At 70.9% G+C, this 57,207-nt stretch carries 47 protein-coding genes and 1 riboswitch (2 of these 48 cut by a window edge); of the genes, 16 read left to right on the plus strand and 31 right to left on the minus strand.

What is annotated here, in order from left to right; all coding sequences use genetic code 11:
* Positions 1-536: the 5' portion of a HipA family kinase gene (locus tag ACIQAC_RS33705; RefSeq protein WP_402197920.1), read on the minus strand. The gene continues 229 nt to the left of window position 1, outside the view; the window shows 536 of its 765 coding nt (coding positions 1-536); its start codon is at positions 534-536; its stop codon lies off the left edge, out of view.
* A gap of 182 nt (positions 537-718) precedes the next feature.
* Here ACIQAC_RS33705 and ACIQAC_RS33710 point away from each other — a divergent pair, with 182 nt between their 5' ends.
* On the plus strand, positions 719-1,147 hold the full coding sequence (locus ACIQAC_RS33710) for a Rieske 2Fe-2S domain-containing protein (protein ID WP_402197923.1): 429 nt from the start codon (positions 719-721) through the stop codon (positions 1,145-1,147).
* Positions 1,148-1,155: 8 nt separating this feature from the next.
* On the opposite strand, the gene ACIQAC_RS33715 is transcribed toward ACIQAC_RS33710, so the two are convergent.
* Entirely contained in the window at positions 1,156-1,791 is a 636-nt protein-coding gene (locus ACIQAC_RS33715; protein ID WP_402197925.1) for a cysteine hydrolase, read from the minus strand.
* 190 nt (positions 1,792-1,981) lie between these two features.
* Between ACIQAC_RS33715 and ACIQAC_RS33720 the strand changes: the two genes are divergently transcribed.
* Positions 1,982-2,452 carry a pyridoxamine 5'-phosphate oxidase family protein gene (locus ACIQAC_RS33720; protein WP_402197928.1) on the plus strand — a complete coding sequence of 157 codons (471 nt, stop codon included), beginning with the start codon at positions 1,982-1,984 and terminating at the stop codon, positions 2,450-2,452.
* Between the two features lie 87 nt (positions 2,453-2,539).
* Here the strand turns inward: ACIQAC_RS33720 and ACIQAC_RS33725 are convergent, their stop codons facing one another.
* Positions 2,540-3,475, minus strand: a complete 936-nt coding sequence (locus ACIQAC_RS33725) for a LysR family transcriptional regulator (RefSeq protein ID WP_402197931.1) — start codon at positions 3,473-3,475, stop codon at positions 2,540-2,542.
* Between the two features lie 57 nt (positions 3,476-3,532).
* Between ACIQAC_RS33725 and ACIQAC_RS33730 the strand changes: the two genes are divergently transcribed.
* Positions 3,533-4,597 carry a DMT family transporter gene (locus ACIQAC_RS33730; RefSeq protein WP_402197933.1) on the plus strand — a complete coding sequence of 355 codons (1,065 nt, stop codon included), beginning with the start codon at positions 3,533-3,535 and terminating at the stop codon, positions 4,595-4,597.
* Between the two features lie 181 nt (positions 4,598-4,778).
* Here ACIQAC_RS33730 and ACIQAC_RS33735 read toward each other — a convergent pair whose 3' ends face one another.
* A complete protein-coding gene (locus tag ACIQAC_RS33735; RefSeq protein WP_402197936.1) occupies positions 4,779-6,110 on the minus strand; it encodes an aminotransferase class I/II-fold pyridoxal phosphate-dependent enzyme in 1,332 nt (443 codons plus the stop codon).
* A 35-nt stretch (positions 6,111-6,145) separates the two neighbouring features.
* Here ACIQAC_RS33735 and ACIQAC_RS33740 point away from each other — a divergent pair, with 35 nt between their 5' ends.
* Positions 6,146-6,856 (plus strand): pyridoxamine 5'-phosphate oxidase family protein, encoded by a 711-nt coding sequence (locus ACIQAC_RS33740; RefSeq protein WP_402197938.1) that lies wholly within the window; start codon positions 6,146-6,148, stop codon positions 6,854-6,856.
* Positions 6,856-7,488, plus strand: coding sequence for an FMN-binding negative transcriptional regulator (locus tag ACIQAC_RS33745; protein ID WP_402197939.1), 633 nt, complete (start codon positions 6,856-6,858; stop codon positions 7,486-7,488). The genes ACIQAC_RS33740 and ACIQAC_RS33745 overlap by 1 nt, the downstream gene beginning before the upstream one ends.
* Positions 7,489-7,594: 106 nt before the next feature.
* On the opposite strand, the gene ACIQAC_RS33750 is transcribed toward ACIQAC_RS33745, so the two are convergent.
* Together ACIQAC_RS33750 and ACIQAC_RS33755 are read right to left on the minus strand one after the other, a co-directional pair.
* Complete coding sequence (locus ACIQAC_RS33750) at positions 7,595-8,593, minus strand: EamA family transporter (RefSeq protein WP_402197941.1); 999 nt, start codon at positions 8,591-8,593, stop codon at positions 7,595-7,597.
* An 85-nt stretch (positions 8,594-8,678) separates the two neighbouring features.
* The gene (locus ACIQAC_RS33755) at positions 8,679-9,212 is read right to left on the minus strand and encodes a Clp protease N-terminal domain-containing protein (RefSeq protein WP_402197943.1); all 534 of its coding nucleotides are present in this window, start codon (positions 9,210-9,212) and stop codon (positions 8,679-8,681) included.
* 256 nt (positions 9,213-9,468) lie between these two features.
* Between ACIQAC_RS33755 and ACIQAC_RS33760 the strand changes: the two genes are divergently transcribed.
* Positions 9,469-9,897, plus strand: a complete 429-nt coding sequence (locus tag ACIQAC_RS33760) for an SRPBCC family protein (RefSeq protein WP_402197945.1) — start codon at positions 9,469-9,471, stop codon at positions 9,895-9,897.
* Positions 9,898-9,973: 76 nt separating this feature from the next.
* Here ACIQAC_RS33760 and ACIQAC_RS33765 read toward each other — a convergent pair whose 3' ends face one another.
* Positions 9,974-10,573: a PadR family transcriptional regulator gene (locus tag ACIQAC_RS33765; protein ID WP_402198029.1), complete on the minus strand. Its 600-nt coding sequence runs from the start codon at positions 10,571-10,573 to the stop codon at positions 9,974-9,976.
* Positions 10,574-10,760: 187 nt separating this feature from the next.
* Here ACIQAC_RS33765 and argG point away from each other — a divergent pair, with 187 nt between their 5' ends.
* Both argG and ACIQAC_RS33775 read left to right on the plus strand, forming a co-directional pair.
* Positions 10,761-12,206: an argininosuccinate synthase gene (gene argG, locus ACIQAC_RS33770; RefSeq protein WP_402197947.1), complete on the plus strand. Its 1,446-nt coding sequence runs from the start codon at positions 10,761-10,763 to the stop codon at positions 12,204-12,206.
* A 170-nt stretch (positions 12,207-12,376) separates the two neighbouring features.
* Entirely contained in the window at positions 12,377-13,192 is an 816-nt protein-coding gene (locus tag ACIQAC_RS33775; RefSeq protein WP_402197949.1) for a PhzF family phenazine biosynthesis protein, read from the plus strand.
* Positions 13,193-13,285: 93 nt separating this feature from the next.
* Here ACIQAC_RS33775 and ACIQAC_RS33780 read toward each other — a convergent pair whose 3' ends face one another.
* Positions 13,286-14,110 (minus strand): CPBP family intramembrane glutamic endopeptidase, encoded by an 825-nt coding sequence (locus ACIQAC_RS33780; RefSeq protein WP_402197951.1) that lies wholly within the window; start codon positions 14,108-14,110, stop codon positions 13,286-13,288.
* 92 nt (positions 14,111-14,202) lie between these two features.
* Positions 14,203-15,720 (minus strand): glutamate--cysteine ligase, encoded by a 1,518-nt coding sequence (locus ACIQAC_RS33785; RefSeq protein WP_402197953.1) that lies wholly within the window; start codon positions 15,718-15,720, stop codon positions 14,203-14,205.
* A gap of 561 nt (positions 15,721-16,281) precedes the next feature.
* Between ACIQAC_RS33785 and ACIQAC_RS33790 the strand changes: the two genes are divergently transcribed.
* From ACIQAC_RS33790 to ACIQAC_RS33805, 4 genes are all read left to right on the plus strand, one after another.
* The gene (locus tag ACIQAC_RS33790; RefSeq protein WP_402197956.1) at positions 16,282-16,866 is read left to right on the plus strand and encodes a hypothetical protein; all 585 of its coding nucleotides are present in this window, start codon (positions 16,282-16,284) and stop codon (positions 16,864-16,866) included.
* Positions 16,867-17,341: 475 nt separating this feature from the next.
* On the plus strand, positions 17,342-17,536 hold the full coding sequence (locus ACIQAC_RS33795) for a DUF5999 family protein (RefSeq protein ID WP_402197959.1): 195 nt from the start codon (positions 17,342-17,344) through the stop codon (positions 17,534-17,536).
* Positions 17,537-17,816: 280 nt separating this feature from the next.
* Positions 17,817-18,371 carry a universal stress protein gene (locus tag ACIQAC_RS33800; RefSeq protein ID WP_402197961.1) on the plus strand — a complete coding sequence of 185 codons (555 nt, stop codon included), beginning with the start codon at positions 17,817-17,819 and terminating at the stop codon, positions 18,369-18,371.
* Between the two features lie 52 nt (positions 18,372-18,423).
* Positions 18,424-19,230, plus strand: coding sequence for an SDR family NAD(P)-dependent oxidoreductase (locus tag ACIQAC_RS33805; RefSeq protein ID WP_402197963.1), 807 nt, complete (start codon positions 18,424-18,426; stop codon positions 19,228-19,230).
* Between the two features lie 85 nt (positions 19,231-19,315).
* On the opposite strand, the gene ACIQAC_RS33810 is transcribed toward ACIQAC_RS33805, so the two are convergent.
* From ACIQAC_RS33810 to ACIQAC_RS33830, 5 genes are all read right to left on the minus strand, one after another.
* On the minus strand, positions 19,316-22,297 hold the full coding sequence (locus ACIQAC_RS33810) for a glycoside hydrolase family 2 TIM barrel-domain containing protein (RefSeq protein WP_402197966.1): 2,982 nt from the start codon (positions 22,295-22,297) through the stop codon (positions 19,316-19,318).
* Positions 22,298-22,364: 67 nt separating this feature from the next.
* Positions 22,365-25,160 (minus strand): alpha-mannosidase, encoded by a 2,796-nt coding sequence (locus tag ACIQAC_RS33815; RefSeq protein ID WP_402197969.1) that lies wholly within the window; start codon positions 25,158-25,160, stop codon positions 22,365-22,367.
* Between the two features lie 41 nt (positions 25,161-25,201).
* The gene (locus ACIQAC_RS33820) at positions 25,202-26,008 is read right to left on the minus strand and encodes a carbohydrate ABC transporter permease (protein WP_402198031.1); all 807 of its coding nucleotides are present in this window, start codon (positions 26,006-26,008) and stop codon (positions 25,202-25,204) included.
* A 47-nt stretch (positions 26,009-26,055) separates the two neighbouring features.
* On the minus strand, positions 26,056-27,012 hold the full coding sequence (locus ACIQAC_RS33825) for a carbohydrate ABC transporter permease (RefSeq protein ID WP_402197970.1): 957 nt from the start codon (positions 27,010-27,012) through the stop codon (positions 26,056-26,058).
* 7 nt (positions 27,013-27,019) lie between these two features.
* Positions 27,020-28,357: an ABC transporter substrate-binding protein gene (locus tag ACIQAC_RS33830; RefSeq protein ID WP_402197973.1), complete on the minus strand. Its 1,338-nt coding sequence runs from the start codon at positions 28,355-28,357 to the stop codon at positions 27,020-27,022.
* 329 nt (positions 28,358-28,686) lie between these two features.
* Here ACIQAC_RS33830 and ACIQAC_RS33835 point away from each other — a divergent pair, with 329 nt between their 5' ends.
* Positions 28,687-29,688: a LacI family DNA-binding transcriptional regulator gene (locus tag ACIQAC_RS33835; RefSeq protein WP_402197975.1), complete on the plus strand. Its 1,002-nt coding sequence runs from the start codon at positions 28,687-28,689 to the stop codon at positions 29,686-29,688.
* A gap of 11 nt (positions 29,689-29,699) precedes the next feature.
* Here the strand turns inward: ACIQAC_RS33835 and ACIQAC_RS33840 are convergent, their stop codons facing one another.
* The 6 genes from ACIQAC_RS33840 to ACIQAC_RS33865 all read right to left on the minus strand — a co-directional run bounded on the left by ACIQAC_RS33840 (position 29,700) and on the right by ACIQAC_RS33865 (position 39,064).
* On the minus strand, positions 29,700-32,240 hold the full coding sequence (locus ACIQAC_RS33840) for a DUF4118 domain-containing protein (RefSeq protein WP_402197976.1): 2,541 nt from the start codon (positions 32,238-32,240) through the stop codon (positions 29,700-29,702).
* Positions 32,241-32,400: 160 nt separating this feature from the next.
* Positions 32,401-33,069 carry a potassium-transporting ATPase subunit C gene (locus ACIQAC_RS33845; protein ID WP_402197978.1) on the minus strand — a complete coding sequence of 223 codons (669 nt, stop codon included), beginning with the start codon at positions 33,067-33,069 and terminating at the stop codon, positions 32,401-32,403.
* A gap of 5 nt (positions 33,070-33,074) precedes the next feature.
* Positions 33,075-35,207 (minus strand): potassium-transporting ATPase subunit KdpB, encoded by a 2,133-nt coding sequence (kdpB, locus tag ACIQAC_RS33850; RefSeq protein ID WP_402197980.1) that lies wholly within the window; start codon positions 35,205-35,207, stop codon positions 33,075-33,077.
* On the minus strand, positions 35,207-36,868 hold the full coding sequence (kdpA, locus tag ACIQAC_RS33855; protein ID WP_402197981.1) for a potassium-transporting ATPase subunit KdpA: 1,662 nt from the start codon (positions 36,866-36,868) through the stop codon (positions 35,207-35,209). The genes kdpB and kdpA overlap by 1 nt, the downstream gene beginning before the upstream one ends.
* Before the next feature lie 8 nt (positions 36,869-36,876).
* Positions 36,877-36,966, minus strand: coding sequence for a K(+)-transporting ATPase subunit F (gene kdpF, locus ACIQAC_RS33860; RefSeq protein WP_402197983.1), 90 nt, complete (start codon positions 36,964-36,966; stop codon positions 36,877-36,879).
* Positions 36,967-37,222: 256 nt separating this feature from the next.
* Positions 37,223-39,064, minus strand: a complete 1,842-nt coding sequence (locus ACIQAC_RS33865; protein WP_402197986.1) for an APC family permease — start codon at positions 39,062-39,064, stop codon at positions 37,223-37,225.
* Between the two features lie 265 nt (positions 39,065-39,329).
* Here ACIQAC_RS33865 and ACIQAC_RS33870 point away from each other — a divergent pair, with 265 nt between their 5' ends.
* Positions 39,330-39,887 carry a hypothetical protein gene (locus ACIQAC_RS33870; protein WP_402197988.1) on the plus strand — a complete coding sequence of 186 codons (558 nt, stop codon included), beginning with the start codon at positions 39,330-39,332 and terminating at the stop codon, positions 39,885-39,887.
* Between the two features lie 127 nt (positions 39,888-40,014).
* On the opposite strand, the gene ACIQAC_RS33875 is transcribed toward ACIQAC_RS33870, so the two are convergent.
* The gene (locus ACIQAC_RS33875) at positions 40,015-42,513 is read right to left on the minus strand and encodes an ATP-binding protein (protein ID WP_402197990.1); all 2,499 of its coding nucleotides are present in this window, start codon (positions 42,511-42,513) and stop codon (positions 40,015-40,017) included.
* A 524-nt stretch (positions 42,514-43,037) separates the two neighbouring features.
* Here ACIQAC_RS33875 and ACIQAC_RS33880 point away from each other — a divergent pair.
* Positions 43,038-44,990 carry an amino acid transporter gene (locus ACIQAC_RS33880; RefSeq protein WP_402197991.1) on the plus strand — a complete coding sequence of 651 codons (1,953 nt, stop codon included), beginning with the start codon at positions 43,038-43,040 and terminating at the stop codon, positions 44,988-44,990.
* Between the two features lie 70 nt (positions 44,991-45,060).
* Here ACIQAC_RS33880 and gcvP read toward each other — a convergent pair whose 3' ends face one another.
* Positions 45,061-47,952: an aminomethyl-transferring glycine dehydrogenase gene (gene gcvP, locus ACIQAC_RS33885; RefSeq protein ID WP_402197993.1), complete on the minus strand. Its 2,892-nt coding sequence runs from the start codon at positions 47,950-47,952 to the stop codon at positions 45,061-45,063.
* A 167-nt stretch (positions 47,953-48,119) separates the two neighbouring features.
* A riboswitch (glycine riboswitch) is annotated at positions 48,120-48,215 on the minus strand.
* A 114-nt stretch (positions 48,216-48,329) separates the two neighbouring features.
* Here gcvP and ACIQAC_RS33890 point away from each other — a divergent pair.
* Positions 48,330-48,701 (plus strand): PRC-barrel domain-containing protein, encoded by a 372-nt coding sequence (locus tag ACIQAC_RS33890; RefSeq protein WP_402197994.1) that lies wholly within the window; start codon positions 48,330-48,332, stop codon positions 48,699-48,701.
* 9 nt (positions 48,702-48,710) lie between these two features.
* Here ACIQAC_RS33890 and ACIQAC_RS33895 read toward each other — a convergent pair whose 3' ends face one another.
* From ACIQAC_RS33895 to ACIQAC_RS33935, 9 genes are all read right to left on the minus strand, one after another.
* Positions 48,711-50,105 carry a DNA polymerase IV gene (locus ACIQAC_RS33895; RefSeq protein ID WP_402197995.1) on the minus strand — a complete coding sequence of 465 codons (1,395 nt, stop codon included), beginning with the start codon at positions 50,103-50,105 and terminating at the stop codon, positions 48,711-48,713.
* A 55-nt stretch (positions 50,106-50,160) separates the two neighbouring features.
* Complete coding sequence (locus tag ACIQAC_RS33900; RefSeq protein ID WP_402197998.1) at positions 50,161-50,805, minus strand: MerR family transcriptional regulator; 645 nt, start codon at positions 50,803-50,805, stop codon at positions 50,161-50,163.
* Between the two features lie 249 nt (positions 50,806-51,054).
* Positions 51,055-51,528: a bifunctional nuclease family protein gene (locus tag ACIQAC_RS33905; protein ID WP_004002801.1), complete on the minus strand. Its 474-nt coding sequence runs from the start codon at positions 51,526-51,528 to the stop codon at positions 51,055-51,057.
* A 91-nt stretch (positions 51,529-51,619) separates the two neighbouring features.
* Positions 51,620-52,357: a MerR family transcriptional regulator gene (locus ACIQAC_RS33910; protein WP_402198000.1), complete on the minus strand. Its 738-nt coding sequence runs from the start codon at positions 52,355-52,357 to the stop codon at positions 51,620-51,622.
* Positions 52,358-52,394: 37 nt separating this feature from the next.
* The gene (locus tag ACIQAC_RS33915; protein ID WP_402198003.1) at positions 52,395-53,330 is read right to left on the minus strand and encodes an FHA domain-containing protein; all 936 of its coding nucleotides are present in this window, start codon (positions 53,328-53,330) and stop codon (positions 52,395-52,397) included.
* A 61-nt stretch (positions 53,331-53,391) separates the two neighbouring features.
* A complete protein-coding gene (locus ACIQAC_RS33920; protein WP_402198006.1) occupies positions 53,392-54,261 on the minus strand; it encodes a DUF881 domain-containing protein in 870 nt (289 codons plus the stop codon).
* Positions 54,262-54,266: 5 nt separating this feature from the next.
* A complete protein-coding gene (locus ACIQAC_RS33925; RefSeq protein ID WP_003988855.1) occupies positions 54,267-54,599 on the minus strand; it encodes a small basic family protein in 333 nt (110 codons plus the stop codon).
* Complete coding sequence (locus ACIQAC_RS33930) at positions 54,596-55,513, minus strand: DUF881 domain-containing protein (RefSeq protein WP_402198009.1); 918 nt, start codon at positions 55,511-55,513, stop codon at positions 54,596-54,598. Before ACIQAC_RS33930 ends, ACIQAC_RS33925 begins: the two co-directional genes overlap by 4 nt.
* 107 nt (positions 55,514-55,620) lie before the next feature.
* Positions 55,621-57,207, minus strand: partial view of a sugar phosphate nucleotidyltransferase gene (locus ACIQAC_RS33935; protein ID WP_402198011.1) — the 3' portion only. It continues 909 nt past the right edge of the window; the window shows 1,587 of its 2,496 coding nt (coding positions 910-2,496); its start codon lies beyond the right edge, outside the window; the stop codon is at positions 55,621-55,623.

The following is a 57,207-nucleotide window of genomic DNA, read 5'->3' on the forward strand; positions in this document are numbered from 1 at the left end:
TGGTCGGAGGCGTCGTAGGGGCGGGCGGCGGAGGTGTCGGCGCCGGGCCAGTTGTGATGCCAGATCATGGTGGCGCCGTGGTCGATGAGCCACAGGTCGCCGTGCCACATCAGGAGGTTGGGGTTGCGCCAGGAGCGGTCGACGTTGTTGACCAGGGCGTCGAACCAGACGATCCGTCCGGCCTCCTCGGCGCTCACCGGGAAGGCGAGCGGGTCGAAGCCGAGCGCGCCGGACAGGAAGTCCATGCCGAGGTTGGTGCCGGCGCTCGATCTGAGCAGGTCCTGCACCTCCTGGTCGGGTTCGGCGAGCCCCAGCACGGGGTCCAGCTCGACGGTGACGAGGCGGGGCACACGGAAGCCGAGCCGGCGCGCGAGTCCGCCGCAGACGACCTCGGCGACCAGCGTCTTGCGGCCCTGCCCGGCGCCGGTGAACTTCAGGACGTACGTCCCGAGGTCGTCCGCCTCGACGAGCCCCGGCATGGAGCCGCCCTCACGCAGGGGCGTGATGAAGCGGGTCGCGATGACGTCCTTGAGCATCGCCCCAGGTTACTGGGGTGTTCACGGCCCGCGCGGACCGCCCTCTGGGCCTCGCGTCTCGATCGGGTCAAGATCCGCGCGGCGGCTGAACTCCCGCTCGCGGGCGGCCGTACCCCTGGACGGATCGCAAAACCCCCGCAGATCACACAAGAGCAGACAACGTCCCTGGAAGGAACGTCAGCATGGCCAGCAAATCGCTCCACCCCGTCGCAGGGCCCGCCCGCCGCACCGTCATGGCCGCGGCCGGCGCCGCCGGGCTCTCCGTGGCGCTGACCGCGTGCGGTTCGGAGGACGACTCCTCCTCCGACGCCGCGCCGGCCTCCGGCACCGTGCTCGGCAAGATCTCCGACATCCCCGAGGGCGGCGGCAAGATCTTCGCCGACCAGAGTGTGGTGGTCACCCAGCCGACGGCCGGCGAGTTCAAGGCGTTCTCCTCCAAGTGCACCCACCAGGGCTGTGCGGTGAAGGACATCGCGAACGGCGTCATCACCTGCCCGTGTCACAACAGCGAGTTCTCGGCGACCGACGGCAGTGTGAAGCAGGGCCCGGCGACCAAGCCGCTGCCCGTCGCGCAGATCACCGTGGAGGGTGACGAGATCAAGCTGGCCTGAACCACGGGCTAGCGACGGCGTTTGACGCAGCCCAGGACCTCGTCCGTGGTCGCGACCGTGGCGACCAACGCGAGGGTGTGGCGGATCATCGCGGGGGTGTAGTCGGCGGGCACTCCCGCGATGGCGTCGGACGGCACCACGACCGTGTAGCCGCGGTTGACCGCGTCGAACACGGCGTTGGGGATCGCCACGTTGGCGGAGACGCCGGTGACGATCAGGGTGCGGCAGCCGAGGTTGCGCAGCAGCGCGTCGACGTCGGTGCCCTGGAGGGGCGACAGCCCGTGCAGCCGCCGTACGACGATGTCCTCCTCGATGACCTCGACGGGTGGGGCGACGCGGACCGCCGCGGTGCCGGAGAGCTGGAGCACCGGGAGCCGTTCGGCGGCGCGGAAGATCGGGGCGTTGCGGTTGGCGGCGCGCGCGTCCGGGCGGCGTTCGGCGACCGCGTGGACGACCTGCATGCCGGTCTCGTGGGCCGCCGCGACCAGTCGGGCGACGTTGGCGAGGGCGCCGGATCCGCGGGCCTGCTGGGCGAGTTCGGGCAGGGCGCTGTCCGGTCCGACGACGCCCTGCTGGCATTCGACGGTGAGCAGTACGGAGGTGACGGGGTCGATGAGTTCCCTGAGCCGGTCCTGCGACGCCATGACTCCCCCTTGCGGCCGCGTGATGTGCGGGCCTCGGTCGGGTGCGCTTGTGCCGGGTGCCTGAGCGGGCGAGAGTAACGGCCATTGCGTGGGGACGGAAGACGGTCCAAGCTGTCGACAGCGGATTTCTGACAGATCGTCAGGTTCCGTGGTGTGACCTCGCCGTCGCCCGCCTGCCGAAGGGGACCACATGGCCGACACCGCCCAACGCCGGGGCCGGAAGATCATGATGACCGCCGAGGAGCTGGACGGGTTCCTCGCCGACGAGCGGACCTGCCGGGTCGCGACGGTGTCGGCCGACGGCACCCCTCATCTCAGCCCCCTGTGGTTCGTCTGGGACGGCGCCTCGCTGTGGCTGTACTCGATCACCCGGAGCAAGCGCTGGGCCGAACTGCGCCGGGACCCGCGCGTCGCCGTGGTGGTGGACACCGGGCACGAGTACGACGAACTGCGCGGGGTCGAGCTGACGGGCACCGTGGAGTTCGTCGGCGAGGCTCCGCGCACGGGTGAGCCGGTGCGCGAACTGACCGGCGTGGAGCGGCTGTTCGCGGCCAAGTACTTCGGGATCGACGAACTGCCGCACGACGGACGGCATGCGTGGATGCGGCTGACGCCGGACGTGGTCCGGTCGTGGGACTTCCGGAAACTGGCGGGCTTGTAGGGCGGGTTCAGGGGTTGCGGGGCGCGTTCACGGGTTGCAGGGCGTGTTCAGGGGTTGCAGGGCGTGTTCAGGGGTTGCAGGGCGTGTTCAGGAACCCTCTTGTCTCGCCGGCGTGGTGTCGGCGCCGATCTTCTCGCCCGCCGTGCGCAGCGCCCGTACCGCCGCCCGGATCGACGGCCGCCGGTCGGCGTCGGCGCGCCAGACGACGTAGACGTGCCGCCGCACCCGCTGTCGGAGCGGGACCGTGACGACGCCGGGCGGCATCGGATGGCGGCCGAGCAGCGGCGCGATACAGACGCCGAGTCCGGCGGAGACCAGGCCGAGCTGGGTGTGGGTCTCGGCGGCGCGGTGGCCGACGATCGGCTCGACGCCCCGGGAGCGCAGGGTGAACATCAGCCACTCGTGGCAGAACTCGCCCTCGCCCCAGGTGATCCACTCGTCGCCGGCGAACTCCCCGAGGTCCACCTCGTCCCGGTCGGCGAGCGGATGGTCGGCCGGCAGCGCCACATCCGCCGGGTCGTCCAGGATCGGCGCCTTGACCAGACCGTCGGGCAGCGGCATCGGCTTGTTGTACCAGTCGAGCACCACGGCCATGTCCACGTCGCCGCGCACGACCCCGCGGATGCCGAACTCCGGTTCCAGCTCGCACGAGCGCAGCCGCAGCCCCGGGTGTTCGGCACGCAGGGCGGACAGGGCGTAGGGGAAGAGTCCGCGCGCCGCCGTCGGGAACGCGGACAGCCGCAGCTCCCCCACCACTGCTCCGCGCTGGGCCTCCAGGTCGGACTGGGCGAGCTGGACCTGGGACAGGATCCGCGCGGCGTGGTCGGCGAGCAGGCGTCCGGCGTCGGTGAGCCGCACTCCCCTGCCGTGCTTGGCGAGCAGCTGCTGTCCGACCTCGCGCTCCAGCTTGGCCAGCTGCTGCGAGACGGCCGACGTCGTGATGTGCAGCCCCTCGGCGGCCCCGCTCACCGAGCCGTGCCGGGCGAGCGCGTCGAGGGTGCGCAGACGGTCCAGGTTCAGCATGTCCCCAGACTATGCTCATGTAAGCGTTGCTTAGCAATACACCCCACAAGATTTCGATTGTGCTACGAGGTTCCCTCGGCCATCGTGGACACCATGAGCGCCGCTCCCCGCACCGAACCCCCCGCCCTTCCGACCCCGCCCCCCTTCCCGCCCTCCTCCCCGTCCTCCTCCCCGGCCCCGGTCCCTCGCCGGCGCCTGGACTGGCGACTGCGCTTCGCCGGACTCTCCCTGATCTGGGGCTTCAGCTTTCTGCTGATCAAGGTGGGCACGGACGGCTACGCCCCGTTCCAGGTCACCCTGGGCCGGCTGGTGTTCGGTACGGCGGTGCTCGCGGCGGCGATGGCCGTCAAGCGGGCGCGGCTGCCCCGCGGGGCCCGGACCTGGGGGCATCTGACGGTCGCCGCGCTGCTGCTCAACGCGCTGCCGTTCTCGCTGTTCGCCTACGCCGAGCTGACCATCCCGTCCACGCTCGCGGGCATCTGCAACGCCACGTCACCGCTGTGGGGCATGGCCCTGTCGCTGGTGGCCCTCTCGGAGGACCGCCCGACCCGGGTGCGGGTCGCCGGTCTCGGCATCGGCTTCCTCGGCGTCCTCACGGTCCTCGGCGCCTGGCAGGGCTTCGCCGGACTGGACGCCACCGGCACGGCCATGGCCCTGCTGGCCTCGCTGAGCTACCCGATCGGCTGGATCTACGTCCGCCGGACGCTGGCCGGTTCCACCGACTCGCATCTCTCCCTGACCGGGGCGCAGTTGCTGCTCGCGACGGGCCAACTCGCGATCGTCACCCCGCTGTTCACCTCCGCGCCGAGTCACTTCCCGGTGCTCCCGCTCCTGGCGATCGCCGCGCTGGGCGCCCTCGGCACGGGGCTCGCGGTCCTCATCCAGTACGGCCTGGTCGCCGAGGTCGGCCCCACCACCGCCCAGATGGTCACGTACTTCATCCCGGTCATCGCCACGGCGGCGGGCGTCGCCCTGCTCGGCGAGTCCCTGGCCTGGTCGACCCCGGTGGGCGCGCTGATCGTCCTGACGGGGGCGGCGCTGACGCAGGTGCGGCCCCGGGGGAAGAGGGAGACGGTGGCGGGCGGGTCAACTCCGGTGGAGAAGGCTCGCATTCGCACGTGAGTGGGTGTTCGGGGTGTCGAGTCACCCCGGCGCGTGAGTCGCCCGTGCACATGAGCCACCTCGGCACGTGAGTCACCCGTTTACATGAGCCGCCCGGCACGTGAGCCGCCCGTGTACACGAGCCACCCGGCACGTGAGCCACCCGTGTACATGAGCCGCCCCGGCACGTGGGCCACCCAGGTCACACATACCGCCGTACCGGTGCCGGACCCAGTGCCGAGGCGATCGCGTCCGCCAGGGGCGCGATCTCGTCCTCGGACAGGGTCGCGACGGAGATACGGATGCCCGGCGGTGCGCTGATACGGAAGCGGGCGCCCGGGGCGACGGCCCAGCCGGCGTGCAGCAGTCGGGCGACGGCTCCGGTCTCGTCGGGGACGGGGAGCCAGATGTTCAGGCCACTCCGGCCGTGTGCCGTGATGCCGCGCTCGGCGAGGGCGCCGATGACGGAGTCGCGCCGCTTCCGATAGGCCGCCGCCACCGTCGGGGTGTCCACCGCGCCGGTGCGCCACAGCCGGGCCACCGCCCGCTGCGTGGCACGGCTGACCCAGCCGGGACCCAGCCGCTGGCGTCCACGTACCCGGTCGAGGGTGACCGGGTCACCGGTGAGCAGCGCGAGCCGCAGGTCGGGGCCGTAGGCCTTGGCGACCGAGCGGAGGAAGGCCCAGGAGTGGGTGGCACCGGCCAGCGGATGCAGGGGCACGTCGACGATCCGGTGGCCGTGGTCGTCCTCGATGAGCAGCGTCTCGGGGTACTCACCGAGCACGGCCCGCAGGGCACGCGCGCGGTCGGCGCTCACCGCGGCGCCGGTGGGATTCTGGGCGCGGTCCGTGACGATCAGGGCGCGGGCACCGGCGGCGAGTGCGCGGCGTACGTCGTCGGGGAGCGGCCCGTCGTCGTCGACGCCGACCGGTGCCGTACGCAGTCCGAGGGCGGGCATCAGGTCGAGCAGGCTGCCCCAGCCCGGGTCCTCGACGGCGACCGTGTCGCCCGGCCGGAGGTGGGCCGCCAGCACCCGCTCCACGGCGTCCAGGGAGCCGGAGGTGACGGCCAGCGGCCCGTCCGGCACCCCGTCGGCGGCGAGTTCGGCGCGCGCCCGGCGGGCCAGGTCGGGCTCCACGGGGTCGGCGCCGTAGAGCACGGGTTCCCGGTCGGCCCGTAGCCCCGCCTCGGCGAAGGCTTCCGCCAGGGACGGCAGCAGCGCCGGGTCCGGGTTGCCCGCGGCCAGGTTCCGCACCCCCGCCGGGACGTCCTCCCGGATCTGCTCGCGCCCCGTGGTGGCCGGCTTCGGACGGACCCGGCTGCCGCGCCGGCCGGCGGTCTCGATGACCCCGCGCTCGCGCAGCGTGCGGTACGCGGCCGCGACGGTGTTCGGATTCACCTCCAGCCGCTGGGCCAACTCCCGCATCGGCGGCAGCAGTTGCCCCGGCTCCAGCCGGCCGGCGGCCACCGCTCTCTCCACGCTCGCGGAAATCTCCGCTGCGCGACGCCCTACGATCGGATACTCTTCTAGCACAAACCAGAGTATGCACTAGTACAATGGAGATCGCAATGCAGGGGACCTCGACCACCACCCCGGCCACCACCACCGACGCCCCGTCCCGGCCCGCGACCACCTACGCCCGGACCGACCGCACGGTCCCCACCCGCTCCGCCGACCGCGCGTCGTACGACACGGAGCTGGTGCACTCGATACTCGACGAGGGGTACGTCTGCCATCTCGGCTTCGTCCGCGACGGCGCCCCGGTCGTGCTGCCCACGCTCTACGCCCGGGTCGGTGAGCGGCTCTACCTGCACGGGTCGACGGGCTCGCGCCCGCTGCGGATGACCGGCAAGGCCGACCCCGGCCTCCCGGTGTGTGTGACGGTCACCCACGTCGACGGACTGGTGCTGGCCCGCTCGGCGTTCCACCACTCGATCAACTACCGCTCGGTGGTGGTGCACGGCGTCGCCCACGACGTGACCGACCCCGACGAGAAGTGCGCCGCGCTGGACTCCCTCGTCGACCACGTGGTGCCGGGCCGCGCCGCCGACTCCCGGCCCGCCAACCGCAAGGAGCTGGCGGCCACCGCGGTGATCCGGCTCGATCTGGAGGAGGTCTCCGCCAAGGTCCGCACCGGCGGTGTGAACGACGAGCCGGAGGATCTCGCCCTCCCCCACTGGGCCGGTGTGGTCCCGCTGCGCAAGGGTTACGAGGCGCCCCTCCCGGAGGCCGACCTCGCCCCCGGCACGGACCTCCCGGACTACCTGGCGGTGCGGTGATGCTGATCCACCCCTGGGACAGCGTGTCGGACGACACGGAGTGGCAGTACTGGCTGGCGGACCACGACTTCGGGCAGCTCGCCGTCAGCGGCCCGCCGGGCGAGGCGCCCCAGGTCCAGCCCCTGCACTTCGTCTACGACGCCGAGCGCGGCGAGGTCCTCACCCATCTCGCCCGCCCGAACCCGATGTGGCCCGCCCTGGAGGCGGCCCCGGAGGTGCTGCTCAGCGTGGTCGACGACTACGCGTTCGTCCCCGGCCCCTGGCAGGCCGCCCCGGACGAGCCTGCCGAGCACGGCGCCCCGACCAGCTTCTACGCGGCCGTTCAGCTGCGCTGCCGGGCCCATGTCGTGGACGACCCCGCGCTCAAGGCGGACCTCCTCGACCGGCAGGTGGGTCACTTCCAGCCGGAGGGCGGTTCCGCCCGGGTGGCGGTGGGTGAGGTGCCGTACGGGCGGATGCTGTCGGGGCTGCGCGGGATTCGGCTTGAGGTTCTCGACGTACGGGCCAAGTTCAAGTACGCCAACCATCGCGCCCCGGAGGTCCGGGCACGGATCGCCGACGAGCTCACGGCGCGGGACGCCCCGGGCGACCGGGCGGCGCGGGAGCATTTGCTCCGGCGGAACCCGGTGTAGGCCTTCCGGACGGGGACATCGGCTGCCGCGCCGTCGTGGCTGGTCGCGCCGTTCCCCGCGCCCCTTTGTCGGGCCTTCGGCCACGACAGACGGGAGCACCCGGGGGTTACGTCCGGCGGGCCGACAGTTCGCGCTCGGGGGTGCCCACGGCGACCGGCTCGCCGGATCCCTTCGACGGGGTCGACGACTGCGCGATGAAGGCGCCGGCCAGGACGATCGCGCCGCCGACGAGCTGGGGTGCCGAGAGGTGTTCGCCGAGCAGGACCCAGGCCAGCACGGTGGCGATGACCGCTTCGAGACAGGCCACTACTCCGGCGACCTGTGGCGAGAGCCGGCGTACGGACAGCACTCCGGTGACGTACGCGACCACCGTGGCGACCAGCACGATCCAGGCCAGCAGGGCCACGGCCGGCACGGCGGTGCCGTCCATGCTCGCGGTGTCCGCCAGGACGCCCCAGTCCATGCCCCACGGCCGGGCCACGACGGTCAGCACCAACGCGCCGATCAGCAGACCGTAGGCGATGACACCGAGCGGGTCGGGGGCGTCGTCGCCGGAGTCGCTGCCCTGGTCGGACAGGACGAAGTAGCCGACCTGGCAGCAGGCGGCGCCGAGGGCGAGCAGCAGTCCGACGGCGTCGAAGCCCAGTCCCGCCCACACCTCCACCACACAGGCGAGGCCGCCGACCGCGAGGACCACACCGACGGCCGCGGCCCGGGTCACCGGCCTGCGCTGCACGAACCGCACCCAGCCGAGCACAAGCGCGGGTGCCAGGTACTCCACGAGCAGGGCGACACCGACCGGGATCCGGGAGATCGCGGCGAAGTAGCAGGCCTGGACACCGGCCACAGCGAGCAGTCCGAACCCGGCGAGCAGCGCGGGCCGGGTGCGCAGCAGGGCGCGGTGGCGTACGGCGAGCGGCAGCATCACGAGGGCGGCGCCGGCGACCCGCAGCCACACCACGTGCAGGGGGTCGAGGCCCGCCTCGATCAGCGGCTTGGCCGCGACGCCGGAACCGCCGAAGGCCAGCGCGGAACCGAGCGCGAGCCCGAGTCCCACACCCCTGCCGCGGCTGCCGTTACTGCTCTCAGTCGTACGCACCGGCACATGATGACAGGGGATGACATGAGCGTCACCCCCAATGGCACCTGTCTCAACGGATGGAACGCGGGCGCACCCCCGGGCGGGGGGCTCAGTGGCGCCGGGCCGGCTCCAGCCGGGAGAGGAGTTCGGCGGCGTCGATCCCGGCACGGCCCACCACCTCGACGGCGCGGGATCCGGGGTCGGCGACGATCGCCGCGAGCAGGTCGACACCGCGGGGCCGGACGTCTCCGCGACGGGCGGCGCGGGTGACGGCGTACTCCAGGGCCGCCGCGGCGAGCGGCGAGTAGCCCTCGGCCACGGTCACGTGCACGACGGACAGGGCGCCGGAGTCCTCGACGGAGCCCTGCCAGCGCAGGCCGTAGCCGATGCTGCGCTGCACGAGATAGCCGAGGAGCCGGGCGACCCGCGGCCCGCCGTCGAAGGCGGCGCGCACCTCGGGGTCGGTCTCCAGCAGGGAGTGCAGCAGATGAGCCGTGTCGACCTGCCGGTCGCCGTCGCGCACCGATCTCCTCCGGGCACCCGCCAGCACCGCCGCCAGCTCGTCGCCGAGCAGGGCTTCGTGGTCCGCGCGGGAGGCGGTAACCGGACCGGAGTCGGGCTGCCGGGGGATTCGGTGGTGCACATCCCTTACCCCATCAGCCTCATCGGTGGGCGTCATCCCCGGAGGGAAGCATCTTGGCGTCCCACGGAGAGCGGACATCAACGGCGCCAATCTCCTCCTTACGGATGAGATCAGGCCGTGACCTACGCGGGGCGCGCACCGGCCGACCGTACCCGCGGCTTCCATTCCCCAGAAACTGACGGTTCATCAGTATTGAATGTTCCGGGGCCTGCCGCTACGTTCCGCGAGACCCAGCCCGACACAAAGAGGTGGTCGCATGGCCGAAGTCAGCGCGGAGGCACGTATCGGGGCACCGGCCGAGAAGGTCTGGGCGCAGCTCACGGACTGGTCCGCGTACGGGGAGTGGAACGCGACCCACACGAGCTTTCCCAAGGGCGGCCCCGACACCCTGGAGACCGGCGCGACCTTCCAGGAGAACATGAAGCTGATGGGCTTCCCGGCGGAGGTCGAGTGGCGGGTGGAGGAGCTGGAGCCCGCGCGCGTGCTGGCCATCCGCGGCAAGGGCCCGATGTCCGTGATCGTCACCACCCGGTACACCCTGACGCCCGAAGGGGACGCCACGAGCCTGCGCATCGACGGCGAGTTCACGGGCGCGGCGGTGTCGCTGATGGCGGGCAAGCTGAAGGACTCGGCGACGGCGGCGCTGAACGAGTCCCTGCGCAAGCTGGACGGCCTGGTGACCTGACCCGCCTCCGCCCGGCACACACCGAGGCGCCCCGCGGAGAACTCCACGGGGCGCCCGTCTCACGGTCCAGGGACGCTCAGTCCTCGTCGGCGAGGATGCGGTACAGCTTCTTGCGCGTGTCGTTGATGACGGCGAGCGCCTTCTCGCGCTGCTCCTTGCTGCCGGTCTTCCAGACCTGGCCGAAGGCCTCCATCAGACCGAGGCCGGCCTGGCGGATCTCGCCGAGCGCCTCCCAGTCGACCCCACGGGAGGCCTCCTCCCAGGGGGCGTCCGGACCCTCCTCGGCGGCCTCGCGGCCCGCGTCGGTGAGCGCGAAGAGCTTCTTGCCGCCCTCGGACTCGCTGACGATGAGTCCCTCGTCCTCCAGCAGCTGGAGGGTCGGGTAGACCGAACCGGGGCTGGGCTTCCACGCCCCGCCGCTGCGCTCGGCGATCTCCTGGATCATCTCGTAGCCGTGCATCGGCCGGTCTTTCAACAGGGCCAGGATCGACGCGCGTACGTCACCACGCCGCGCCCTCCCCCGGTGCCCGCCGCGTCCGCGACCGCCCCAGGGCCCGGGACCGAATCCCGGCCCGAATCCCTGACCACCAGGCCCGAAGGGCCCGAAGGCGGCACGCCGCCCCTCGAAGCCACCCTTGCCGTGCCGGTGCCCGTGCTCATATCCGTGGCTGTGCATTGCCATCACTTCCGTTCCTTAGTGCGCCCAAGGCGCTCGTTGAGTAGTTCGCGTCTCATCGTTGATCAGTCGCGATGCGTCAACGATATATCGGAACCCTTCTTACGGCAACCCCCGATTCCAGGCGCCGCGAGAAGCCTCCACTCAGGGCTTTGCATGACCATGCGATGTCATGCATACTCTTCCTATGTCCAAGGTCCTCACCTCCCTCCCCTCCGGCGAGCGCGTCGGCATCGCCTTCTCCGGCGGACTCGACACCTCCGTCGCGGTCGCGTGGATGCGCGACAAGGGCGCCGTCCCCTGCACCTACACCGCCGACATCGGCCAGTACGACGAGCCCGACATCGCCTCCGTGCCGGACCGCGCGAAGACCTACGGCGCCGAGGTCGCGCGTCTGGTCGACTGCCGTGCCGCGCTGGTCGAGGAAGGGCTGGCCGCGCTCACCTGCGGCGCGTTCCACATCCGCTCGGGCGGGCGGGCGTACTTCAACACCACGCCGCTGGGCCGTGCCGTCACCGGCACGCTGCTGGTGCGGGCGATGCTCGAGGACAACGTCCAGATCTGGGGCGACGGGTCGACCTTCAAGGGCAACGACATCGAGCGCTTCTACCGGTACGGCCTGCTCGCCAACCCCAAGCTGCGGATCTACAAGCCGTGGCTGGACGCGGACTTCGTGACCGAGCTCGGCGGCCGCAAGGAAATGTCCGAGTGGCTCGTCGCCCACCAGCTGCCCTACCGGGACAGCACGGAGAAGGCGTACTCCACCGACGCCAACATCTGGGGCGCCACCCACGAGGCCAAGACCCTGGAGCACCTCAACACCGGTGTCGAGACCGTCGAGCCCATCATGGGCGTCCGGTTCTGGGACCCGTCGGTCGAGATCGCCCCCGAGGACGTGACGATCGGCTTCGACCAGGGCCGCCCCGTGACGGTCAACGGCAAGGAGTTCGCCTCCCCCGTCGACCTCGTCATGGAGGCCAACGCCGTCGGCGGCCGGCACGGCCTGGGCATGTCGGACCAGATCGAGAACCGGATCATCGAGGCCAAGAGCCGCGGCATCTACGAGGCCCCGGGCATGGCCCTGCTGCACGCCGCCTACGAGCGTCTCGTCAACGCCGTCCACAACGAGGACACGGTCGCCCAGTACCACAACGAGGGCCGGCGCCTCGGCCGGCTGATGTACGAGGGCCGCTGGCTGGACCCGCAGGCGCTGATGATCCGTGAGTCGCTCCAGCGCTGGGTCGGCGCGGCGATCACCGGCGAGGTGACCCTGCGGCTGCGGCGCGGCGAGGACTACTCGATCCTCGACACCGCGGGCCCCGCGTTCAGTTACCACCCGGACAAGCTCTCCATGGAGCGCACCGAGGACTCCGCGTTCGGTCCCTCGGACCGGATCGGCCAGCTCACCATGCGCAACCTCGACATCGCCGACTCCCGCGCCAAGCTGGAGCAGTACGCCGGGCTCGGGCTGATCGGCAACGCCAACCCGGCGATCGGCGCCGCGCAGGCCGCCGCGACCGGGCTGATCGGTGCCATGCCGGAGGGCGGCGCCGAGGCCATCGCCTCCCGCGGCGAGGTCTCCGGCGACGACGAGCTGCTGGACCGCGCCGCCATGGAGTTCGGCACGGACTGAGCCACCGCAAGGGTGGGACGCAGGACGGACGACATACCCGGACCGGCCCGGCGCGCTGAGCGCCGGGCCGGTCCGTCGTCGTGTCCGGCCGCCGTGCCGTCAGCAGCTCGGTCCAGAGCTCCGCGATCGGCCTTGGCCGCGCCCTTCCCGCAGCCCCTACCGTGCTCGCCATGCGTATTCGAATCGTGGACGCCTTCACCGACCGCCCCTTCGCCGGGAATCCGGCCGGGGTCCTGCTCCTCGACGCGTTCCCGGAGGACGCCCGGCTCCAGGACGTCGCCAGGGAGGTCAACCATGCCGAGACGGCCTTCGCGCACCCGCTCCCCGCGGGCGGCGAAGCGGACTGGGCGCTGCGCTGGTTCACCCCGGTCGCCGAGGTGTCGATGTGCGGCCACGCCACGCTCGCCACGGCCCACGTCCTGCACACCACCGGCGCACACCGGGGCCCGGTGCGCTTCGCCACCCGCAGCGGCGTCCTCGCGGCGGTACCGCACGAGGACGGCTCGATCGTCCTGGACTTCCCGACGGCACCGCTCACCCCGGTGCCGCTGCCCGAGGGCGTCACCGAGGCCCTGGGCGCCGAGCCGCTCACGGCCTTCGACACCGGCCCGGACATCGGTGACCTGCTTGTCGAACTCGCCGACGAGCGGGCGGTCCACGCCCTCGCCCCGGACCACCGGGCCCTCGGCGCCCACTCGGCCCGCGGCATCATCGCGACCGCCCGCGCCGAACACCCCGGCAGCGGTTACGACTACGTCTCGCGCTGCTTCTTCCCGAACATCGGCATCGACGAGGACCCCGTCACCGGCAGCGCCCACACGGCCCTCGCGCCGTACTGGGCGCAGCGGCTGGGCCGCCCCGACCTCACCGGGCTCCAGGCGTCCCACCGGCCGGGCCGGGTCCGTACCGAGGTCCGCGGCGCACGCACCCTGCTCGGCGGCCGCGCGGTGACGGTCATCGACGGGGAGCTGGCGGCGGCCTGGTGACGGTCACCCTGGCGGCGGCCTGGTGACGGTCGCCGCCGCACAGCCGCGGCACAGCTGCCGCACGGCCGCGGCACAGCCGTCGCACGGCTCGCGTCACGCCGTCGGCAGCCACCCCACCTTCCCCGCCAGCAGCGCGTATCCGACGAACGCCCCGATGTCGAGGAGGGAGTGGGCCACGACGAGCGGGCCCACGCGGCCCCAGCGCCGGTACAGGTAGACGAAGACGAGGCCCATCGCCATGTTGCCGACGAAGCCGCCGATGCCCTGGTAGAGGTGGTACGAGCCGCGCAGCACGGAACTGGCCGCCATCGAGGCGTTCGCGGACCAGCCCAGCTGGTCGAGCCGGCGCAGCAGATAGCCGACGACGATGACCTCTTCGAGGACCGAGTTCTGGATGGCCGAGAGGATCAGGACGGGGTACTTCCACCAGACGTCGGGCAGGTCCTCCGGCACCACGGTGAGGTTGAAGCCGAGGCCCCGGGCGGCGAGGTAGAAGGCGATGCCGGTGCTGCCGATCACCGCGGCGATCACGGCACCGCGTCCGAGGTCGGGCCAGGGGCGGCTGCGGTCGAAGCCGAGGCTGCGCAGGCTGCCGCCCTCGCGCAGCAGAAGGTGCGCGACCAGCGCGACCGGTACGAGCGCGGTGCTGATCCCGAACAGCTGCCAGGCCAGGTCCAGCCAGGGGCGGCCGGGCGCGGCCGAGGAGTTGAGGGTGGCCGCCTGGTCCTTCAGACCGCCGGGCCTGGTGACCGAGCCGATGAAGCTGATGAGCGCGGATACCCCGCTGGCGCCCAGCGACAGGGCGAGGACCAGCAGTGTCTCGTTGCGCAGGGTCCCCCGCGAGAGCCGCTCCTCCGGCTGAGCCCCGGCCGCCGGACTGTCCTCCGCCTGCACACGTTCCTCCCGTGGTCGTGTCATGGGAGATCACAGCTTGCCCCATGAACCTGAGGAACGGCTGCCCCGGGTCACCCCGGGGCCCCGGCGGCGCCCTGAGTGTCGGCCCGCCGGTGTCAGCCCGTCGGCGCCGGCTCCGGCAGCCCGACCGGCCAGGTGTGCACCGGCTCGCCGATCCGGTTGAGCTCGCAGTAGCGGCGGGTGGTGGCGGCGAAGGCGGCGTCCCGTGGCATCCCGGCCTCCAGCCCCCGGTGGAAGGTCGCGACCTGCCAGGACGCCCCGTTGACCCGGCGCCGGCAGCGCTCCTCGATGACACCGAGGTAGAAGTCCCGGTCGGCCGCCTCGATGCCCCACGCGTCGAGACCGGCGGCGGCGAGCGGCAGGAGTTCGTCGCGTACGAGGCTCACCGCGTCGACCTCGACCGTCCCGCCGTACCGTCCGCGCCGGGGCCAGCGGAAGCGGGCCTCGATGCCGTGGCGGCAGGCGGCGTCGAAGTTGGCGGCGGCCGCCTCGAAGGGCAGCCGGGTCCAGATCGGCCGGGACTCCTCGGCGAGGGCGCGCACCAGACCGTAGTAGAAGGCGGCGTTGGCGAGGACGTCGGTGACGGTGGGTCCGGCGGGCAGCACGCGGTTCTCGACGCGCAGATGCGGGACGCCGTCGGCGATGCCGTAGACGGGGCGGTTCCAGCGGTAGACGGTCCCGTTGTGCAGGACGAGTTCGGAGAGTTTGGGGATGCCGCCCGCGTCGAGCACCTCCAGCGGCTCCTCGTCGTCGCAGATCGGCAGGATCGCGGGGAAGTAGCGCGCGTTCTCCTCGAAGAGGTCGTACGCGGAGGAGATCCAGCGTTCGCCGAACCAGGTGCGCGGCCGTACGCCCTGGGCCCGCAGCTCCGCCGGGCGGGTGTCCGTGGACTGGAGGAAGAGCGGCGGCCGGGACTCGCGCCACAGCTCACGGCCGAACAGGAACGGCGAGTTGGCGCCGACGGCGATCTGCGGCCCGCAGGCGACCTGCGCCGCGTTCCACACGTCGGCGAACCGGGCCGGTGTGACCTGGAGATGCAGCTGTACGGAGGTGCAGGCGGCCTCCGGCGCGATCGACCGGGAGGTGCACACCAGGTGCTCCACCCCCTCGATGTCGAGGGTGAAGTCCTCGCCGCGGGCGGCGACGATCTGGTCGTTGAGCAGGGTGTAGCGGTCCACCTCGGAGAGGTTGGAGGAGACCAGGTCGTCCCGGTCCAGGGTCGGCAGAATACCGATCATCACGATTCCGGCATCGACCTCCCGGGATTTACGGTCCGCGTACGCCAGTGACGTGCGGACCTCCTCGGCAAGCCGGTCGAAAACTTGCCCCGCCAAGCGGTGGGGGGCGATGTTGACTTCCAGGTTGAACATGGCGAGTTCTGTTTGGAAATCCCGGCTCGCGATCCGTTCCAGGACTTGCGCGTTCAACATTCTCGGCTGCCCGTCGGCACCGACGAGATTCAATTCGATCTCCAGCCCCATCAGGTTCTTGGGGCGGTCGAACCGCTTCTCCGCCAGAAGTCGCTCCAGGCCCGTGAGGCACCTCCGGAGCTTGTCCCGGTAGCTGTGCCGATCGGACAGACCGATCCCGCCTGCCACGACCTTCTCCCCCATGTAAGCGTCCTTCCTCGCATGGGCGGACCGAACCCACGGCCGCCGGCCTCCGGGTCAGGGTGGATGATGCCCAGCCCGGGCGATCCATAACGCCGCGCCGCGAACCCCGCTCCCGCTACTCTGGTCATCTCGGCCGTGGTGACCGGCGGCACATTCCGCGGGCAACCGGCATATGCGGTTTCAACAACCTCAGGAACTCGTGAAAAACACCGATGGGAATTGGCCCACCACACGACGAACACATCCCGAGGTCATCGCCGCCGCACCGCCGGGAAAACGGGATGTACAGCCCGTATCCGCGACCGAAACGGCCCTTGTCCCTGTGCCCGGAAACGGCTAGCCGAAACACCGCCGGAACAGTGGTCGTATAAACTCCGCGAGCAAGGCAGAAGGCTGGCGCCAGCGGTCCCCGGGATCCCGCGGTCGACTCGACGTGTACGGGTTCCCACCCACGTCCCCCGTGCCGGACCCCGACCCCCGCCTCTCTGGCCTCGTGAGCAGACAGCGCCGTCCGCCCCCGCCCTCGCGCCACCATGCCTGTCGAATGAGAGGCGACCCACCATGCCGCTGCATGTCCCGCCGGCTCCCGCACCAGCCCTTCGTACCGTCCTGACGGCCCTCGGTTCTCCGACCGCGGTCCGCGAGGCCCGAACCCCCTCCCTGCGCACCGCCGAGGGACCCGTGACCGCCGAACTACCGCTGCCCGTCCATGTCCTGGACCGGGTCACGGCACCCGGCGAGTCCACCACCCGCCTGGCCGGCTGGCGGTTCCTGATCCACAGCGCCGGTCGTGCCGTGGCCGCGGCCGACACCATGCTGACCGCCGACGGCTGGGCGTTCTCCCGCTTCTTCGAGGGCCCCTACGTCGCCGCCACCGAGCGCGCCCTGCGGCAGGCCGAGTCCCTCCCGGGGGCGTACCAGCCGCGACTGCTCTCCGTACCCAGCCTCTACATGCTGACGCTCTGGCTGCACGGCGACCGCGGCGCCGACGCGGCGGCCGGCCACCCCGCCGCCACCGACCTGCTGGTGCCGCTCGCGCCCGCGCCACCCGGCATCGCGGCCCACCGTCCGCACCGGGTCGCCGAGTTGCTCCCGGTGCTGACCCACCGGGCCACTCGAATTCCCTTGCTGGGCTCGCCCGCCTGATCCCTTTTCGGCGTCCCGGCACGCCTCTGCCCCCTTTCGGCACACCGGAGACCCGTTTCACGTGCGCGCCGCACCATTCCGTACCCCGCCACCGAAATACGGTGGCGGGGTACGGCGCTTTTCACAGCCACCACTCGTGCCCGCACGAGCGCATTCACAGCAACCTGCACGCTCGTACGAGCGAATTAATGCTCGTACGAGCCTTTCCCGGTGCCCGACCGGGCGGACTAGCCCCATCCGGCCAGCACGAACCACCCAAAAGGGCAGTGAAGTTGAACTGAACCGTCCGGCCGGGTGATGCGTCCTCAACCTGTGAGAAGCGGTGCTGCTAAATCCCTGCGGATTGACGCCCGTGGGGCAACACTGGGTTCGGACCGACTAATCACAACGGGGGGCGGCCATGAACGACGCTTCAAGCCGCGGTACAGACAACTCAGCCACCACTCACCTCACGACAGAGCGAAAGATCCCCACAATGTGCCAGCACAAGCCACCGTGCCCGTCAGCCGACTCCGCCGACCGGGAATCCGCCCGCCTCATGGCGCACCACCCGGAACAGGGCTGGAGCCTGCTGTGCAACGGCATCCTGCTGTTCGAGGACACCGGTGAGCTCCTGCCCGACGGCCGGATCATCGCGCCGCACCGCCCCCTGGTGGTGTCGGCGGCCTGAGCCGGACCGGGCGGACCCGACCACCGCCCGGAGACATGAGGGGCCGGAACGCGTACGCGCTTCGGCCCCGACGCGCTTTCCGGGACAGTAACTGTGTGTAGTCGCGCGGTGGTGTGTGGTCAGCGCGGCGGGCGGGGCGCCGGACGACCGCTAGAGGTGCGCCAAGAAGCGGCTCGCGGACTGTTCGAGGGACCCTGGGCGGGAGTGAGATGGGACGTGCCCGCGAAAGGGCCGTCGGCGGGCGCGGGGCCCGCCGCCGTGAGGGACGAACGGTGGCGCGATGTCCGGTCCGAGCCTCTCAGCCGGCCAGCGGGTCGTGGTGGGGGTGAGCGGTTCCCTGGGGAGTCTCACCGCTCTGTGCCGTGCGGCGGACGAGGCCCGGCGCCGCGACGCCGAACTCTGGCCGGTCCTGGCCTGGGAACCGCCCGGCGGTGAGCTGGGCACCCGCCGCTCCCCCGCGCCCTGCGTCCTGCTCGACGAGTGGCGGCGGCTGGCCGCGGACCGTCTGCTGACCGCGCTGCACGACGCCTTCGGTGACCGGGGACCCGGCGTCCCGATGAACGCGCTCGTGGCCCGCGGCCTCCCCGGCACGGCCCTCGTACGGACGGCCGACCGCGAGAACGACGTCCTGGTCGTGGGCGCGGGCCGGCGCAGCCACTGGCACCGGGCGTTCTCCCGCTCGGTCGGCCGCTACTGCCTGACCCACGCCACCTGCCCGGTCCTCGCGATCCCGCCGTCACCGCTGGAGGCACAACTCGCCGCGGTGCGCCGCCGCAACGCATGGGGGCTACGACTGGACGCCGGCCGCCTGAGCAGTGGCGCCGGCGGGGACTGAAGCCCCGGCAGTCTCCCGGCCCGGCGCCGACCTCTCGACGTATGCTCGCCCGATGACCGATCAGAAGATCACACAGGGGAGCCACGAAGGCCTGTTGGCGGGCCGGGTGGCGATGATCACGGGTGCGTCGAGCGGTATCGGCGAGGCCGCCGCACGGCTGTTCGCGCAAGAGGGCGCCGCCGTCGTCCTGATGGCGCGCCGCAAGGACCGGCTGCACACCCTCGCCGAGGAGATCACCGGCGCGGGCGGCCGGGCACTGGCCGTGCCGGGCGACGTCACACGCTCCGACGACGTGCGCCAGGTCGTCGAGGCGGCCGTGGAGCACTTCGGCAGCCTCGACTGCGCCTTCAACAACGCCGGTTACGCCACCGTGGAGGCGTCGCTCCACGAGACCGACGACGAGGTCTACGACCACACCATGGACGTCAACGTCCGGGGCGTCTGGAACTGCATGAAGCACCAGCTGCCCGTCATGCTGGCGTCGGGCAGGGGCGGTTCCATCGTCAACACCAGCAGTACGGCGGGCCGTTACGCGACGGGCGCGTCCGTGCCCTACGTCGCCGCCAAGCATGCCGTCCTCGGCATCACCCGAGCCTCGGCGGCCGAGTACGGGGACAAGGGCATCCGCGTGAACGCGCTGGTGGTCGGCACGACCCGCAGCGAGATGATCGACGGTGCCGTACGGCAGTTCCCGCATCTGGAGCAGGCGTTCATCGCCCCGCAGATCCAGAAGCGGATGGCGGAGCCGCGGGAGATCGCGGAGGCGGCGGCCTGGCTGTGCAGCCCCCGCGCGTCCTTCGTCACCGGTGTGGCGATGCCGGTCGACGGAGGAATCTCGGCCCAGGCAAAGGCCGGCTGACCCATATCCCCCGTAGCCGTGGGCACGGCGGCACCCTGACACGCCGGGCTGCGTCGCGCGAGCGCCCCGCAGCCCGGCGTTCACGTCATCGACCGGCCCCCGCTATCCGCAGCCGGATCGTCCGCGCCTCCGGCCGCAGCGCGAACTCCGGCCACACGTCCGGCCCGCAGGCCCGGGACCCCAGCCCGTGCTGCGCCGCGTCGACGATCAGATGACTGGTCGTCGAGCCGGGCAGCTCGAACGGGTGCCGGGCCCCGGCGATCTCCTGAGGCGTGTGGCGACCGAGCGTGAACCCGGGCCGCCGCCCCTGCGTGTCGGGCAGCGCGGTGATCCGCAGCACCCGCTCCGCGCCACTGGTCAGCGTCACGTGGCGCAGCCCGGAGCGGTGCCCGGTCTCCTGGGGGCGCGCGTAGTCGACCGCGAGGTCGCCGACGGCCGCCGCGAACTGGCCGGTGCGTGCCGCGTGGAGACTGTCCGGGTAGGACTCGAACGGGCCCAGGCCGAACCACTCGGCGCCGTCGACCGGCGCCGTGCCGTCGGGCAGGGCGAAGTGGACGCCGATCCTGGGCCAGACGGTCCGCCAGCCGCTCGACGGCTCGATCTCCACCCGCAGTTCGAGTTCGCCGTCCTCGACCGTCCACAAGGTCTCGACCGTGACGGACAGGGCGGAGTGCGCGGCGGAGACCTTGTCGACGGTACGCAGCGCGTCCGCCGCCTGCTCGACCGTGACCCGCCGTGCCGTGAGCCGGTCGAGGCCCTGGCGCCGCCACAGGTCGGCGGCGGAGACCCCGGCGACGCTGTCGTCGCTGCCCTCGGTGTTGTCCCCCGGCCCCTCGTCGTTGTCGGTCGGGGCGCGGAACAGCTCCAGGCGCGGTCCGGTCACCGCGCGCCCGGCGAGCCGGGTCAGCGACCCGCCCGTGAACTCGGCGATGCCGAGGGCCAGCGTGCCGTCGGCGGGCCGCCAGTCGGTGCGCGGACGGACCCGTGGGACCGGGCGCGGATCCGAGTGGTCGTGCTGGACGGTCGCGACGACATGCCCCTCGGCCGCCCAGGCGGTGCCTTCGGCGAGTACGGCGTCGACCGTGAGCCAGGTCTCGGCGTCCGGGGCCACCGTGACCCGGGGCAGCGTCACCCAGCCCGACTCGCCGGCCGAGACGACGGGGACGTCCAGTTCGCCCGAGTCCACGGCCACCCCGTTGTGCTCGACCCGCCAATGGAACCGCAGGTCCGAGGTGTCGGCCGAGTGCCTCAGGTTGGTGATCGCGGCCTTCTCGCCGTCGAACTCGAAGCGGACCGGCTGTGCGACCGCCTTGTACTCGTGGAGGCTGGGCGTGGGCACGTCGTCGCTGAGCAGCATGCCGTCCATGACGAAGTTGCCGTCGTGCACGACCTCGCCGAAGTCGCCGCCGTAGGCGTGGTACGGCGTTCCGTCGGGGGCCGTGGTCAGGATGCCGTGGTCACGCCACTCCCAGACGAAGCCGCCGTGCAGCCGCGGGTACCGGTGCACGAGTTCCTCGTACTGGTCGAACGCGCCCGGTCCGTTGCCCATGGCGTGGGCGTACTCGCAGAGCAGGAACGGCTTGCCGCGCTGGCGGGCGCTCTGCGCGGGTGTGCAGTCCAGCAGGGTGGTCGTCGGGTCGTCGGTGCCGATCCGCTCGGTCTCCGGGATCGTCGGGTACATACGGGAGTAGACGTCGGTGTACTCGCCCGTGTGGTCGCCCTCGTAGTGCACGGGGCGTTCGGCGTCGCGGGCGTGGACCCATGCCGACATCGCGGCGAGGTTGGCGCCGGTGCCCGCCTCGTTGCCGAGCGACCAGATGACGATGCTGGGGTGGTTCTTGTCCCGCTCGACCGTGCGCTGGATGCGGTCGAGGTAGGCGGGGCGCCACGCCGGGTCGTCGCTGGGGTTGCCGACCCAGTCCACCTGGTCGAAGCCGTGGGTCTCCAGGTCGCATTCCAGGATCACCCAGAAGCCGAGTTCGTCGGCGAGGTCGAGGAGCCGTGGGTGCGGGGGGTAGTGGCTGGTGCGGATCGCGTTGACGTTGAACCGCTTCATCCGGGCGAGGTCCTCGCGGGCGTGGCGCTCGTCGAAGACCCGGCCGCGCTCGGGGTGTGCCTCGTGGCGGTTCACACCGTGGAAGACGACTCGGCGGCCGTTGACGAGGAACTGGTCGCCGCGGATCTCGACCGTGCGGAAGCCGACCCGCAGGGTGACGGTCTCCGTGGCGGAGGACACCGTGGCCTCGTACAGGCGCGGTCGTTCGGCGGACCAGGGTTCGGCGCCGGTCACGTCGAACGGGGTGACCTCGGCGGCCGTGGTCCAGACCCGCTCGACGCCGAGTTCGGGGATCCGCAGGGTGACGGGGAAGGCCGTGGCGTCGGCGGTGACCTCGGGGTCGACGCTGCCCTGTCCGGCGGTGTATCCGGTCCTGAGCCAGACGTCCTCGATGCCGCCTGCGGGGCGGGCGAGCAGGGTGACGTCACGGAAGATCCCGGGGAGCCACCACTGGTCCTGGTCCTCGACATAGCTGGCCGCGGACCACTGGTGGACCCGGACCGCGACGACGTTGTCACCGGGACGCACGGCGTCCGTCACGTCGAACTCGTGGGCGAGCCGGCTGCCGGCGGCGGTGCCGATCTCCGTGCCGTTGACCCACACCTTGAAGAGCGACTCGACGCCGTCGAACCGCAGCACGATCCGCTCGGCCTCGGGCCGGCCGTCGGGCAGGGCGAAGTGCCGGCGGTAGTCGCCGGTGGGGTTCTCGTCCGGGACGTGCGGCGGGTCGATCGGGAACGGGTACTGGATGTTGGTGTAGATGGGCCGGCCGTAGGCGCCGTCGCCTTCCAGCACCCAGTGCGAGGGGACCGGGATGGTGTCCCAGCCGTCGTCGGTGAAGTCCTCGGCCGCGAAGTCCGCCGCCACCGACGCCGTGGGGGACAGCCGGAACCGCCAGGGGCCGTTGAGGGAGAGGGAACCGGCGTCGGAGTGCAGCCACGAGCGCGCCGGGCGCACTGCGCCGCGCGCCGGTGCCGGGTCCGAAACATGTGCGGAGAGCTCGGAGAGCAAGAGGTCACGTCTTTCTTCGTGGGGGCTCAGTGGACGTCGCCCGTGCCGTGCCGGGGGTGGGGGTCGGTCACGGCCGGTCCGTACGGTCCGTGGGGCGCCGCCTGAGCACGACCGTGCGGATCTCCCAGGGGGCGAGGTCGAGTGCGAGACCGTCCTCGGCCGGTGCGGTGGACAGGGGGCGGCCGAGCAGGTCGACGGTGGTGGCCTCGGTGAAGGCGCCCGTCAGCCGGGCGGTCGTTGCGGTGTCGCTCATCGCGACCAGCCGAACCTCGACGCCGCCGACGCCGTCGACGCCCTCGACACCGTCGCCCGCCTCGGCGGGGACTCGGCGGACGCTGGAGACGAAGACGTCCTTGCCGTCGACCCGCACACCGCTCTCGTCGGCCGGCAGGGCGCCCGCGGCGGGCGCGGTACCGCGCGTGACGAGTACGTCGTTGCGGAACTCCTCGGCGAGGGCGACCGCGTCGGCGTCCTGCCAGCCGGTCGCCGACGGCAGGACGGCGAGCCGGTTCTCGATGCGCATACCGAGGTCCTGCGCGCCCGGGGCGGGGATCTCGCTCGCCGCGGGCTCGTCGCGCAGGGGGTGGATGTTGACGCTGATCGAGCCGATCGCGCGCAGCAGGGTGAGGGCCAGCGCCGAGCCGTCGTCGACGAGTTCGTACTCGCTGGAGTGGTCGAGGAGCACGGTGGCCGGCCCGGCCGTCACGAAGGTGCTCGCCGGGAAGGTGGGAAGCGGGTACTCGCCCCAGCCGCCCTCCGCCGTCAGTCCGCGCTCGGTGACGGCGAACTGGCCGGCGGACGCGGACGTGGTCACGGGCCGGGGCAGCGGCACGTGGAAGCGCAGCCGGTGGTCGGCGGACCGGTTCAGGAAGGACGTGGAGATCCGTACGAAGGGCTCGCCCGTGCGCAGTTCGACCAGCGTCTCCACCGGGGTCGGGACGGTGGTGTCGCCGCGTACGTCACGGTCGGCGGCGAGCGCCTCGGGCCACTCGTAGACACGGGTGACGCGCAGCCGGGAGCGCAGTGGGCCCTTCTCCAGGAGTTCGACGGTGACCAGGGTCGGCTCGGAGACGAGTACGTCACCGGCGGGCGGCGCGTAGTTGTAGCTGTCGCCCCGGTCACCGCCGTCGACGAGCCGGCCCACGCCCGGCAGGACGGTGCCGTCCGCGCCGGTCACGGTCAGGGTGCCGTCGTCGGCGACCACGACCTCGACCAGGCCGTTCGACAGGGCGTCCGCCGACGGCATCACGGTGGCCGTGGCCGGTGCGAGCTCCGGCGCGGGAACGGCGGTCTCGCCGGCGGCCGACACCCGGACGCTGGTCAGGCCGGAGGCGGGCACCCTTACGGGTACGAGCGCGGTGGCGCGTGCCTCGGCCAGTGTCCGTACCTGCCACTCCCCCGGGTGCGCGGCCGCCGCGGCGGCGACCTCGCGACGCAGGATCAGCAGGTCGAACGGTCCTTCGGCGGGCACCTCGGCGAGGTGGAAAACCAGGGAGCCCGGCGTGAGTTCGTAGCGGTCGATCAGCAGCCCGAACAGCTCACGGCGGTGGATGCGGCGCAGTACCCGTTCGAGCTGCGAGGCGTCCATCCGCTCGTCGCTGAGGACGGTCGGGTCCTCGGAGATCAGCTGGACGGGGTGGATCGAGCCGTCGGCGGCAGTGGCGACGAGCGCGGTCCCCGTCTGCGGGGCGACGACATCCACCTCGACCAGAGCCGTGCGCGCGAAGGGCAGCGGGTTGGCCACCAGGTAGGCGTCGCTCGGCACCCGGGCGGCGGGCTCGGCGAGCGCCGCGTCCCGTACGGCGCGGGCCGTCTGCGCGGCCTCGGCGAGGCGCGCCGCGACCTGGTCGCAGGTCTCGTCGGTGCCGGAGCCGACCACGGAGTCGTGCGCGGTCGACTCGATGATCTTGTGCCAGGCGAGGGCGAGGAAGTTCGAGTCGTCGCGCCCCGACCAGAGCGCGTTGACCCGCTCGGCGTGGTCGACGGTCCGCTCGGCGAGGGCCATCCGCTGCTTGAGCCCGAGCCGTACGGACAGCACACCCGGCAGGATGTTGCCCCGCACATGGCTGCGCAGCTCACCGGTGACGACGGAGGTCACCTCGTCGCGCACGTGTCCCCGGATGTACTCGTCGAGTGTCGCGACGGTGATGGGCAGTTCGGCGCCGGACGCCTTGCGGAGCCAGGCGGCGAGCTGCGGGTCGGGCGCGTTGTGGTCGGTGCCCGCCATGGCGAGTACGGGATCGCCGCCCCACCGCTCGGCGGTCATCTGCGCGTAGTCGCCCAGGGCGCGGCCGATCTGGTCGGGCACCAGCAGGACGTCCAGACCGTTGTCGTAGCCGTCGAAGAGGAACTCCGTACGGACTTCGGAGCCGTCGGGGGCGCGCCAGTTGAAGGCGTGTCCCTCGACCGAGCCGGGCACCCCGCGCCACAGTGCGGCGTGCTCGATCCCGGCGCGGGCCAGGATCTGCGGCATCTGCGCGACGTGGCCGAACATGTCCGGCAGATAGCCGACGGGCATGGCGCCGCCGAGCCGTTCCGCCGCCGCCCACCCCATCCGGAGGTTGCGCACGATGGTCTCGCCGGAGCACAGGAACTCGTCGAGCAGGATCAGCCACGGGCCGATCGCGAGCCGGCCCTCGCGGACCAGGGCCACGACCCGTTCGGTGTTCTCCGGACGCATCTCCAGGTAGTCCTCGACCGCGGCCATCTGGCCGTCGACGGTGAACCGGAAGTCGGGGTTCGCCTCCGCCGTCTCCAGGACGGTGTCGAGAGCGGTCACGAGCCGGTGCCGGAAGACCTGGAACGGCTCGTACCACTCCCGGTCCCAGTGGAAGTGGGGGACGAATACTGCGGAGTTGGGCATGGCGGGGCGGACCTTCTGTACGGGGTGGGGGGCGGAGGCGGTCACTTGAGGGAGCCGGCGGCGAGCCCGGTGCGCCAGAACCGCTGGAGAACGATGAACAGGATGATCACGGGCACGATCGACACCAGCGAGCCCATGATCACGGACTCCTGGAGGAGCGGGGTGCGGGCGGTCTGCCCGTTCCAGGTGAACAGGCCCAGCGTGATCGGGAAGAGCTCTTCCTTCTGGAGCATCACCATCGGGAGGAAGAAGTTGTTCCAGATGCCGACGAACTGGAACAGGAAGATGGTCACCAGCGCCGGGGACATCAGCCTGATCGACACCGAGAAGAACGTGCGGAACTCGCCGGCGCCGTCGAGGCGCGCGGACTCGATGAGTTCCTGCGGTACGGCGGCGTTCGCGAAGATCCGCGCGAGATAGACACCGAACGGGCTGACGATGCTCGGCAGGAAGACCGCGAAGTAGGTGTTGACGAGCCCGACTTCGGAGAACAGCAGGAACAGCGGCAGAGCGAGCGCGGTGCTGGGGACCAGCACACCGCCGAGGATCACCGAGAACAGGAACTCCCGGCCGCGGAAGCGGAACTTGGCGAGCGCGTAGCCGCACAGCGCCGAGATCAGGGTGCCCACGGCCGCGCCCAGCACCGCGTAGACGACGGTGTTGAGGATCCAGCGGGCGAAGATGCCGTCGTTGAAGGTGAACAGGGTGTGCAGGTTGTCGAAGAGCTGGAAGTTGGAGAACTTCAGGCCGCTGGTGGAGGCGAGATCGCCCTGCGGTTTGGTCGCCGCGACGATCAGGAAGTACAGCGGCAGCAGGAAGTAGATCGCGAGTACGAGCATCAGGGCCATGACGGCCGTACGACTCACACGGCTTTCCTGCGAAGGGGGTCGATTGCTCACAGTCCCGCCCTCTTGGAGGTCAGTCGCATGAACCCGAAGCTCAAGACGAACGTGATGACGGCGATGACCACCGAAATGGCCGCGGCCTGCTGGTAGTTGTTCCCGACGGCCACGGTGTACGCGAGCATGTTCGGGGTGAACGTGCTGGAGATGTTCGAGGAGATCTGGCGCAGCACGGCGGGCTCGGAGTAGAGCTGGAGGGTGCCGATGATCGAGAACACCGTCGTCATGACGATCGACGGGGCGATGATCGGGACCTTGATGCGCCAGGCGATGGCCCAGTTGCTGGCCCCGTCGATCCGCGCGGCCTCGTAGAGCTCCTGTGGGATGGACTGCAACGCCGAGAACATGATCAGCATGTTGTAGCCGGTCCACAGCCAGGTCGACACGTTCGCCGCCGACCACAGCACGGCACCCGGGCCGAGGAAGTCCGGCTTCAGTCCGATGCCGTTCAACAGGTCGACGACCGGGCTGAGTTGGGGCGAGTAGAGATACGACCACATGATCGCGGCGATGACGCCGGGCACCGCGTACGGCATAAACGCGGCGGTGCGGAAGAACCCCTTGAGCTTCAGCAGATGGGTGTCGAGGAGCAGGGCCATGATCAGCGCGGTGAACAGCATGACGGGCACCTGCACGATGCCGAACATGCCGATGCGGCCGATGCTGGCCCAGAACTCGTCGTTCTGGAACACCTCGACGTACTGCTCGAAGCCGCCGAACGTCGTGTACGAGGTGCCGTACTGTCCGCCGGAGCGGCGGACCACGCGGAAGCTCTGCCAGAGCGCGTAGCCGACGGGCACCAGGTAGAAGAGGACGAACGGCAGGAAGAACGGCGTCAGGAACGCGACGATGGTGCCGGCCCGGGGGCCGCTGCCGTCCAGACGTGGACGGCGGCGGCCCCGGGGCGGTGGTGACACCGCGTCGGTGGGGCGGGTGGCGATGTCGGTCATCTTCCGGTCACTTGCCCGCCGTGGCCGGGATCGCCAGGTCTTCCATCGACTTCAGCGCGGAGGCCTGGGCGGCGGCGAGGGCGCCGGTCAGCTTGCCGTCACCGGCCACCGCCTTGGCCATCGCGTCCTGGAGTGCCAGGTTCACCGTCTTCTGGGTGGGGCCCCAGCTGAAGTCGGTGTCGACCTTCTTGGACGACTCGGCGAAGACGTCGAAGATCTTCTCGTTGTTGTAGTACGGCACACCCTTGGTCAGCGCCGGAAGCTTCAGGCCCTCGGTGGACGCCGGGTACAGACCGCCCACCTCGTTCGCCAGGGCGAGCGCCTCGGGGTCGGTGTTCAGCCACGTGTTGAACTCGGCGGCCTCGTAGAGGTGCTTGCCGCCCTTCATGAACGCGACGGTCGAGCCGCCCCAGTCACCGGAGTTGCCGCCCGCGCCCCAGGTCGGCATCGGCACGATCGACCACTTGCCGGCCTGGTCGGGCAGGTTGTCCCGGATACCCGTGTATCCCCAGGCGGCACCGATCTGGGTGGCCATCTGGTCGTTCTGGTAGGCGGCGAACATCTGCGTCGACCCGTTGGCGAGGTCGGTCCGTACGAGCTTGTCGTCGATCAGCTTCTGCCAGTAGTCGGCGACCTGCTTGCTCTTGTCCGAGTCGACGGTGACGTGCCACTTGTCGTCGGAGTAGCTGTACATGTTCGCGTTGTTCTGCCAGAGGAGCCCGTTGAACCACTCGGCGTTGTTCGGGTCGAAGAACGTCATGGTGAGCTTCGGGTCCGCCTTGTGCAGCTGCTCGGCGGCGGTGGTGTACTCGTCCCAGGTCGTCGGGATCGGTACGTCGTACTTCTTGAAGATGTCGGTGCGTACGTACATGGCCATCGGGCCCGTGTCCTGCGGCAGGGCGTACACCCCTTCACCGCCGAAGCTGGCCTGCGACCAGGTCCACGGGACGAACTTCGACTCGGTGCCGGCGGCCGTCTTGCACGCCGAGGCGTCCACGAAGGCGTCCTGGGAGCGCAGGGTGGGCAGCTGGTCGTAGCCGACCTGGGCGAGGTCCGGAGCGCTGCCGGCCTTCAGGGCGTTGCCGATCGCGCCGTACTGGTCGTTGGAGATGTTCTTCGACTCGACCTGGATGTTCGGGTGGTCCTTGTTCCAGAGGTCGACGACCTTGTCCATGCCGTTGACCGTGTTCCAGTACTGGAGGGTGACCTTGCCCTTGCTGGGCTCGCAGGAGGCACCGGACGCGTTGTCGGACGACGAGTCGGACGACGAACACCCGGCGAGGACGACCACGCCGGCGGCCGCGGCTGCGATGACGAGGCGAGTACGTGTGACTGTGCTGCTCATATCTTCCGTTCCAGATAACGACTAGCAGCGGTGCTAGGCGGGTCGACGTTGACACCTGGAGGCGGATGCCTTCTGGTTGGAATATGTCACCGTGAGCGCTAACGTGAGCGTTACCGTGAGCGCTCACGGGAGCGGTAACAGGAGACCTGTCGTGAAGTGATTGGGAGTGTGCGCTTCGGTCGGGTCGAGTGTCAAGGCTCTCGGAGAAGGGGCGCGTGATCCCTCGCTCGACCGGCGGCCGCACACGCGGTCGCACCACAACAACGGCCCGGGGCATACTCGGTGTCCCTTTCCGGCGCGCTCGCGCCGACAACACGCAGAGGTGAAGGATGTCGTCGTCCGCGACCGGCCCCCGCAAGGTGACCATCGACGATGTGGCCCGGACCGTCGGCGTGTCCCGGCAGACCGTGTCGCGGGCGCTCAACGACAAGGGCGAGATCGGTGCCGCCACCAAGCAGCGTGTCCTGGACGCCGCCCACTCCCTGGGATACCGGCCGAGCCGGTTCGCCCGGGGCCTGGTCCGGCAGGACACGATCACCGTCGGGCTGATGATCCCCGATCTGCTCAACCCGTTCTTCACCGAGGTCGCCGCCGCCTCCCTGGACGCGGCACGGGCCCGCGGCTGGCACGTCGTCGTGTACGACACCGGTGACCGGGTGGAGGAGGAGCGGGGCACCCTGGAGATGGTCGCCTCCCAGGTGGACGCGGTCGTCGGGTACATGAGCCTGGCCGAGGACGACATCGACCGGCTGACCCGGGGCATGCCGGTGGTGCTGATAGACCGGGACCACCGTTCCGAACGGTTCAGCGCGATCCGGATCGACGGCGAGCAGGGCGTCGGCTCCGCGATCCGGCATCTGGTCGACGCGGGGCACCGGCGGATCGGCATGCTCGATCACGCGGGCCGGTCCGCGCCGAGCAGCCGCCACGACTGGTTCGCGTCCGGGATGGAGGCCTGCGGTCTGGCCGCCGACGCGGTGTGCCGCGCCGACCAGAGCGTGGAGGGCGGGGAGAGCGCGCTGAAGGACCTGCTCGCCCGGCATCCCGACGTCACCGCCGTCTTCACCTTCAACGACATCATCGCGATAGGCGCCCTGCGCGCCGCCCGCCGCCTCGGACGCCAGGTCCCTAAGGACCTCGCCGTGATCGGCTTCGACGGCCTCCAGCTGGGCTCCCTGGTCGAACCCCCGCTGACCACGGTCGCCCTGGACACCCGCGAGCTGGGCGCGCTGGCCGTCGAACAGGCGGCGCGCCTGCTCACCAGCAGCGGCGGCCTCAGCCGCGACGAACTGGTGGTGCACGGCAGGCTGATGCTGCGGGAGTCCACGTAGTCGGAGACCGACTACGACATCACCGCGCTCCACGCCTCCGGCTCCCCCGGAGCCCGTCCCGGAGCGGTCCGCAGGCTGAGGACCATCGTCAGGCCGCCGCCGGGCGTGTCCTCGGCGGTGAGCGTGCCGGCCATGGCCTCGGCGAAACCGCGGGCGACCGCGAGGCCGAGCCCGACACCCGCGCCGCGCGGGGCGTCCCCGTGGCGCTGGAAGGGCTCGAAGATACGTTCCTTGGCGTCGTCGGGGACACCGGGGCCGCGGTCCACGACCCGGACCTCGACCCGTTCGCCGAGGGCGCTGGCCGACACGGAGACCGGGGTGTCGGTGCTGTACTTCACCGCGTTCTCGACCACGTTGGCGACCACCCGCTCCAGCAGCCCCTTGTCGACGGCGACCATCGGCAGGGTCTCCGGGACGTCCAGCACCACACTCCCCCGCGGCACCCCGCCGAGCGCCATGGGGACCACCTCGTCGAGGTCGATCTCCCGGATGATCGGCGTGACGGTGCCGGTCTGGAGGCGGGACATGTCGAGCAGGTTCCCGACCAGGTGGTCGAGCCGGTCCGCGCCCTCCTCGATGGCCTCCAGGAGTTCCGCCCGGTCCTCCTCGGACCACTCGACGTCGTCGGACCGCAGGGAGGTGACGGAGGCCTTGATGCCGGCGAGCGGGGTGCGCAGGTCGTGGCTGACGGCGGCCAGCAGTGCCGTACGGATCCGGTTGCCCTCGGCGAGTGTGCGGGCCCGGTCGGCCTCCTCGCGCAGCCGGCGCCGGTCCAGGACCACCGCGGACTGCGCGGCGAAGGCGGCGAGCACCCGGCGGTCCTCGGCGGGCAGCACCCGCCCGGTCAGCGCGAGCGCCATGTGGTCGCCGATCGGCACGTCCACGTCGGCACTGTCGGGGGACACACAGGGCCGCGGGCCCACGCTGCCCGCGCACGTCCACGGCATCACGTCGCTCTCACGTTCCAGCAGCGCCACCGACTCCATGCCGAAGGTCTCCCGGACCCGTTCCAGGAGGGCCTCCAGACTGGTCTCGCCGCGCAGCACGTCACCGGCGAGGAAGGAGAGGATCTCCGACTCCGCACGCAGCCGGGCCGCCTGGTGGGTGCGCCGGGCCGCGAGGTCCACGACGGAGGCAACCGAGACGGCGACGCCCACGAAGATCGCGATGGCGACGATGTTCTTGGGGTCGGCGATGGTCAGGGTGTGCACGGGCGGGGTGAAGAACCAGTTGAGCAGCAGTGAGCCCACCACGGCGGAGGCCAGCGCGGGCAGCAGCCCGCCGAGCAGGGCCGCCGCCACCGTCAGGGTGAGGTAGAGCAGCATGTCGTTGGCGAGCCCGACGTCCGGGGCGAGCCCGGCCAGCAGTGCGGTGAGCAGCACCGGGCCGAGGACACCGACGAGCCAGCCCCGGACGATCCGGACCCGGCCGAGCCGCGACCCCCGGGCCACGGGCAGCCCGCGCCCCTTGCCTGCCTCGTCGTGGGTGATGAGGTGGACGTCGAGGTCGGGTCCCGACTCGCGGGCGACGGTGGCGCCGACGCCGGGTCCGAAGACGTACTGCCAGGTTCTGCGGCGGGACACACCGAGGACGATCTGGGTGGCGTTGACACCTCGCGCGAAGTCCAGCAGGGACTCGGGCACGTTGTCGCCGATGACGTGGTGGAAGGTGCCGCCGAGGTCCTCGACGAGGGTCCGCTGGACGGCGAGTTCCTCCGGGGAGGCGCCGGTCAGTCCGTCGCTTCGGGAGATGTACGCGGCCATGACCTCGCCGCCCGCGCCCTTCTCGGCGAGGCGCGCCGCCCGGCGGATCAGGGTCCGGCCCTCGGGCCCGCCGGTCAGGCCCACGACGATCCGCTCGCGCGAGCCCCAGATCCGCGAGACGCGGTGCTCGCTGCGGTACTCGGTGAGGTACTCGTCGACGCGGTCGGCGACCCACAACAGCGCCAACTCCCGCAGGGCGGTGAGGTTGCCGGGTCTGAAGTAGTTGGACAGGGCCGCGTCGACCTTGTCCGACTGGTAGATGTTGCCGTGCGCCATCCGGCGCCGCAGCGCCTCCGGTGACATGTCGACCAGCTCGATCTGGTCCGCGCGCCGCACCACCTCATCCGGCACGGTCTCCTGCTGCCGTACACCGGTGATCGACTCCACGACGTCGCCGAGGGACTCCAGGTGCTGGATGTTGACCGTCGATATGACGTCGATGCCGGCGGCGAGAAGTTCCTCCACGTCCTGCCAGCGCTTGGTGTTGCGCGAGCCCGGGATGTTGGTGTGCGGCAGCTCGTCGACGAGGGCGACCCTGGGTCTGCGGGCAAGGACCGCGTCGACGTCCATCTCGGTGAAGTCGGCGTCCCGGTAACGGAGTTCCCTGCGCGGCACCTGTTCCAGACCGTGCAGCATCACCTCGGTGCGCGTCCGGCTGTGGTGCTCCACGAACGCCACCACACAGTCGGTGCCGCGTTCGACGCGCCGGTGGGCCTCGGACAGCATCGCGTACGTCTTGCCGACGCCCGGTGCGGCACCGAGATAGATCCGCAGCTTGCCGCGTGCCATGTTCGTCCTTCGAAGCGGTGACCCGTGCCGGGCCCGGTGATGAGGTGGCGGGGTGGGTGGAATGCACAACGGTCTGGTGGTGGAGCGGCACGGTTGCGGGAGCCGGCGTCACCGGGGTGTGGTCCGGGCCGCCGGCTCCCACCGGAGCGGGGTGACACGGTCAGCTCTTCGCCACGAGGTCCTTCAGGGCGACGTTGAGTTCGAGGACGTTGACCCGCGGCTCGCCGATGAAGCCGAGGGTGCGGCCGTCGGTGTGCTCGTCGACGAGCTTCCGCACCTCGGCGACCGGCACGTCGTTGCGCTCGGCGACCCGCTGGACCTGGAGGTCGGCGTAGTCGGGCGAGATGTCGGGGTCCAGGCCGGAACCGGAGGAGGTCACCGCGTCGGCGGGCACCTGGGACGGCGTGACCGGGTGACCGGGGACGGAGTTGTCCTTGATCACGGCGGCCTTGGCGTCCTTCACCCACTGGATCAGCTCTTCGTTGTCCCCGGAGCGGTTGGTGGCGCCGGAGAGGATGAGCTTGTACCCGGTGTTGACGCTGTTGGTGCCGAGCCCGTTCTGCGGGCGCCCCTGGAACCACTTCAGGTCCGCCGCCGGTGTGTCCTGGCCCTCCTTGAGCGGCAGGTTGTAGTTCTGCCCGATCAGGGAGGAGCCGACGACCCTGCCGTCCGAGGAGATCTCCGAGCCGTTCGCCTTGTTGTGGAACAGTCCCTGGGCGACGCCGGTCAGCACCAGCGGGTAGATCACGCCCGTCACCAGGGTCAGCACAAGGAGGGCCCGCAGGCCCGCCCCGAGCAACCGGGCGGTGTTCGATACGGAGTTGTTCATGGCGATCAGCCGATTCCCGGGATGAGTGAGATGAGCAGGTCGATGATCTTGATGCCGACGAAGGGCGCGATCAGCCCGCCGAGGCCGTAGATCCCGAGATTGCGCCGGAGCAGCCGGTCGGCGCTGACCGGCCGGTACTGCACACCCCGCAGGGAGAGCGGCACCAGCGCGATGATGATCAGCGCGTTGAAGACGACGGCCGACAGGATCGCGGAGTCCGGCGAGGACAGGCCCATGACGTTGAGCTTGTCCAGGCCCGGGTAGACCGCCGCGAACAGCGCCGGGATGATCGCGAAGTACTTCGCGACGTCGTTGGCGATGGAGAACGTGGTCAACGCGCCCCGGGTGATCAGCAGTTGCTTGCCGATCTCGACGATCTCGATGAGCTTGGTGGGGTTGGAGTCCAGGTCCACCATGTTCCCGGCCTCCTTGGCCGCCGAGGTACCGGTGTTCATGGCCACGCCCACGTCGGCCTGTGCCAGCGCCGGAGCGTCGTTGGTGCCGTCACCGGTCATCGCGACCAGCTTGCCGCCGGCCTGCTCCCGCTTGATGAGCGCCATCTTGTCCTCGGGCGTGGCCTCCGCGAGGAAGTCGTCCACGCCCGCCTCGTCGGCGATCGCCCGGGCGGTCAGCGGGTTGTCACCCGTGATCATGACGGTCTTGATGCCCATGCGGCGCAGTTCCTCGAACCGCTCCCGCATCCCGTCCTTGACGACGTCCTTGAGGTGGATGACACCGAGGACACGCGCGCCCCGGCCGTCCTTGACGGCGACCAGCAGCGGGGTGCCGCCGGCTTCGGAGATGCGGTTGGCGGTGGTGTCCGCGTCGTCCGCGATCGTGCCGCCCTCCTCGCGGACCCAGGCGATCACCGAACCGGCCGCGCCCTTGCGGATCCTGCGCCCGTCGACGTCCACACCCGACATGCGGGTCTGGGCGGTGAAGGCGATCCACTCGGCGCCCGCCAGCTCCCCCTGGTGCCGCTCGCGCAGCCCGTACCGCTCCTTGGCGAGCACAACGATGGACCGGCCCTCGGGCGTCTCGTCGGCCAGCGAGGAGAGCTGGGCGGCGTCGGCGACCTCGGCCTCGGTGGTCCCGGTCACCGGCACGAACTCGGCGGCCTGACGGTTGCCGAGCGTGATCGTGCCAGTCTTGTCGAGCAGCAGGGTGGAGACGTCACCGGCGGCCTCGACCGCACGGCCCGACATCGCGAGCACGTTGCGCTGCACCAGCCGGTCCATGCCGGCGATACCGATCGCGGAGAGCAGGGCGCCGATCGTGGTCGGGATCAGACAGACCAGCAGGGCGACCAGTACGACCAGGGACAGGTCCGTGCCCGCGTAGTCCGCCAGCGGCGGCAGCGTGGCGCAGGCCAGCAGGAAGACGATCGTCAGCGACGCCAGCAGGATGTTGAGCGCGATCTCGTTCGGCGTCTTCTGCCGGGCCGCGCCCTCGACGAGGGCGATCATCCGGTCGATGAAGGTCTCGCCGGGCTTCGTCGTGATCTTGATGACGATCCGGTCGGACAGCACCTTCGTACCGCCGGTGACGGCCGAGCGGTCGCCGCCGGACTCGCGGATGACGGGGGCCGACTCGCCGGTGATCGCCGACTCGTCGACCGAGGCGACGCCCTCGACGACGTCGCCGTCGCCGGGGATGATGTCGCCGGCCTCGCAGACGACCAGGTCGCCGATCCTGAGGTCGGTGCCGGGCACCTGCTCCTCGCGCGCGCCCACGAGCCGCCGCGCGACCGTGTCCGTCTTCGCCTTGCGCAGGGTGTCGGCCTGCGCCTTGCCCCGGCCCTCGGCGACGGCCTCCGCCAGGTTGGCGAAGACCACCGTGAGCCACAGCCAGGCGCTGATCGCCCAGCCGAACCAGTCGCCCGGGTCCCTGAAGGAGAAGACGGTCGTCAGGATCGACCCGATCCACACCACGAACATCACGGGCGACTTGACCATCACCCGCGGGTCGAGCTTGCGGAAGGCGTCCGGCAGCGACCTGACCAGCTGCTTCGGATCGAAGAGACCCGCGCCGACACGGCCCTCGGGGGACTTGTGCCCGGTGGGTACATCGCTGTGCGGCGCCCGGGTCGGAGTGGCTGTGGACATCGAGTCCTCTTGCTTCTGGATACGGGTGGTCATCACGCCAGCCCCTCGGCCAGCGGACCCAGCGCCAGCGCCGGGAAGTACGTGAGACCGGTGACGATGATGATCGTGCCGACGAGCAGGCCCGCGTAGAGCGGCTTGTCGGTGCGCAGGGTGCCCGCGGTCTCCGGGACCGGCTTCTGCTGGGCGAGCGAGCCGGCCAGGGCCAGCACGAACACCATCGGCAGGAACCGGCCGAGCAGCATCGCGATGCCGAGTGTGCTGTTGAACCACTGCGTGTCCGCGTTCAGACCGGCGAAGGCCGAGCCGTTGTTGTTGGCGGCGGACGTGTAGGCGTACAGGATCTCGGAGAAGCCGTGCGCCCCGCTGTTGGTCATCGAGTCGCCCGGCGTGGGCAGGGCCATCGCGCACGCGGTCAGGATCAGGACCAGCGCCGGCGTGATGAGGATGTAGCAGGCCGCGAGCTTGATCTCACGGGTGCCGATCTTCTTGCCCAGGTACTCGGGCGTACGGCCGACCATCAGCCCGGCGATGAACACGGCGATGATCGCCATGATCAGCATGCCGTAGAGGCCGGAACCGACACCACCGGGCGCGATCTCGCCCAGCATCATGCCGAGCATGGTGATCCCGCCGCCGAGTCCGGTGAAGGACGAGTGGAAGGAGTCGACCGCGCCGGTCGAGGTGAGGGTGGTCGACACGGCGAAGATCGACGAGCCGCCGACGCCGAACCGGACCTCCTTGCCCTCGTAGGCGCCGCGGGCCAGCTCGAAGGCGGGGCCGTGGTGGGTGAACTCGGTCCACATCATCAGGGCGACGAAGCCGACCCAGATGGTCGCCATGGTCGCGAGGATCGCGTAGCCCTGCTTGACCGAGCCGACCATCACACCGAAGGTGCGGGTGATCGAGAACGGGATGACCAGGATCAGGAAGATCTCGAACAGGTTCGAGAACGGCGTCGGGTTCTCGAAGGGGTGGGCGCTGTTGGCGTTGAAGTAGCCGCCGCCGTTGGTGCCCAGCTCCTTGATGGCCTCCTGCGAGGCCACGGCCCCGCCGTTCCACTGCTGCTGTCCGCCGAAGAACTGGCCGACCTCGTGGATGCCGGAGAAGTTCTGGATGACACCGCACGCCACGAGCACCACGGCCGCCACCGCGGCCAGCGGCACCAGGATCCGGATCGTGCCGCGGACCAGGTCGGCCCAGAAGTTGCCGAGCTCACCGGTGCGGGAGCGGGCGAACCCGCGGACCAGGGCGACGGCGACGGCCATGCCGACGGCCGCCGAGACGAAGTTCTGCACCGCGAGGCCGCCGGTCTGCACGACGTGGCCCATGGCCTGCTCGCCGTAGTACGACTGCCAGTTGGTGTTGGTCACGAAGGACACGGCGGTGTTGAACGCCTGGTCCGGGTCGATCGAGGCGAAGTCCAGCGAGCCGGGCAGGATGCCCTGGATCCGCTGGAGCAGATAGAGGAAGAGGATGCCGACGACCGAGAAGGCGAGCACGCCGCGCAGATACGCGGGCCAGCGCATCTCGGTGTCGGGGTCGGCTCCGATGCCCTTGTAGATCCACTTCTCCACACGCCAGTGCCTGTCGGAGGAGTAGACCCTGGCCATGTAGGTGCCGAGGGGGACATGAACGACGGCCAGCGCGCCGATGAGCGCGAGCAGCTGGAGAACGCCGGCAAGTACGGGACCCATGTCTGCGCTCAGAACCTCTCCGGGAAGATCAGGGCGAGGACGAGATAGCCCAGCAGGGCGACGGCCACGACCAGGCCGACAACGTTTTCGAGGGTCACAGCTTCGTCACCCCCTTGGCGACGAGAGCCACCAGCGCGAAGAGCGCGATCGTGATGACTACGAAGGCCACATCGGCCATCGTGAGCTCCTGGAATGGTTCGAATGGGACGGGGACGATTAGAGGAAACCGTTTCTCTGGCTGGATCCGGCTCCTGTTGACGGGTCCCTTACGGCGGCACACACGGCTTTGACGCGACTCTTACGGGGCCTGTCGCGCCCCGCATCTCCGCGGCGCCGTCCGGCTCAAGGCGAGGATCAGGACAGCCGGAACCGCAGCCGGCAGATCACCGCGTCCGTCTCCCGCCGCACGGCGTGCGCGACGACGGCCCCGCGCTGGTTCTGGAGCAGCCGCTGCCAGAGGCGGTCCGGCTCGGTCTCCGCGATGAGCACCGTGACCCGGGTGGCGGGTTCGGTGGCGGCCACCTCACGGACGTAGGCGGCGATGGGGCGGCCCAGTGTGCGGCGCTCGCAGGTGAGCCGGATCAGCGGGACGCCGGGGTCCCACTGCGCCCAGGCCCGCTCCAGCGTGTGCAGCGCGGCCCGGTCCTCCGGGTCGGGGTAGCTGACGGTGACCGCCCTGACCTCGTCGCCGAGGGAGGCGGCGGCGGTGAGGGCCTCGGAGGTGAGCCGGGACAGCGAGGACACCGGCACGACCACCACCGAGCGGTCGCGGTGCGGGGCCTCGGGGATGAGCCCCAGACCGAGCCGCCCGCCGATGCGCGTGTAGGCGCGGTGGACCGTCTCGAAGGCCACCACCAGCAGCGGCAGGGCGATCACTATCAGCCAGGCGCCCTCCTCGAACTTCGTCGCGGTGACGACGACGGCGGCGGCGCCGGTGAGGACCCCTCCGAAGCCGTTGAGCAGCGCCTTGCCGCGCCAACCCGGTCCGCGCCCGGTGTGCCAGTGCCGGACCATGCCCACCTGGGCGACGGTGAAGCCGACGAAGACGCCGATCGCGAAGAGCGGCACGAGGGTGTTGGTGTCGCCGCCGGAGAAGACGAGGAGCGCAGCCGAGACCAGGGCGAGGGTGAGCACCCCGTGCCGGTGCACCTGGCGGTCGGCCTTCAGCGCGAAGACGTGCGGCAGGTAGTTGTCGCGGGCCAGCAGCTTGAGCAGCACGGGCAGCCCGCCGAAGGACGTGTTGGCCGACAGGGCGAGCAGGACCGTCGTCGCGAACTGGATGACGTAGAACGCCCAGTTGTGGCCGAGGGAGGCGTCCGTGAGCTGGGCGAGGACGGTGACACCCTCGACCGGCTGGAGATGGAACCTGGAGATCAGTACGGACAGGCCGATCAGCATCAGACCGAGGACGGCGCCGAGGGCGACCTCCGCGTGCTGGGCGCGCCGGGCGCGCGGCACCCGGAAGGAGGGGACGGCGTTGGCTATCGCCTCGACGCCGGTAAGCGCGGAACACCCCGAGGCGAAAGCTTTCAGCAGAAGCAGGGCGCCCACGGTGGTGGCATTGTCCGACAGTACGGAGGCATGGCCCGCGGCGGCCTCGGTACTGACCGGCGCGGAGCGGAACAGACCCACCCCGATGAGCACGAGGATCGAGCCCACGAAGATCACGGTCGGCACGATGAACGCCTTCGCCGACTCCACGATGCCGCGCAGGTTCACCCCGGTGATCAGCACCAGGACGGCCAGGCACAGCCACAGCCGGTCCGCGTACAGCGCCGGGAACGCGGAGGTGAGCGCGGCCACGCCCGCCGTGACGGCGACGGCCACGTTGAGCACGTAGTCCAGGACGAGGGAACCCGCCGCGACCAGGCTGGTGCGCGCGCCCAGGTGCCGCTTGGCGACCGCGTACGAGCCGCCGCCGTCCGGGAAGGCCGCGATCACCTGCCGGTACGAGGCGACGAGCACCGCCAGCAGGCCCGCGATGGCCAGCGTCACCGGCAGCGTGAAGCCCAGCCCGTGCGCGCCCGCGGCGGCCAGCACGAGCACGATCGCCTCCGGGCCGTACGCCACCGACGCCATCGCGTCCAGGGACAGCGCGGCCAGGCCGGTGACGGCGGTGAGGCGGTGGCGCTCACCGGAGTCCGGGGGCTCTCCGTCTGCCGGGACGGCGTCCCGTTCGGCCGTGGTTACGGACATGGATGACTGCTCCTTCGTATCCTTCGTACGGGCTTCTCGGCCGCGCGCCGCAAGGGCCCCGCGGTGCAGTCAGGTTCTGTCCCGAACGCCCGGCCACCGCCCGCTCCTTGCGCTTTCTTCGCGCCGAACCCGCCGACCTTGACGCGGCCCTGACGGGTGGGCGGTCACGGTGACCCGTTTCAAGGGCGTCAAGAACGCCGGACGACCCGTCAGAGTCCCGTCAACGCGCATTTCCCGGCCGCGGGCGCTGTCTACCGTCGGCCGCATGGCCCACCGCGACGAAGCGCGCCCGGACGTCTCCGGTACTCCTCTGCGGCCGCCCGCCCCTGAGGTGTCCGATCGCCGGTGGAGGTCCGAGCTGCACACCTCGGTCCGCTGCGCGGCCGGCCTGCTGGCCCTGCTCCTCGTGGTCGACGCCGGCGCCGGCACCCTCACCGCGTGGCGCGGCCTCCTCTGGCTCGCCCTCGCCGCGCTGCTCTACGTCGTCCTGGTTCCGGCCCGGGTCACCGCGGGCGCGGGCCGGCTGGAGACCCGCCGGCTGGGCCGGACCCGGCGGGTACGGACGGACATGCTGGTGTCGGTCCGCTGCCTGGACGGCGTCGCCCAACGGCTCCTCCTGAGGGACGCCTTCGGCAACCGCGTCGAGATCGACCCCCGGGTCCTCGTGGCCAACCCCGACCTCTGGCACCGCCTCGCCGAGGACGCCCGCCACTCCGCGGCCTCCGGCTCCCTGCTGTGCGGGACGACGGCACTGCGGCGAGTCGGCCAACGCATCGACAACGAGACGGCCCGGACGGTCTTCAGGGTGTCGGGCCTCGACTAGGGCCGGCTCCTCGGATCAGGTGGGCGGGGCTGGGCGGTCGCGTCCTGTACACCGCACCCGACGGGTCCGGGGCCGCGCCGCCGCGCTTAATCCGGCGCCGCCGCGCCAACACAACCAACCGCGCCCCTCAAACCGCACCCCCCGCCACCCCCGCGGAGCGCCCCGCCGGGGTGTGGGTCTCCGCGAGCGGCAAGGACACCACCATCGTCAGCCCGCCCCCCGGCGTGTCCTCGGGAGCGAGGGTGCCGCTCATCGCCTCGGTGAGGCCGCGGGCCAGGGCGAGACCCAGCCCAAGGCCCCGGGTGTTGTCGTTGTCGCCGAGCCGCTGGAAGGGCTCGAAGAGGCGTTCGCGTCCGGACTGCGGCAGTCCGGGGCCGCGGTCCACGACCCGCACCTCGACACGCCCCGCCAGGACACTCGCGGTGACCAGGACCCTGGAGTCGGACGGGTTGTGCCGGGCGGCGTTGGCGACCAGGTTGGCGAGCACACGTTCCAGCAGCGGCGGATCGGCGAGCACCGCGGGAACCCCCTCCAGGTCCCCCGTCTCGACGTCGGGCGTGTCGACCAGGGCCGCGGGCAGCACCTCTTCGAGGGCGGTGGCCCGGAGGTTGAGCTTGAGGACGCCCGCCTCCAGGCGGCTGAGGTCGAGCAGGTTCTCCACCAGCCGGTTCAGCCGGGCCATGGACTCGTCGGCGGTGGCGAGGAGTTCGTCGCGGTCCTCCTCGGAGAACGCGACGTCCCGGCTGCGCAGGGAGGTGACCGCGGCCCAGCCGGCCGCGAGCGGGGTGCGCAGGTCGTGCCCGACGGCCCGCAGCAGCGCCGTACGCATCCGGTCGGCGGCCTTCACCGGCTCGACCTCCGCCGCCGCCTCGGCGAGCCGCGCCCGCTCCACGGCCGAGCCGACATGCGCGGCGAAGGCGGCGAGGACCCGCCGCTCGGACGAGGACAGGGTGCGGCCGCTCAGCGCCAGCCAGGCGCCCGGACCCGCCGGGACGACCGTGACGCCGTCGCCGTCGGGTGGCTGGTCCACCAGTTCCGCGGACGACATCCCGAAGGTCTCCCGGGTCCGTTCAAGGAGCGCCGGTATGGTCTGCCCGCCGCGCACGATGCTGCCCGCGAGCGAGGACATGGTCTCCGCCTCGGCGGTGGCCCTGGCGGACCGGCGCGACAGCCGCAGCGAGCGGTCCACGACGCCGGCGACGACCGCCGCCACCACGGCGAACACCACATGGGCCAGCCACGCGTTGGGATCGTCCAGGGTGAAGTGCCCGATCGGCGGGATGAACCAGTAGTTCAGCAACAGGGACGCCGTGATCGACGCGATCACCGCCGAGACGACTCCGCCTATGCAGGCCACACCCACCACGGTCAGTAGGTACAGCAGCGCGTCGCTGGTCAGGTTCACCTGGTCGCGCACCTGCGCGAGGCCGGCCGTCAGCAGCACCGGCAGGACCAGTCCGGCGACCGGCCCCGCGATCAGCCGGGCCGTCGACAGAGTGCGGCGCCGCGACGGCAGCAGGGTGCCGCGTCCGGCGCGCTCGTGGGTGACCCGGTGGACGTCGATGTCGCCGGAGAGCGCGACGACCGTCTCGCCGGTGCCGAGCCCGGTCAGGAACCGCTCAAGACGCCCGCGCCGGCTGGAGCCGAGGACGAGCTGGGTGGCGTTCTCCGCGCGGGCGAACTCCACCAGCGCGGTGGCCACGTCGTCGCCGACGACCGAGTGGTAGCTGCCGCCGAGATCCTCGACCAGCCGTCGCTGCCGGGCCAGTGACGCGTGCGACACCCCGGCGGCAAGGCTGTCGCTGCGGGCGACATGGACCGCGAGCAGGTCACCGCCCGCCGACCGGTCGGCGATCCGCGCAGCCCGCCGGACGAGGGTGTCCCCCTCAGGGCCGCCGGTCAGCGCGACCACCACCCGTTCCCGCGTCTCCCACACCCCGCCGATCGCGTGCTCGGCCCGGTACAGCTGGAGCGCCTCGTCGACCCGGTCGGCCACCCACAGCAGTGCGAGCTGCCTGAGCGCGGTCAGATTGCCGGGCCGGAAGTAGTTGGCGAGGGCCGCGTCGATCTTCTCCGGCGCGTGGATGTTCCCGTGCGCCATACGCCGGCGCAGCCCCTCGGGCGCCATGTCGACCAGCTCGATCTGGTGGGCCCGGCGCACGACCTCGTCGGGCACCGTCTCGTGCGGCGGCACACCGGTGATCTTCTCCACCACGTCCTTGAGGGACTCCAGGTGCTCGACGTCGACGGCCGTGACGACGTCGATGCCGGCCGCCAGCAGCCGCTCCACGTCCTGCCACCGTTTGGGATTGCGTCCCTCACCGGGGACGTTGGTGTGCGCCAGTTCGTCGACCAGAGCGACCTCGGGCCGCCGTTCCAGTACGGCGTCCACGTCCATCTCGGGATGGACCCCGCCGCGGTACTCGCACCGCGCCCGCGCCAGCACCTCCAGGCCGTCCAGCATCCGCTCGGTGTGCGGGCGTCCGTGGCACTCCGCGTATCCCACCACCACGTCCGCCCCGCGGGCGGCGCGCCGCCGCCCCTCGTCGAGCATCCGGTAGGTCTTGCCGACGCCGGGGGCGGCCCCGAGGTAGACCTTCAGTCGTCCGGGCCGTACGTCACTCATCGCAGCCGAGGCGCTCCGCTCACTGGCTCAACTCTCTTCGGTGTCCCCCGCGGAGGCGAGGCACTTCCCTCACCGAAGCCCGTTCCCGGCCGCCCGGCACGCCCGTTAGCGCTTCCTTGGCGCCGCCCACGGGGACCTTGACATCGCCTTGACGCCTGCCACGGCACCCCGGCACGAAAGGAGGCGATGACGCTGGGTGTCCGGCCCCCGTCCACACGCGCCACGTCCCCCATACGGCCCAACGACGGGAAAGCGGGTGCTGACGTTCACTTCTTGACGCGCTGCCCCCGTCGACGGGCCGGTCTTAACGGAAGTTTGACGCCCAGGCACCCCACATCCGTAGGCCCCGGCGTCACTCTCCGCTTACGCTGAAGCGGCCGTCCGCGAGTGATGGCCGACCGGCCCGCGCGTCCCTGGCCGGGTGCCGTCCGCAAGCCAACGGCCGGACCCCGCCACACCGCAAGGGCCGGACCCCGCCCGCACCTCCACGGCCGGACCCCCGCCCGCACATCAGGAGCACACCGATGGCCGCCACCCCGCACCCACCTCCCGGGCGCCTGCGTACGTGGATGCTGGAAGGCCTCTCGGACATGGGCAAGGGGCATACCGCCCAGCACCCGAAGGCCGAGCCGGAGCCCAGCGAGGGCCAGCCCTGGTACCGCGTGATGTGCCTGACCGGCGTCGACTACTTCTCCACCCTCGGCTACCAGCCGGGCATCGCGGCGCTCGCGGCGGGCCTGCTGTCCCCGGTGGCGACGATCGTCCTGGTCGTCGTCACACTCGCGGGCGCCCTGCCCGTCTACCGCCGCGTCGCCGAGGAGAGCCCGCACGGACAGGGCTCGATCGCGATGCTGGAACGGCTGCTGTCGTTCTGGAAGGGCAAGCTGTTCGTCCTGACCCTGCTGGGCTTCGCCGCGACGGACTTCCTGATCACCATCACGCTGTCCGCGGCCGACGCCTCGACCCACCTCGTCGAGAACCCGCATCTCAACAGCGCCCTGCACGACAAGCAGCTGCTGATCACCCTGATCCTCGTCGCGCTGCTCGGCGCGGTGTTCCTGAAGGGCTTCCTGGAGGCGATCGGCGTCGCCTTCGCGCTCGTCGGCCTGTATCTCGCCCTCAACGTGGTCGTGGTGATCTCGGGCCTGTGGCACGTCGCCACCGAGGGCCATGTGATCACCGACTGGACCGGCGCGCTCACCGCCGAACACGGCAACGTCTTCGTGATGATCGGGGTCGCCCTGATCGTCTTCCCGAAACTCGCCCTCGGCCTCTCCGGCTTCGAGACCGGCGTCGCGGTGATGCCCCACGTCAAGGGTGACCCCGGCGACACCGAGGAGCGGCCCGCGGGCCGGATCAGGGACACCAAGAAGCTGCTCACCACGGCCGCCCTGATCATGAGCGGCTTCCTGATCACCACCAGCTTCATCACCACCCTGCTGATCCCGGAGCGGGAGTTCGAGGAGGGCGGCCAGGCCAACGGACGCGCCCTCGCCTTCCTGGCGCACGAATACCTCGGCAGCGCCTTCGGCACGGTCTACGACGTCTCCACCATCGCCATCCTCTGGTTCGCCGGCGCCTCCGCGATGGCGGGCCTGCTCAACCTGATGCCGCGCTATCTGCCCCGCTACGGCATGGCCCCGCACTGGGCGCGCGCGGTGCGCCCGATGGTCATCGTCTTCACCCTGATCGCGTTCCTGGTGACCTGGATCTTCGACGCCGACGTGGACGCCCAGGGCGGCGCCTACGCCACCGGTGTCCTGGTGCTGATCAGCTCGGCCGCGATCGCTGTCACCATCGCCGCCCGCAAGGCCGGCCAGCGCAACTGGTTCATCGGCTTCGCGGTGATCTCGGCGGTCTTCCTCTACACGACCGTCGTCAACGTCATCGAGCGCCCCGACGGTGTGAAGATCGGCGCCTGTTTCATCGCCGGCATCATCCTGCTCTCCCTGCTGTCCCGGCTGGCCCGCGCCTTCGAGCTGCGCGTGACCAGCCTGACGCTCGACCCGATGGCGGAGCGCTTCGTCCGGGACATCGCCAGCCGCAGGATCCGGTTCATCGCCAACGAGCCCGACAACCGGGACGCCGCCGAGTACCGCGAGAAGATCGAGCAGATCCGGCAGGACAACGACGTGCCGGGGTCGGAGGACTTCGTCTTCGTCGAGGTGACGGTCACCGACCCGTCCGAGTTCGAGGCCGGCCTGACGGTCCGGGGCGAGGTGCTGCACAAGCGCTACCGCGTACTGACCCTGGAGTCGTCCTCCGTACCGAACGCGCTGGCCGCCCTGCTGCTGCACGTCCGCGACACGACGAACTGCATACCGCACATCTACTTCGAGTGGACCGAGGGAAACCCGTTCGCCAACTTCCTGCGCTTCTTCCTCTTCGGCCAGGGCGAGGTAGCCCCGGTCACCCGGGAGGTACTGCGCGAGGCGGAACCGGACCGCGACCGCCGCCCCCGCGTCCACACCGGCTGACCCACCCCCGTACAGCCCGAGGGCCCCGCGTCCCAGGACGCGGAGCCCACATGACCACCGTGGAAACCGCTCAGTCCTCGTACGCGTCCAGCGGCGGGCAGGAGCACACCAGGTTGCGGTCGCCGAAGGCCTGGTCGATACGGCGGACCGGCGGCCAGTACTTGTCGGCGGCGGAGACGTCGCCGGGGAACACGGCCTCCTCGCGCGTGTACGCGTGCTCCCACGCACCGCCCAGCGCGGCGGCGGTGTGCGGCGCGTTGTGCAGCGGGTTGTCGTCGGCCGGCCACTCGCCCGCGCCGACCTTCTCGATCTCCGCACGGATCGCGATCATCGCCTCGCAGAACCGGTCGAGTTCGATCAGGTCCTCGGACTCGGTGGGCTCGATCATCAGCGTGCCCGCGACCGGGAAGGACATCGTCGGCGCGTGGAAGCCGTAGTCGATGAGCCGCTTGGCGACGTCGTCGACGGTGACGCCGGTCGCCTTGGTGAGCGGCCGCAGATCGATGATGCACTCGTGCGCGACCAGTCCGCCGGGGCCGGTGTAGAGCACCGGGTAGTGCGGTTCGAGCCGCTTGGCGATGTAGTTGGCGGACAGCACGGCCACCTGCGTGGCCCGCTTGAGCCCCTCGCCGCCCATCAGCCGGACGTACGCCCACGAGATCGGCAGAATGCCCGCCGAACCCCACGGGGCGGCCGAGATGGGGCCGACACCGGTCTCGGGACCGGCAGCGGGCTGGAGCGGGTGGTTGGGCAGGTAGGGCGCGAGGTGCGACCGTACGCCCACCGGACCGACGCCCGGACCGCCGCCGCCGTGCGGGATGCAGAACGTCTTGTGCAGGTTGAGGTGCGAGACGTCACCGCCGAAGTGGCCCGGCTTGGCGAGCCCCACCAGGGCGTTGAGGTTGGCTCCGTCGACGTAGACCTGACCGCCGGCCTCGTGTACCTGCGCGCAGATGTCGGCGACGTGCTCCTCGAACACACCGTGTGTCGACGGATACGTGATCATCAGCACGGACAGCTGGTCCCGGTGCTGCTCGATCTTCGCCCGCAGATCCTCGACGTCGATCTCGCCGTCGTCGGAGGTCTTCACGACGACGACCTTCATACCGGCCATCACGGCGCTCGCGGCGTTGGTGCCGTGCGCGGACGACGGAATCAGACACACGGTCCGCTGCTCGTCACCGTTGGCCCGGTGGTAGCCGCGTACGGCCAGCAGCCCGGCCAGCTCGCCCTGCGAACCGGCGTTCGGCTGGAGCGAGACGTTGTCGTAGCCGGTGACCTCGGCGAGACGTTCCTCCAGCTCACGGATGAGCGTGAGGTAGCCCTCCGCCTGCTCGGCGGGCGCGAAGGGGTGCAGCTGCCCGAACTCCGGCCAGGTGACCGGCTCCATCTCGGTCGTCGCGTTGAGCTTCATCGTGCAGGAGCCGAGCGGGATCATGCCGCGGTCCAGCGCGTAGTCCCGGTCGGCGAGCCTGCGCAGGTAACGCAGCATCGCGGTCTCGGAGCGGTGCTGGTGGAAGACCGGGTGGGTGAGGTACTCGTCGTCGCGCAGCAGCCCGGCCGGCACGGCGTCCCCGGTGTCCGCGTCGAGCGCCTCGATGTCGGCGTCGGCATTGACACCGAACGCGGCCCATACGGCGGCCAGTTGGGCCCGGTTTGTGGTCTCGTCGCAGGCGAGCGAGAGGTGGTCGGCGTCGACGAGCCGGAGGTTGACCCCGTTCTCGCGGGCGGCGGCGACGATCTCACCGGCCCGTCCGGGCACCCGCGCGGTGACGGTGTCGAAGTAGGAGCCGTGCACGATCTCGACTCCGCCCGCGGCCAGCCCGGCGGCGAGGATCGTGGCGTAGCGGTGGGTGCGGCGGGCGATGCCGCGCAGCCCGTCGGGGCCGTGGTAGACGGCGTACATACCGGCCATCACGGCGAGCAGCACCTGCGCGGTGCAGATGTTGCTGGTCGCCTTCTCGCGGCGGATGTGCTGCTCACGCGTCTGAAGCGCGAGCCGGTAGGCACGGTTCCCGTCGGCGTCGACGGAGACGCCCACGAGCCGGCCCGGCAGGCTGCGCGCGAACTTCTCGTGCACCGCCATGTATCCGGCGTGCGGCCCGCCGAAGCCCATCGGCACACCGAACCGCTGGGTCGTACCGATCGCGATGTCGGCCCCCAGCTCGCCGGGCGACCTCAGCAGCGTCAGCGCCAGCAGATCGGCGGCGACGGTGACCAGCGCGCCCAGCTCGTGCGCCTGGTCCACAACGGGCTTGATGTCGCGTACGGCTCCGGAGGCGCCCGGGTACTGGATCAGCACGCCGTTGATCTCACGTCCGGCGACCTCGGCGGGGATGCCGTCGCCCAGGTCGGCGACGACGACCTCGACACCGGTCGGCTCGGCACGGGTCCGGATCACGGCCACGGTCTGCGGCAGCGCGTCCGCGTCGACCAGGTAGAGGCCCTTCTTGTTCTTGCCCATCCGCCGCGACAGCGCCATGGCCTCGGCGGCCGCCGTGCCCTCGTCGAGCAGCGAGGCGCCGGAGGTCGGCAGGCCGGTCAGGTCGGCGACCATGGTCTGGAAGTTCAGCAGCGCCTCCAGGCGCCCCTGCGAGATCTCCGGCTGGTAGGGCGTGTACGCCGTGTACCAGGCCGGGTTCTCCATGACGTTCCGCAGGATCACGGGCGGGGTGAAGGTCCCGTAGTACCCGAGCCCGATCATCGAGCCGAGGACGTGGTTCCGGTCGGCCAGCGACCGCAGCTCGGCCAGCACCTCGGCCTCGGTGCGCGCACCCGGCAGGTCGAGCGCGTCGGCGTTCTTGATCACATCCGGGACCGCCGTGGCCGTCAGCTCGTCGAGGGAGCCGTAGCCGACCTGCGCGAGCATCTTGGCCCGCGCCTCCTGGTCGGGCCCGATGTGGCGCTGCTCGAAGGGGATGCCCGCTTCGAGCTCGGTGAGCGGAATGCGATGGGCGGTCATTGCGGAGGCCTCCTGGTCTGACGCGACCTGCGAGGGGCACCACGGCGCGGTGTCCCGAGGCCTCCCCCTCTGTCATCTCGACCTGAGAGCTTCACCGGACCGGGGTCCGGCTTTCACCGTCGGTGAGAGTGGGTGCCGCGGGCACCCGCTCTGCTTTCCAGAGTGACCTCGTCCGTGCGGTACGTGGGCCTGAGAGATTCCGGGGAGGATTTGCTCCTTCGGCGCCTCCGGTGGTCTCCGGAGGACTCTCCCGCACGGGGTCAGCAGCCGTTTGCCAGGGTACCAGCGCCTCTCGGCCAAGGGCCTTCGAGTGGCCACCTTCCCCAATGTGCTCTTTCGTAGTGCTTACGGATGAGTTGCGACCACGTGGAGGGACCGTGCAGACCGAAATCGATCCGCGCAACCTGATCGGCCGCAAGGCGTTCGACCGCAACGGCACCAAGATCGGCACGATCGACGAGGTCTACCTCGACGACGCGACCGGTGTGCCGGAGTGGGCCGCGATACGGACCGGCCTGTTCAGCAGAGACGCCTTTGTGCCCCTGGAGCCCAGCGAGTTGATCGAGGGCACCCTGCACGTCCCCTTCGACCGCTCCCTGATCAAGGACGCTCCCGACTTCGGCGTCGGCCGCCATCTCTCCCCCGAGCAGGAACTCCAGCTCTACCACCACTACGGCCTCGACGTCGCCGCCCCGCCCCCGCTGCCGGACCACGACTTCGGCCGCCTGGCGGGCCAGGACGACAACTGAGCGCGGAACTCAGCCCGCCGGAGTCCGGTGCCCGGCCCCGTCGCCCAGGGTCTCCTCGTCACCGGGTCTTCGCTCCACCAACGGCAGTGGTTCCACCGGCTCCAGATCCGGGTCGTCGGTCCGGAACGTCCGCACCCGCCCCGGCAGCTCCGACTGCGGTGTCTCGAACCGGACGGTGACCCGGCCGACCCCGCTGCCCTGCACCCACCCGTGCCCGTGCTCGGTGTGCCGCACATCGATCCCCGCCGCCCAGCGCCGCTCCACGGGCTGCTCGGGCTCCGGATGCTCCCCCTCGTCGCCCGGCTCCTCCTCGGCGGCGATCGCCACCTCGCCCGCCGCCTGCGCGAAGAGGTCCTCCTGAGTGAAGTCGGCCAGTCCGCTCACCCCCACCCCGAGCAGCCGCACCCCGCCCGTGGTGTCCACGGAGTCCAGCAGCCGGGCGGCGGCCTCCCGCACCACCCCGGGATCGTCCGTGGGCCCCCGCAGCGTCTCGGACCGGGTCAGCGTCGAGAAGTCGTACCGCCGCACCTTCAAAACGATCGTGCGACCCGACAGCCCGGCCCCGCGCAGCCGCCGCACACACCGGTCGGCCAGCCGCTGCACCTCCAGCTCCACCCGGATCCGGTCGTGGATGTCCACGTCGTAGGTGTCCTCGACGGACACCGACTTCGTCTCCCGCTCGGCGACCACGGGCCGGTCGTCGTGGGCGAGCGCCATCGCGTACAGCGCGTGCCCGTGGGCCTTGCCCAGCAGCCTTACCAGCTCGTCCTCGCCGGCCTCCGCGATCTCGTCGACCGTGATGATCCCGGCCCGTCGCAGATGGTCGCCCGTCGCCGGGCCCACGCCGGGCAGGGTGCGCACCGGCATCGGGCCGAGCAGCGCCCGCTCGGTGCCGGGCTCGATCTGCACCAGACCGTCGGGCTTGGCCTGCTCGGAGGCGATCTTCGCGAGCATCTTCGACGCGGCGAGCCCCACCGAACCGGTGAGCCCCGTCACCGCCCGTATGTCCGCCCGCAGTCTGATGCCCGCCAGCCGGGCCGAGTCGGCGTCCCAGGCCGCTCCCCCGGCCTCCAGGTCCACAAACGCCTCGTCCAGGCTCAACGGCTCCACCAGCGGCGACAGCGCCCGCAGCAACGCCATCACCTGCTCGCTGATCGAGCGGTACAGACCGAAGCGCGGGACCAGATACGCGGCATTCGGTGCCAGCCGGCGGGCCTGCGCCATCGGCATCGCCGAGTGCACCCCGAACACCCGGGCCTCGTAGGAGCACGTCGACACCACTCCGCGCGGGCCCAGTCCGCCCACGATCACGGGCTTCCCGCGCAGGCTCGGCTTGGACGCCTGCTCCACCGAGGCGAAGAAGGCATCCATGTCGAGGTGCAGGATCGTGGGCGTGGTTCGCACATCTCCGATGCTGCCCTACGCCACTGACAATGCCCCCGCCGCCACGAGGCGGGGCTCAGACCGCCCGGTTGCGCCGCCGCGCCAGCTCGTCCGCCGGATTGTGCCCGACGAGCGTCTCCCCGGTGTCGACCCGCTCGCCGTGCAGCTGGGACAGGGCGTTCTCCACATCCCGCCACACCACGCCGACGGCGATCCCGAAGACCCCCTGCCCGCCCTGGAGCAGCGCGTGCACCTCGTCCGGCGAGGTGCACTCGTAGACCGTGGCGCCGTCGCTCATCAGCGTCATGCGCTCCAGATCACGGAAACCCTGCTCGCGCAGGTGCAGGACCGTGGTGCGGATGTTCTGGAGCGACACGCCGGCGTCCAGGAAACGCTTGACGATCTTCAGGACGACGACGTCCCGGAAGCTGTACAGCCGCTGCGTCCCCGACCCGTGAGCGGGCCGCACGCTCGGCTCGACCAGCCCGGTGCGCGCCCAGTAGTCCAGTTGCCGGTAGGTGATACCGGCGGCCGCGCAGGCCGTGGGGCCGCGATAGCCGATCTCCTCGGACGTCATGGACGTCGCCCCTCCACTGCTGGGCACGGCCGCCGGTCGCTGCGGAGCGTGATCGGTCGTGCTGCCATGAAGCGGGTACGGACCGCTCTCCCCGAGACTGCGCCCGGGGGCACCCCCAGCCGTACCGTCGCCGCTGCTTCTCACGCCGACCTCCGTCCTTGACCTGCCTTCTCGACGGTAGGCAGTCACCGAGGGTGCGTCAACGATCGCCACACTCGGCACGCCGAGTGATAATCACCCTGAGAGTGGTTTCCCGTGCCCCACCGCGGGGAAAGGCTAGCCGAATGCGCTGGCGGGGCGTCGCAGGACGCTCTCACTCGCCGCTGGCAATTGCCGGGGCGTGAAGCAGCACGGGCCCGGCGCACACATCGTGTCCGCCGGGCCGTTCGCGCCTCACTGGCTGCTGGTACCGAAGTCCTCGGGCGAGATCTGGTCGAGGAACTCGCGGAACTTCTCCACCTCGTCCTCCTGCTCGTCCGGGATCGCGATGCCCGCGTCGTCGAGCACACCGTCACTGCCGTAGATCGGCGTTCCGGTGCGCAGGGCCAGCGCTATGGCATCCGACGGGCGGGCGCTCACCTCGACCCCGCTGGCGAACACCAGCTCGGCGTAGAAGACGCCCTCACGCAGATCCGTGATGCGCACTTCGGTGAGCTCCTGGCCGACGGCCTCCAGCACGTCCTTGAACAGGTCGTGGGTCAGCGGTCGTGCGGGTGCCATGCCCTGCTGGGCGAAGGCGATCGCCGTCGCCTCCCCCGGTCCGATCCAGATGGGGAGGTAGCGGTCGCCTCCCACTTCGCGCAGGAGCACGATCGGTTGGTTGGAGGGCATTTCGACCCGGACACCTACGACATCGAGCTCGTTCACACAGCAACCCTAGGCCGTGCCCGGGATGTTTGGGTAGTCGGGACGGGTACGGGTCCCGATCCGGCCACGCCCAGGCAGAACGCGTGGCCCCTCAGGGCAGCCGGACTCCGAGGGCGGACTGCACCAGCGCCGCGTGCAGCTTCACGGCGAGGCCCGCGAGTTCCTTCGTACGTGCCTCGGCGTGCGCCCTGGTCTGCGGATTGCGGTGGCGTCTGAGCGGGGCCACCACCTGGTCCACGAGCCCGGCCTCACGGTCGGCGGCGGCCTTCACCGCCCGTAGATGGCGTGGCTCGATGCCGAACCGGCCCAGCTCGATCACCAGCTCGGCCACGGTGGCCGCCTCCGCGTCGTACACACCCTCGTCGACCGGGGCGATCAGCCCGTACGACTCCCACTCGGCGAGCTGCTGTTCATCGATCCCGGCGGCGGCCAGCAGCTCCGCCCTGCCGATCCGCACCGCCGTGGGCGCGTCGGACGGCTCCGCGTCGCCTTCGCCGTCACGCGGACGGCCCAGCACCGGCAGCCGTGTGTCCTCGCCCCGCTCGATCGCCGCGAGATGCTCACGGATCACCTTGAGCGGCAGATAGTGGTCCCGCTGCATCCGCAGCACATGACCGAGCCGCTCGACATCGCCGGCGCTGAACTTGCGATACCCCGAAGGAGTCCGCTGGGGCTCGATCAGCCCCTCGGACTCCAGGAAACGGATCTTGGAGATGGTGACCTCGGGGAATTCCTCGCGCAGCACGTTCAGCACCGTGCCGATGCTCATCAGGCCACGGTCCGTGGCGGCGGTGCCGTGGCCGGTACCGCCGCTCGGTGAATGCAGCATGGACCTTCCCTGGGTCCTCCGGACAGGTCCGGTGACGTCAGATGCCCTGCCGGCTCGCATAGAAGACCAGCCGGTACTTACCGATCTGCACCTCGTCGCCGTTGGACAGAGCGACCTGGTCGATCCGCTCCCGGTTGACGTACGTGCCGTTCAGACTGCCCACGTCGGCCACCGTGAACGAACCGTCGGGGCCACGCCGGAACTCCACGTGGCGGCGCGAGACCGTCACGTCGTCCAGGAAGATGTCGCTCTGCGGGTGACGGCCGGCCGTGGTCAGGTCGCTGTCCAGCAGGAAGCGGCTGCCGGAGTTCGGCCCACGGCGCACCACCAGGAGCGCGGAGCCCAGCGGCAGCGCGTCGACGGCTGCCTGCGCCTCCGGCGAGAGGGTGGGCATCTGGGTCTGACCGGTGACCTCGGCGTCGTAGGCCTCGAGACCGCTGATCGAGATCGTGGACGTCGTCTCCGACGGCCGCTCGGGCACGGCTCCGGGGCGCAGCGGGGCGCCACAGTTGGAACAGAAGCGGCTGTTCTCCGCGTTGCGGTTACCGCACCTCGTACAGACCAGGGCCGACATGGACGGATCCTCCTGCCGCGGCTGCCCCGCCGGGGCATTGGACGCGTACGGGCCGGCGGAAAACTCTCCACCCGTACTTGAGGGTGACGGTTGCCCGAAACCTATGCCGCCTGCCTGGGCAGGGTCAACCGACGGCGCGCCCTGACCACCCACCTGGTCCCGGTACAGGGGCCGCTGGCCTTCCGCGTCGGGCTGCGCGCGATGACGTGCCGTCGCGTTCTCGCCGCCCTCTCGCGCGCTCTTGCCGAACAACTTCGCAAACAACTTCACGGGCGATTCCCCTTGACCGAAACAGACCCGCCCGTGGGGCAGGACGAACCCTGATTGCACACTCTGGCTGACCCGGACACCCTCACAACGTCCGTATCCACCCGACAGTTTCCACCACGCACCACCCATTCGGTGCGCCGACCCCCCGCAACCTCATGCCCTCGTCGGACGTCCCCCATGCACCCTCGGTTCACTGCGACGACGACCGAGCGTAGTCAGGCTGCTTCGCGGGCCGCAAGGCATCCACAATGATCTTGTCCGACCGCTCGACGGTCACGGTGGCCTGCTCCTTCTCAAGCGTCTGCACCACGCCTCCTGGGATGTTGAGCGCCGGTTCGAGGTCCTGCGGCTTGCCGATGACCTTGAAACGATACGGCGCGTTGATCTTGTTCCCGTCGACGCCGACTCCGTTGCCCGAATCCGTCAGATAGGTGCCCGCGACCACCCGCACGCCGTTCACCTGGATCGCCTCGGCGCCCGCCGCGCGCAGTTCCTGGATCGCGTCGAGCAGCATGTCCGCCTCGACCGTTCCCTTCGAGTCGTCGATCGTCATCGTGATGCCGGGCCCCTGGGCCGCCACCGTGCCCGCCAGGATGCCGAGTTGCCGCTCCTTCTCGACCGTCTGCTTGCGGGCCTCCGCCGCCTGGTTCGAGCTGTTGCGCAACTCGTCCCGCTGCTTCTCCAGGCCCTGCTTCTCGTCCTCAAGACGCTCAGTACGGTCGTCCAGTTCATCGAGGATGCGTACGAGATCCTCCTGCCGCGCGCCACGCAGGGCGCTGTCGCCGTCACTGTGCGACGCGACCTGCACGGCGAGGCCGAAACCGAGCCCGAACAGCAGCAGGGCGACGATGAGTTGGGCACGGGTCACGCGCGGCGGCCACAGGCCCTGCGCCAGCCGCTGCCGGCCGGTCAGCGACCGTTCGGCGGGCTCGGCCCGGCCGGCCGCGGTCTCCGGCCCGGCGCCGCCCGGCGCGGCCACGGCCGGCTCCGGTGCCGCGGGCACCTCTTCGGGCAGCTCTTTGCGCAGCGGGTTCTCTGGGGTCTCGTCCTGGTTGCTCATCGGCCTCACGCCCGGAAAACGTGCCGGCGGATCGCGGCCGCGTTGGAGAAGATGCGGATACCGAGCACGACCACCACACCGGTGGACAGCTGGGCGCCGACGCCCAACTTGTCGCCCAGGAACACGATCAGCGCGGCGACGACCACGTTGGACAGGAACGACACGACGAAGACCTTGTCGTCGAAGATGCCGTCGAGCATGGCCCGCAGACCACCGAAGACGGCGTCGAGCGCCGCGACCACGGCGATCGGCAGGTAAGGCTCGACGACCGCCGGAACCTCGGGCCGGACCAACAGTCCGGCCACGACTCCCACGACGAGGCCCAGTACGGCGATCACGATGTGCCCTTCTCGTTTTGCGGTTGTGCTGTCTCAGTTGTCGGCTGTGCTGTGCGCACGATCACACTCGGGGCGGCCGGCAGGAGGAGGTCGTCCTCCACGGAGATCGCGGTACGGATGCCGTAGTTCTCTTGAAGGGCATGCAGATATAGCCCGTCCGCGCTGTTCTGGAACCTGGTGCTCAGGGTCTTGCCGTTCCCCACCGCCAGCACCGTGTACGGCGGCACCAGCGGCTTGTTGTCGACCAGTATCGCGTCGCCCGCGGCCCTGATCGCGGACAGGGCGGTCAGCCGCTGCCCGTTGATGGTGATGGCCTCGGCGCCCGACTCCCAGAGGCCGTTGACCACACGCTGCATGTCCCGGTCGCGCACTCGGCCGGTGTCGGAGAACCCGGACACTCCGCGCGGATCCGCCTCACCGTCGGTGCCGGCTTCCTTCGCGTCGTTCACGACCAGCTTCACACCGGGGCCGCGCACCTCGACGGCGCCGGCGAGGATGCCCACCAGGTCCGACCGGTCGCCGCCGCCGCTCTCCCTGAGCGCTTCCCGCTGCCGCGCGTCCACGTCATCGCGCAGCTCGTCGACACTGTTCTCCAGGTCGTCCGCCGCGTCGGTCTCCTGGTCGATCCGGTCGATCAGTTCCTCGCGCTCCTTGGCCACGACGGGGGCCGCCACACGCGCCTGCGCGGCGCCCACGGTCACGACCAGGGCCGCCAGCACCAGCCCGGCGGCGAGCCCCAGCTTCGCGCGGAGCGTCTTCGGCAGGCCCCCTTCACCGGCGGCCTTCTTCCGGTCCGCCGCCTCCGCGTAGCCGTCGTCGAGGCTGTGGTCCATCACATTGGTGAGCAGCGACATGGACGCGTCCGGACGCGCCACGCGCGCGGGAGTGCTCCGAACGGGGGGCTGCTGCGGCATGCCGCACATCGTCGCACGTCGCGGCCACTACCTCCGAATGGCCCCACCGGCGTGCCGGACAGGCCCCCTTGGGGGCACTTGTCCGGCACGCACGCGTACCGCGCGTTCTACCTTCCGGCGCTGTCCACGACGGCCGACCACTCGTCGAGCAGGGCCTGCGCGGAGGCGTCGTCGGGCCCCTCGGCCCACAGGTGGGTGACAGCCTCGGCCGGGTCCGGCAGCACCATCACCCAGCGCCCGTCCGTCTCCACCACCCGCACACCGTCGGTGGTGTCCACGAAGCGCTCTCCGGCCGCCTCGACGACCCGGCGCATGACCAGGCCCTTGACCGCCCACGGGGTCGCCAGATCCCGCTTGAGGACGTGGGCACGCGGAATCCGCGCGTCGATCTGGCTCAGCGTGAGCTGGGTCCGCGCGACCAGTCCGATCAGCCGTACGAAGGCCGCCGTGGCGTCGAAGACGCTGCTGAACTCCGGGATGATGAAACCACCCCGGCCGTCGCCGCCGAAGATCGTCGACTCGTCCCGCCCGACCCGGGTCAGATCGTCGGGAGACGTGGTCGTCCACTCCACTTGCGTCCCGTGGTACGCGGCCACCTGCTCCGCGATACGGGTCGTCGTCACCGGCAGCGCCACACGCCCGCTCCGCCGCTCGGCGGCCACCAGGTCGAGCATCACCAGCAGCGCACGGTCGTCCTCGACGATGCGCCCCTTCTCGTCGACCAGCGACAGCCGCTCGCCCACGGGGTCGAACCGCACACCGAACGCCGCCCGCGCGGAGGCCGCGATCTCGCCCAGCCGCACCAGACCCGACCTGCGCGCGTCCGCGGACTCCGTCGGCCGGGACTCGTCCAGACCGGGGTTGATCGTCAGCGCGTCCACCCCGAGCTTGCCCAGCAGGCTCGGCAGCACCAGCCCGGCACTGCCGTTCGACGCGTCGACGACGACCTTCAGTCCGGACTCGGTGATCCCGGTGGTGTCGACATTGCGCAGCAGCGAACCCGTGTACGAGTCAAAGACGCTCGCGGGGAAGTGCAGGTCCCCGATCTCACCGGGGAACGCACGCCTGTACTCCTGCCGCGCGAACACCCGGTCCAGCTTGCGCTGACTCCCCTGCGAGAGATCGGCGCCCTGTCCGTCGAAGAACATGATGTCCACGGAGTCCGGCACCCCGGGCGTGGTCCGGATCATGATGCCGCCGGCGCTCCCGCGGGCCGTCTGCTGCCGCGCCACGGGCAGCGGTACGTTCTCCAGGTCACGTACGTCGATGGCGCTGGCCTGGAGCGCGGAGATGACCGCCCGCTTCAGCGCTCGCGCACCACGTGAGTGGTCGCGAGCCGTGGTGACGGTCGACCCCTTCTTGAGGGTCGTCGCATAGGCACCGGCGAGCCGCACGGCGAGTTCGGGAGTGATCTCCACGTTCAGGATCCCGGAGACACCACGGGCGCCGAAGAGATGCGCCTGGCCTCTCGACTCCCAGATCACCGACGTGTTGACGAAGGCGCCGGCCTCGATGGTCTTGAACGGATAGACCCGCACATTGCCCTGGACGATCGATTCTTCACCGATCAGGCACTCGTCTCCGATGACGGCGCCGTCCTCGATCCGGGCGGCCCGCATGATGTCCGTGTTCTTGCCGACGACACAGCCCCGCAGATTGCTGTGCTGCCCCACGTACACGTTGTCGTGCACCAC

It is taken from the genome of Streptomyces sp. NPDC088387, from assembly GCF_044753385.1.
Taxonomy (GTDB): domain Bacteria; phylum Actinomycetota; class Actinomycetes; order Streptomycetales; family Streptomycetaceae; genus Streptomyces.

What these genes read in the sequence shown, in the direction of transcription:
- gcvP (WP_402197993.1), bottom strand. Translation starts at nt 47,952, where the DNA reads ATGACCGCCCATCGCATTCCGCTCACCGAGCTCGAAGCGGGCATCCCC.
- argG (WP_402197947.1), top strand. Translation starts at nt 10,761, where the DNA reads ATGTCCAAGGTCCTCACCTCCCTCCCCTCCGGCGAGCGCGTCGGCATC.
- ACIQAC_RS33920 (WP_402198006.1), bottom strand. Translation starts at nt 54,261, where the DNA reads ATGAGCAACCAGGACGAGACCCCAGAGAACCCGCTGCGCAAAGAGCTG.
- ACIQAC_RS33880 (WP_402197991.1), top strand. Translation starts at nt 43,038, where the DNA reads ATGGCCGCCACCCCGCACCCACCTCCCGGGCGCCTGCGTACGTGGATG.
- ACIQAC_RS33930 (WP_402198009.1), bottom strand. Translation starts at nt 55,513, where the DNA reads ATGCCGCAGCAGCCCCCCGTTCGGAGCACTCCCGCGCGCGTGGCGCGT.
- ACIQAC_RS33780 (WP_402197951.1), bottom strand. Translation starts at nt 14,110, where the DNA reads ATGACACGACCACGGGAGGAACGTGTGCAGGCGGAGGACAGTCCGGCG.
- ACIQAC_RS33840 (WP_402197976.1), bottom strand. Translation starts at nt 32,240, where the DNA reads ATGGCACGCGGCAAGCTGCGGATCTATCTCGGTGCCGCACCGGGCGTC.
- ACIQAC_RS33795 (WP_402197959.1), top strand. Translation starts at nt 17,342, where the DNA reads ATGTGCCAGCACAAGCCACCGTGCCCGTCAGCCGACTCCGCCGACCGG.
- ACIQAC_RS33775 (WP_402197949.1), top strand. Translation starts at nt 12,377, where the DNA reads ATGCGTATTCGAATCGTGGACGCCTTCACCGACCGCCCCTTCGCCGGG.
- ACIQAC_RS33710 (WP_402197923.1), top strand. Translation starts at nt 719, where the DNA reads ATGGCCAGCAAATCGCTCCACCCCGTCGCAGGGCCCGCCCGCCGCACC.
- kdpB (WP_402197980.1), bottom strand. Translation starts at nt 35,207, where the DNA reads ATGACCACCCGTATCCAGAAGCAAGAGGACTCGATGTCCACAGCCACT.
- ACIQAC_RS33815 (WP_402197969.1), bottom strand. Translation starts at nt 25,160, where the DNA reads ATGCCCAACTCCGCAGTATTCGTCCCCCACTTCCACTGGGACCGGGAG.
- ACIQAC_RS33800 (WP_402197961.1), top strand. Translation starts at nt 17,817, where the DNA reads ATGTCCGGTCCGAGCCTCTCAGCCGGCCAGCGGGTCGTGGTGGGGGTG.
- ACIQAC_RS33715 (WP_402197925.1), bottom strand. Translation starts at nt 1,791, where the DNA reads ATGGCGTCGCAGGACCGGCTCAGGGAACTCATCGACCCCGTCACCTCC.
- ACIQAC_RS33830 (WP_402197973.1), bottom strand. Translation starts at nt 28,357, where the DNA reads ATGAGCAGCACAGTCACACGTACTCGCCTCGTCATCGCAGCCGCGGCC.
- ACIQAC_RS33845 (WP_402197978.1), bottom strand. Translation starts at nt 33,069, where the DNA reads ATGAACAACTCCGTATCGAACACCGCCCGGTTGCTCGGGGCGGGCCTG.
- ACIQAC_RS33740 (WP_402197938.1), top strand. Translation starts at nt 6,146, where the DNA reads ATGCAGGGGACCTCGACCACCACCCCGGCCACCACCACCGACGCCCCG.
- ACIQAC_RS33875 (WP_402197990.1), bottom strand. Translation starts at nt 42,513, where the DNA reads ATGAGTGACGTACGGCCCGGACGACTGAAGGTCTACCTCGGGGCCGCC.
- ACIQAC_RS33765 (WP_402198029.1), bottom strand. Translation starts at nt 10,573, where the DNA reads ATGCACAGCCACGGATATGAGCACGGGCACCGGCACGGCAAGGGTGGC.
- kdpA (WP_402197981.1), bottom strand. Translation starts at nt 36,868, where the DNA reads ATGGGTCCCGTACTTGCCGGCGTTCTCCAGCTGCTCGCGCTCATCGGC.
- ACIQAC_RS33820 (WP_402198031.1), bottom strand. Translation starts at nt 26,008, where the DNA reads ATGGCCCTGATGCTCGTACTCGCGATCTACTTCCTGCTGCCGCTGTAC.
- ACIQAC_RS33870 (WP_402197988.1), top strand. Translation starts at nt 39,330, where the DNA reads ATGGCCCACCGCGACGAAGCGCGCCCGGACGTCTCCGGTACTCCTCTG.
- ACIQAC_RS33835 (WP_402197975.1), top strand. Translation starts at nt 28,687, where the DNA reads ATGTCGTCGTCCGCGACCGGCCCCCGCAAGGTGACCATCGACGATGTG.
- ACIQAC_RS33760 (WP_402197945.1), top strand. Translation starts at nt 9,469, where the DNA reads ATGGCCGAAGTCAGCGCGGAGGCACGTATCGGGGCACCGGCCGAGAAG.
- ACIQAC_RS33790 (WP_402197956.1), top strand. Translation starts at nt 16,282, where the DNA reads ATGCCGCTGCATGTCCCGCCGGCTCCCGCACCAGCCCTTCGTACCGTC.
- ACIQAC_RS33725 (WP_402197931.1), bottom strand. Translation starts at nt 3,475, where the DNA reads ATGCTGAACCTGGACCGTCTGCGCACCCTCGACGCGCTCGCCCGGCAC.
- ACIQAC_RS33745 (WP_402197939.1), top strand. Translation starts at nt 6,856, where the DNA reads ATGCTGATCCACCCCTGGGACAGCGTGTCGGACGACACGGAGTGGCAG.
- ACIQAC_RS33865 (WP_402197986.1), bottom strand. Translation starts at nt 39,064, where the DNA reads ATGTCCGTAACCACGGCCGAACGGGACGCCGTCCCGGCAGACGGAGAG.
- ACIQAC_RS33805 (WP_402197963.1), top strand. Translation starts at nt 18,424, where the DNA reads ATGACCGATCAGAAGATCACACAGGGGAGCCACGAAGGCCTGTTGGCG.
- ACIQAC_RS33825 (WP_402197970.1), bottom strand. Translation starts at nt 27,012, where the DNA reads ATGACCGACATCGCCACCCGCCCCACCGACGCGGTGTCACCACCGCCC.
- ACIQAC_RS33720 (WP_402197928.1), top strand. Translation starts at nt 1,982, where the DNA reads ATGGCCGACACCGCCCAACGCCGGGGCCGGAAGATCATGATGACCGCC.
- ACIQAC_RS33910 (WP_402198000.1), bottom strand. Translation starts at nt 52,357, where the DNA reads ATGCTGCATTCACCGAGCGGCGGTACCGGCCACGGCACCGCCGCCACG.
- ACIQAC_RS33785 (WP_402197953.1), bottom strand. Translation starts at nt 15,720, where the DNA reads ATGGGGGAGAAGGTCGTGGCAGGCGGGATCGGTCTGTCCGATCGGCAC.
- ACIQAC_RS33915 (WP_402198003.1), bottom strand. Translation starts at nt 53,330, where the DNA reads ATGGGTGGTGCGTGGTGGAAACTGTCGGGTGGATACGGACGTTGTGAG.